The following is a 57,671-nucleotide window of genomic DNA, read 5'->3' as shown; positions in this document are numbered from 1 at the left end:
TTTGGACGCATCCTGAGTGGCACTCCAGCTGCGGTTAGTGCTGAAAAAGCGGCCTATTATTTGGCGGCGGGGCCATATAATCAGGCACTTGGTCTGTGGTATGCTGGTCAATACTTCTCACCTGCGGCGAAGAAAGATGTGGAGCAAAAGGTTGCGACAATGATCGATGTGTACAAGCAACGCTTGGAGAACGCCGACTGGTTGGCCGGTACCACACGTTCCAAAGCCCTTGTGAAGCTGGATGCAATTGTACCGCATATTGGCTATCCAACGAAGGTGCCAGATCGCTATGCGAATAAGATTATTGATGAGCGTTTAGGCCTCTTTGAAAATTTGAATAAACTTCGCCGGTTAGAAATCGCTTATAGTTGGTCTCAATGGCATCAACCGGTGGATCGTAATGAGTGGCATATGGCGGCGCACACGGTGAATGCGTACTATGATCCACAGCAGAATCAAATTGTATTCCCAGCAGCGATCCTACAAGCACCATTTTATAGCTTAGAACAATCGTCATCAGCGAATTATGGTGGTATTGGTGCCGTAATTGCACATGAGATTTCGCATGCATTTGATACCAATGGGGCTTCTTTTGATGAAAATGGTTCGTTAAACAACTGGTGGACGGCAGAGGATTATGCAGCTTTCAAGGAACGTACGCAGGCGGTTGTTGATCAGTTTGATGGCCAAATCTCCTATGGTGCTCGCGTGAATGGTAAATTGACGGTTTCTGAGAACGTGGCCGACCTAGGTGGTTTAGCAGCAGCGTTGGCGGCTGCTAAACGTGAAGATGATTTTTCGGCTGTTGAATTCTTTGAAAGTTGGGCAACGATTTGGCGAATGAAGGCTCGCCCAGAATTTATGCAACTATTGGCAAAGTCTGATGTACACGGTCCGGCTGAGTTACGAGTAAATGTTCAAGTTAAAAATTTCGATGATTTTATTAATGCATTCAACATTCAAGAAGGTGACGGAATGTGGCTTGATGCAGCTGAGCGTGTTCAAATTTGGTAAATCAATCACGAAAATAGTTAAGATATTGCAGAAATGCAATATCTTTTTTTGTTTTTTGTGATTTAAATCACTCTTATGAAAACGGATACATTGTTATTATATTGGCATTCAGGATGGTTTTGGATGTCTTAAATGAACGTGTTGACAGATGATTGTGAAATGTTATACTAGTTATGTTAATAAATGAGCAAACAAAAAATGATTTACAGATCGAAGGAGAAAATTTCATGGCAGAAGCTACTGCACCTAAGAAAAAGGTTTTGACTGAAGAAGAAAAGGCGGCCCGTTTTGAGGCAGCTAAGGAAATGACTTCTTCACTAGTTGATAAGGCTGAAGTTGCGTTAAAAGAATTTTCAACATATACACAGGCCCAAGTAGATAAAATTGTTGCAGCGATGGCCTTAGCTGGTTCAGAGAATTCACTATTGTTGGCCCATGAAGCCCATGATGAAACTGGACGTGGAGTTGTCGAAGATAAAGATACAAAGAATCGTTTTGCTTCTGAGTCTGTTTATAACTCAATCAAGAATGATAAGACGGTTGGCGTAATTGCTGAAGACCGTGTAACTGGAAAAGTTGAATTGGCCGCACCACTTGGTATTTTGGCTGGTATCGTGCCAACGACTAACCCAACCTCAACTGCAATTTTTAAGTCAATGTTGACAGCAAAGACGCGTAACGTAATTGTCTTCGCCTTCCATCCACAAGCACAAAAATCTTCATCACATGCTGCTAAGATTGTCTATGATGCAGCTGTAGCAGCTGGTGCACCAAAGAACTTTATTCAATGGATCGATACACCATCGCTTGATGGAACGTCATCATTGATTCAAAATCCAAAGATTGCTTCAATCCTCGCAACTGGTGGACCAGCCATGGTTAACGCCGCTTTGCGTTCTGGAAACCCTTCAATGGGTGTTGGTGCCGGAAATGGTGCAATCTATATTGATAAGACGGCTAACATTGACCGTGCGGTAGAAGATTTGCTTCTTTCAAAGCGCTTTGACAATGGAATGATCTGTGCAACTGAAAATTCGGTTGTGATTGATGCATCAATTTATGATGAAGTAATGACTAAGTTGCAAGCACAAGGTGCTTACTTAACTCCTAAGAATGACTTCACTAAGATTGCAAACTTTGTGTTCAAGCCAAATGCTGAAGGCTTCGGGGTCGCTGGACCAGTTGCCGGAATGTCTGGACAATGGATTGCTGAACAAGCTGGTGTTAAGATGCCTGCTGATAAGGATGTTTTGTTGTTCGAGTTGGACAAAAAGAACATTGGTGAGGCTTTGTCTTCAGAAAAGTTGAGTCCTTTGTTGTCAGTTTATAAAGCAACCTCACGTAAGGAAGCAATTGAGATTGTGCAAGCTTTGTTGAACTATCAAGGTGCAGGTCATAATGCCGCAATCCAAATTGGTGCGCAAGATGATCCGTTTGTAAAGGAATATGCTGATGCGATTGGTGCATCACGTATTTTGGTTAACCAACCAGACTCAATTGGTGGTGTTGGTGATATCTATACTGATGCGTTGCGTCCATCATTGACGCTTGGAACAGGTTCATGGGGGAAGAATTCATTGTCACACAATTTGTCTACTTACGACTTGTTGAATGTTAAGACAGTCGCCCGTCGTCGTAACCGCCCACAATGGGTTCGTTTGCCAAAGGATATTTACTACGAAGCAAACTCAATCACTTATCTACAAGAGTTACCAAACATCGATCGAGCATTTATTGTTGCTGATCCTGGAATGGTGAAGTTTGGATTTGTTGATAAGATCTTGGATCAATTCCAACTTCGGACTGAACGTGTCAAGACTTCGATCTATGGTTCAGTTAAGCCAGACCCAACATTGAATCAAGCAATTGAGATTGCTCGTCAAATGTCAGAATTTGAGCCTGATACTGTGCTTTTGATTGGTGGAGGTTCTGCCTTAGATGCTGGAAAGATTGCTCGCTTCTTATATGAGTATTCAGCACAACCTGAAAACGAAGGGATTTTGCAAGATGATGTTGCCTTGAAGGATTTGTTCCAAGAATTGGCGCAAAAGTTTATGGATATTCGTAAGCGAATCGTTAAGTTTGATCAACCACGTTTGACACAAATGGTTGCTATTCCAACAACATCAGGTACCGGTTCAGAAGTAACTCCATTTGCGGTTATTACAGACGATGAAACTCATGTGAAGTATCCATTGGCAGACTATGAATTGACACCACAAGTTGCAATCATTGACCCTGAATTTGTAATGACGGTGCCAAAGCGGACAGTTGCTTTCTCTGGTTTGGATGCCTTGTCACACGCCTTGGAATCTTATGTATCTGTTATGGCCTCAGAATTTACTCGTCCATGGGCTTTGCAAGCCATCAAGTTGATTTTTGATAACTTGGAAGCTTCATACAAATATGATCCTGCTAACCCAACCAAGGAAGGTCAAGAAGCACGTTCAAAGATGCACTATGCTTCAACTTTGGCTGGTATGTCATTTGCAAATGCCTTTTTGGGAATTAATCATTCTTTGGCACACAAAATCGGTGGAGAATTTGGCTTGCCACACGGTCTTGCAATTACGATTGCAATGCCACACGTCATCAAGTTCAACGCAGTTACTGGTAATGTTAAGCGGACGCCATTCCCTCGTTACGAGACATATACTGCACAAAAAGACTATGCTGACATCGCACGTCACCTTGGATTGCAAGGAAAGAATGATGCGGCCTTGGTTGATGCCTTGTTGAAGAAGATCAAGAGCTTAGCAGAGGCCTTGGATGTTGATGCTACGCTATCAGGTAATGGTGTAACTAAGGAAGCCTTGGCAAATTCAGTCGACAAGTTGACTGATCTTGTCTATGACGACCAATGCACGCCTGGTAATCCACGCCAACCTCGCTTGGAGGAAATCAAGCAACTTTTGAATGATTTGTTCTAACTCATTCAATTTTCAAAATATCATTGAAAAAGCCATCGCTTGCGGTGGCTTTTTCTTTATGAATTTTGATACAATGATATTAATAACAAAATAAATGGAGGACACTATGGCGACTTACGCGGATCCACATTTGAAACTTTTTTCTCTAAGTAGTAACTTACCTTTGGCGGAGAAGATTGCGGCTTCAATTGGCGTTGAACTTTCAAAAATAAACATTGCGCGTTTTGCTGATGGGGAAATTCAGATTAACATCGAAGAGTCGGTCCGAGGCGATAATGTGTACATTATTCAGCCGACTTCAGCACCTGTAAATGACAATCTGATGGAACTGATGATTATGATTGATGCGTTGCGCCGTGCTAGTGCCGCTACGATTAATGTGGTTATGCCTTATTATGGGTACGCACGTCAAGACCGTAAGGCACGTTCGCGGGAACCAATAACGGCTAAATTAGTTGCCAATATGCTAGAGCGGGCGGGTGTCACTCGTGTACTGGTATTAGACATGCACGCCGCGCAAATTCAAGGTTTCTTTGATATCCCGGTTGATCATATGTTGGGAGCGCCGCTGCTGGCAGATTATCTGCTGACAAATGGTATCGCTGATGAAAATACAGTGATTGTTTCACCCGATCACGGTGGTGTAACGAGAGCACGGGCTTTGGCAGAGTTGTTGGGTTCACAAGAACCGATTGCGATTATTGACAAACGCCGGCCAAAGGCCAATGTTGCACAAATTATGAACATCATTGGTAATGTTGAAGGCAAGCGAGCAATCATGATTGACGACATGATTGATACTGGTGGAACAATCAGCAAGGGTGCTCAGAAGCTTAAAGATGAGGGTGCGGCTGAGGTATATGTAGTTGCAACTCACGCAGTCTTTTCGGGACAAGCAAAAGATATTTTACAAGATTCTGTTTTTGAACAAGTGATTGTAACTGATTCAATTAATTTGCCAGATGAGAAGAAGTTCCCTAAGTTGATTCAGGTTACAACGGCGGATCTAATTGCCGAAGCAATTAAGCGAATTAATGAGAATAAAGCTGTGTCAACGTTGTTCAAAACGCGTTTCCACAGGCCAAAGTAATGTAAAGCTATTTTAGAGAGTGTGAGAGATATGATTGAACTAAGTAAAGACGTTATCTTAAATTGGGTTAAAGAATTGAACTTGGACACATGGGGTCCAACTGAGGTTCAATGGAATGATGAGTTCCATCGTGTTCATATTATTGTTGGCGAAGGTATGAAACAATCTAGCCGCGAGTATATTGAAGGCGTTGTCGCAAAGAATATTGAAACAAAAGTTATTGCGGCGGATGAAGCAGAAGAGTTTTTGAAGCACTTATATGTGACGGATTACGCTCAAGAAGACTAAGTAAAAGAGGGGCCTCGTTGTGATTGATAACGGGGCTTTTTCTCTGTCGACGCCAATAATAATTGCTTGCTAATTGGCGGTTAAGCGTGTAAAATTATGTTTTGTGAGTAATACTGAGTTTTGGCTCGGTGGCACTTCTTGCCGGGAATTCCCGGCCATAGACCAAAAGGAGGAAAATACAATGGAGCCTACACAATACGAACTAACGTACATCATTCGCCCTGACATGGATGCCGATGCTAAGAAAGCATTGGTTGAGCGTTTCGACGCTATCTTGGCGGACAACGGTGCAACGGTGGCAGAGTCTAAAGACTGGTCATCACGTCGTTTTGCTTATGAAATTGCTGGTTACCGCGAAGGTATGTACCACGTGGTAAACTTTACAGCAACTGACGACGCCGCTATTAACGAATTTGATCGTTTGGCAAAGATCTCATCAGATATCTTGCGTCACATGATCGTTAAGCGCGATTTTGCATCAGCTGAGTAATTTTAAGTCATTTAATTAATAGTTTTTATCATTAGAAAGGAGTTCCTCAATGCTTAATCGAGTTGTACTTACTGGTCGTTTGACACGTGATGTTGAGTTGCGTTATACACAATCAGGAGCAGCTGTTGCTTCGTTCACACTTGCAGTTGACCGTTCATATACGAACGCCAACGGTGAGCGTGAAGCCGATTTTATTAATGCCGTTATCTGGCGGAAACCAGCTGAAAACTTTGCTAATTTCTTTAGTAAAGGTTCATTAGTTGGAATTGAGGGTCGACTTCAGACGCGCTCTTACGACGATCAAAGTGGTCAGCGCCGATACATCACGGAAGTAGTTGTAGACAACTTTACCTTCCTAGAGAGTCGCGCTGATCGTGAAGCTCGTCGTGGTAGCCAAGGTTCAAGTAATAACTTTGCCGGTAACAATAACGGTGGATTCAATGCTCAAGCTGATAGCAATCCATTTGGTGCACCTGCATCAAACAATGGGAATGTTTTCGGCAATGGTTCGAGTCAACCAGCCGCGCCAAGTAATAACGATCCGTTTGGAAGTGGTCAAGAAGTTGATATTTCCGATGATGATTTGCCATTCTAATTAAACAACTTTAAGTCGAAAACTAAATCTATCAGGAGGAATATATCATGGCACAACAACGTCGTGGTGGCGGCCCTCGCCGTCGTCGTAAGGTTGACTTTATCGCAGCCAACCACATCGAATACGTGGATTACAAGGACACTGAATTGTTGGAGCGTTTTATCTCAGAACGCGGTAAGATTTTGCCTCGTCGTGTGACGGGTACATCTGCTAAGAACCAACGTAAGATTACGACTGCTATCAAGCGCTCTCGTATCATGGGACTTTTGCCTTTCGTTGCAGAAGACTAATTCTAGAGTTCTTTTTAAAGAAAAAGCTGGACTATCAAGTCCGGCTTTTTTTGTGGAATTATATATAGAATGCTATATGCGGAGTTAATGGGTTTTCTCAGCAAAGTTGGATCGAGAAAATACTTGCCAATAGGTGCTGGGAGTGGTATATTACTATTTGTTGTTAAAGACAGTGTACGGGCAGTTAGCTCAGTTGGTAGAGCAACGGACTCTTAATCCGTGGGTCCAGGGTTCGAGCCCCTGACTGCCCATCAAAAGAAAAAGCATTTACAAGTATAACTCTTGTAGGTGCTTTTATTTTTCGTTAAAGCCATTGTAAAGTATTGAAGTTTATGATATATTATTATCTGTTGTTAAAAGATAACGTATGGGCAGTTAGCTCAGTTGGTAGAGCAACGGACTCTTAATCCGTGGGTCCAGGGTTCGAGCCCCTGACTGCCCATCAAAGAAAAGCATTTACAGAAATTATCTGTGAATGCTTTTTGTTTTAAAAAGATATTGTATTAGCTAGTTGAATATGATATTATATTATCTGTTGTTAAAAGACAATGTATGGGCAGTTAGCTCAGTTGGTAGAGCAACGGACTCTTAATCCGTGGGTCCAGGGTTCGAGCCCCTGACTGCCCATCAAAAGAAAAAAGCATTTGCAGGGTTATCCTGTAAATGCTTTTTTCTTTAAAAAAATATTGTATTGATTAGCTGCATGTGGTATTATATTATCTGTTGTTGAAAGACAATGCATGGGCAGTTAGCTCAGTTGGTAGAGCAACGGACTCTTAATCCGTGGGTCCAGGGTTCGAGCCCCTGACTGCCCATCATAAAAAGCACTTGGTTAATACCAAGTGCTTTTTTACTATTGTGGGGTTGTTTGGACGCTCAAGAACGAATGGATGTTATTTAACAAAGTTGCTTGTATTTGTTGATTGTTAATGTATCATTGAACTAGTAGGAAATGAATCCATGATATAATTAAGTTTATTAACTTATTTTTACGAGAGGATAGGAACCATGAGTAAAATTCTCGTTGTTGATGATGAAAAACCGATTTCGGACATCATCAAATTTAATCTAACAAAAGAAGGGTATGATGTCGTCGTCGCAATGGACGGCCGTGCCGCATTACAATTATTTGAAGAAGAAGAACCAGATTTGATCCTATTGGATCAGATGTTACCAGAGGTTGAGGGAACCGAGGTCTTACGTCAAATTCGTGCAACTTCGCAAGTGCCAGTAATTATGGTGACAGCCAAGGATTCCGAAATTGATAAAGTCTTAGGTTTGGAAATGGGAGCGGATGATTACGTGACCAAGCCTTTCTCTAATCGTGAACTATTAGCCCGGATTAAGGCTAATTTGCGACGCCAGACCGCTACGACGAACACTCAAGCAGTTGTTGATGATAGTAGTGACATTAAGGTTGGGTCACTTGTGATTCACCCCGATGCGTATATCGTCTCGAAGGACGGTGAGGACATTGAGTTAACACACCGTGAATTTGAACTATTACATCATTTAGCAAAGCACATTGGGCAAGTAATGACGCGTGATGATTTGCTACAAACGGTTTGGGGTTATGATTATTTCGGCGACGTACGGACGGTTGATGTGACGGTTCGACGAATTCGTGAAAAGATCGAGGAAACACCCAGTCATCCATTGATTTTGATGACTCGACGTGGTGTAGGCTACTATTTGAAGCCAGCAGAAGATTAGTATATATAATGATACGGCCCAGGGGCTGGGGACAGATGCTTCTGTTCTCAGCCTTTTTGATTTTAGAAAGTAAAATATGAAGAAATTTAGTTTAAAAAGAATCCTAACATCAATTCATTTTAAAATTGCGGTGGTCTTTGTCTTGACACTGTTGGCGACACTAGAGTTAGTGGGAGCCTTTTTTGTTAAGCAATTGGAGCAACAAAATTTGGCGAGTTTTCGTGATCAAATTGCACTACCGGCATATGTTAGTGATTCCCTGACGCAAACATTGTCAGGCGGGGGGGACAATAGCCAGGTGAATAGTACGATTCACACGACGTTGTCAAATCTGAATAATAACAGTATCTCGAGCGCCGAGGTTATTGATATTAATGGAATTATTCGTGGAACGACGGATATTAATACACAAAATACGGTTGGTCAAAAGATTACAGACCAAAACGTTAAGGCGGCTTTAGCGGGTAAGAAATATGCCAAAGATCCAATTGAGAGCAATAATAATGTCCGTTATCAGGTTGTTGTGAAGCCGTTGGTGACGGAAATTAATGGTGCTAATAAAACAGTTGGAGTTGTGGTCGTTCATGCGAGTCTCGAGACGATTTACGATAATCTTGACAATATTTCACGAATTTATTTAGTTGCCTCATTGCTAGCCGTTATTTTGGGCGCCGTGATGGCGGTTGTGATTTCACGTGCTTTAACTAAACCAATTGCGGAGATTAAAGATCGGACGGTTAAAATTGCGCAAGGTGATTATTCCGGTGAAATTAAGATTCAAAGTCGGGATGAAATTGGTCAACTTGCAGAAAATGTAAACACGTTGGCGGACCGGATTGAGGAAACGACTAATTCGAGTGAATTTGAACGACGACGGCTTGATTCTGTTTTGGAACATATGACAGATGGAGTTATTGCGACTGATCGACGTGGACGAATCAATTTAATTAATTCATCTGCTTTGCAAATGACGGGACAAGGAGATGTTGAGGCGGCTCAAGGTAAGTCGATTTTGGACGTTTTGAATATTCGTGGTGAATATAGTTTACGCGAATTGCTGGATGGACATGAAGAATTGATGCTTGATTTCAGTCAAGGGCATAACCAATTAATCTTAATGGCTTACTTTAGTTTGATTCAACGTGCATCCGGGTTTATTTCTGGTTTGGTAATTGTTTTACATGATATTACCGAACAGCAGCAAATTGAACAGGAACGGCGTGATTTTGTGTCGAATGTGTCGCATGAACTAAGAACCCCGTTAACTTCGGTGAAATCGTATGTGGATGCTCTGCAAGATGGTGCGATTAATGATCCTGAAATTGCTTCGAATTTCTTGAAAGTAGCACAGGATGAAACTGAACGAATGATTCATATGATTAACGACCTGCTTGATCTATCGCGTATGGATTCGGGAACAATGCGTTTGGATGCCGAGTTTGTGAATATGACCGAATTGATAAACTATATTTTGGATCGCTTTGATATGATTATTGCGAATGATGATCAGCCGCAAAAACGTTATACAATCAAGCGAGACATCGTGGCGACGCCCGCGTGGGTTGAAATTGATCCCTCTAAGTTTACTCAGGTGATTGATAACATCATGAATAACGCCATCAAATATTCGCCAGATGGTGGATTAATTCGAGTTAAAATGCGCTTGGTCGGTCAAGAATTGGTCTTGAGCATCAGTGATCAAGGCCTTGGAATTCCTAAGAAAGATCTGGCACATATTTTCGATCGCTTCTTCCGAGTTGATAAGGCGCGTTCAAGGGCGCAAGGTGGTACAGGCTTAGGTTTGGCGATTTCACGAGAAATTGTACGACGTTCAGGTGGACGAATTTGGGTTCAATCATCTGAAGGGCAAGGATCAACGTTCTTTGTTGCCTTCCCATTCACAATGTTTGACGATGAGGATGAGTGGGATGATTAGACAATTACTTGGGAATATATGGCGCAGAACTAAGCAACTGGGATTATACGTGTTGCTGGGATTTGCAATTATGGTGTCATTGTTGTTCTCGCTTGCTCTATGGCAGTCGCCGCAACGTTCGCTGGATTCTAAGACGACAAATTCGCAACAAGAGGTTGTTAGCATGCACTCATATGCAGAAGTGTACGATTTTTCGGGCCTAGTTGTAAATGAGTCATCATCAGCAATGGCGATAATTGATTTTCGACCATCAACGGATAACCTTGTTAGTAAGGTTTCTGCTTATAAGGTTAAGGCATCTAAGCAGAAAACTTTGTCAGCAAGTGATTATTTAGCAGCGTTAAGTGCTGATCAGACAGTGGTAATGCAATTTCCGGATCAGGTTGCTGGAAAAGTTGTTCAGCGGATCTTGGGCGATCAGTATGATTTGCCAAGTAAAGCGACGATTAATTATATCCAGTTGAATGCGCAGTCTCAGACGGTTACATTTTATTCAGATGCTAATCACCATTATTATCGGTATCCAGTTCAGAATAAGCAGCTCCAGTTGCCAAATCTGCTGAGTAAAAAGCATGTGGTGGCTGTTAAGTGGTCTGAGGCCGATCAACAAGTGAAATTATTATATGAAGAAGCGATCAATCTGCAAAAATATCGTTATTTGGTTACAAATACTGATTTGCAATCGTTTGCGAACGTACTGTTTACTGAGAGTAAGCAGGTTAATACGACTCAGGATGATAATAATAATTTAGTTTATGCTGATGGTGAGAATAAGCGTTTGACGATTAATCAAACTAGCAAAACCGGTGTCTTCGATGTATTTAATAGTAAAAAGAAGCTCCCGAATGTTAGCGGAGTGATGGAAGACGGTTATGATATGCTTGGGAATATTCAGCAGACCTCTGATAGTATTAATTACTTTGCAAGCGAGAATAACGGTGATACTCTGATATATCGTCTTGATGTGAATGGACTACCGATTTTTAATTTGGATAAATTGGGTTTGGTGAAATTTCAAATGATTAGCGCCGGTCATCAACAGGTTGATTTCTCTGGGACGACGCTACAAGTGCCTTTGCCAGTTAATGACGATGATACAGTGACATTGCCAAGTACTGCCGATGCCGAAACTTGGGCGAGTCAAGTTGGGATAAACCCCGATAAGATTGAAGATTTGCGGATTGGGTACTATTGGCAAACGGATACTGGAGATACGGTTACTTTGCAGCCAGAGTGGTTTTATAAATATGATGGCGAGTGGCAATCGTTAGGTACGAATCCTGCTACACGGACAGGGGGTTCTTAATGGATTTTCGAAAGATTTTATTTATTTTTCTTGGAATGTTTATTACCCTAGATATTTTTCTGGTGTACGCATGGAATCAAACTCAGCAGGCAGTGACAGCGCCTGCATCCGCACTTGATATTGTGAATGAGATGCAAAATGATGGTATTACAGTGCCACTTTTGGCGTCTGATAAACACACGGGGAGCTATGTTTCGGCTCAGGCTGATAATTCTGTATTGTTAGATGACCGAACAAGTTTGGATAGTTCCTGGACGGTACGGGTTAATAACGGCCTTTTGCGAGCTAATTTGGATCAACTGATTAAATTAGGGAATTCAAAGACTAAGCAGATTGCGAGTTTGGAGAAACTTGCCAAACGTAAGTCGATGGTTATCAAGGGCGATGAATACGATTATGATAGCGTTGCGACCCGTCAGGCTGGAAAACAAGCGAATGGTAATAAGGTGATTGTCTTCTCTCAAAAAGTATTTGACGGTAAGCTCTTTAACTCTGATTTGAGTGAGATTCGATTTAGTATTAATGATCAGGGCGAACTGGTAAGCTATACACAGAGATATTTAGCAAAGAAAACGCAACTTCGTGATCCGAGTGAATTGACCACTGAAATTAAGGCAGTGACAGTCGTTTATCAGTATAATGAGATTGCGAATAACCAGAAAATTCTGGATACCAATTTGGTATATAGTGAGTTGACACAAGTTGACGGGGATATTATCTATGTTCCTAGTTGGCAGATTAGTGTTCAAGATACAAGTGGAAAAGTCAGAGAGCAGTACGTAAATGCGCTGAATGGTACACTGCTAAAATAAGAACTTTTTGGGCATAATTTATCCCAAATATGAGTGTTATGATGTAGTTGGTATAGGAACAAGTGGTCTTGAGAAGTTTAATGTAAAGAGTGAGAAAAAATGACAAGCGATTTTAATGTTTCAATGTTGGCGTCAGGAAGTGCGGGAAACGTAACTTATATCGAGACGCCAAATCATAAAGTGCTCGTTGATGCGGGTTTATCAGGTAAAAAGATTGAAGGATTAATGGCGCAAATTGGTCGTTCGCTGACAGATGTTGATTCTTTGTTTGTAACACACGAGCATAGTGACCATATTGCAGGGGTTGGCGTTTTAGCTCGTAAGTATGGTATGGATATTTATGCTAATGAAAAGACTTGGGATGCCATGGATGGTAAGATCGGCAAGATTAAACCTGAGCAAATGCAGTTATTTGCGCCTGGACAGACCAAACTGATGGATGATCTGGATGTAGAGAGTTTCACAGTCTCACATGATGCAGCTGACCCGCAGTTTTATGCTTTTCATCATGACAATAAAACATTTGCGATGCTTACTGATACAGGATATGCCTCGGATAAAATTAAAGGCTTGATCCGTGACGCAGATGTTTTATTGATGGAAGCAAATCATGATTATGAGATGTTGCGAATGGGCAGCTATGCATGGTCATTGAAACAACGAATTCTTGGTGATCAGGGGCATCTGTCAAATGAAGATGGTGCGCTGGCTTTGGCAAATGTGCTAGGCAATCACACGAAGCATGTGTATCTGGGACATTTAAGTCAGGAAAACAACCAAAAGAATTTAGCGCATTTGACGGTTGCCTCAATTTTAGCTGAACATGATTTGGCTGTTGATCATGATTTCTTTTTGCATGACACTGACCCGTTGAAAGCGACCGCGATTCAATCGATTTAAGGTGGCTGGAGCACTTTGTTTCAAAGAATTGTTCTTGATATACCAAATTATCATTGATTAAAAAGGTGAATAAAATGACAGAAAACAAGCGCAAAGATCTTAAAATTGTTACGATTGCAGTTGTTGCTGGTTTAGTCGGTGGTGGTGTAACCCTCGGCGGAACCTATTTGTTAAATGAGTATACCAACGTCGGTACGCTGATCGCTGGTACTGGTGAAAAGGTCAGTGTGAATCAGTCGAATGTTGAGGGGAAATCACAGGCAACTCAGGCATTTAATAAGGTGTCTGGTGCGGTTGTCTCGGTTATAAACCAACAGGCGGCGACTAACTCATCGATTCTTGGGCAGAGCCAGAGTGCAAGTAGTTCGACGGGTGGTTTAACGACCGCCTCAGAAGGATCGGGTGTTATTTACAAGAAGAATAATGGTAAGGCCTACATTGTAACTAATAACCACGTTGTGGCAGGTGCAAGTGCCTTGCAAGTATTGTTATCGGACGGTACTAAGCTGACGGCTAGTTTAGTTGGGAAAGATGCTTATACAGATTTGGCAGTATTATCAGTTGATGCAGATAAGGTTTCGACATTGGCATCGTTTGTTAACTCGGATGATATTCAGCCTGGTGAAAGTGTGTTAGCAATCGGCTCACCGCTGGGGACAGAATACGCAACATCGGTTACTGAAGGGATTATCTCGGCAACTCAGCGAACGGTTAAAGCTACTGACGAACAAGGTAATTCCTTAGGGAATGAAACGGTTATTCAAACCGATGCGGCAATCAATCCTGGTAATTCTGGTGGTCCTTTAGTTAATTTGGCAGGTCAAGTTGTTGGTATTAATTCTAAGAAGCTGGCATCATCGCAAGACGGAACTTCTGTTGAGGGGATGGGTTTTGCGATCCCGGCAAACACGGTTGTTAAGATCATTAATGAGCTTGAGAAGAGCGGTTCAATAACTCGACCTGGTTTGGGAATTAGTATGTTGGATTTGTCATCAGTGTCAGCAGCGGATCAAAAGAACATTTTAAAGCTGTCGTCTGATGTAACTAGTGGTGTGGTGGTTATGGATGTAACGAGTGATTCACCGGCAGGAAGTGCTGGTTTGAAGCAGTACGATGTGATTACGAAGTTTGGCGATAAGACGGTCGGCAGTGCAGCTGACTTACGGACGGAGTTATTCTCACATAAGGTTGGTGATACGGTTGAGGTGACTTATTATCGTGATGGTAAGTCGCAAAAAACGACGCTAAAATTAACGAAGACGTCAGATCAAGCAAGTAATAGCGAGAATTAAAATAATAAAAAATATATATAATTATATTTTGTAAACAAAGTGAAACATTATGTTTACATTTTTGTTACAGATGTTCGGTATATTAATAGATGTCCACTAATCCTAGTGGATTTCATTACTCCCCAAAGTACATGAAATGTTATTTAGTTCCCCAAATTAAATAACACCCCATTGCTGGTTGCGTTAGTAGCCAGTGATAGCCCACCATTGCGTTCCCCCTCTTGCGTGGTGGGCTTTTGTGTCTAATCGATTAGCAAATATCCTAAAAATAAGACAAAAATATATAATTAATCAAAAAAGAACCTGATGACGTTTGCTGAGCATTTTGTCATTGGGTTCTTTTGAATGTAAATTGATCTTGAAAGATCAATTTGGCTAGCAAAGAGATCTTTGATGCCTATTCAGAGAATTTAACTCTGATTTCATAGCTGCCTAATGGTGCATCTTGAGCGGATAAAATATAATCAACCTCGATTTCACCGGTTAAAGGCGTGGGCTCAAAGGTCGATCGGATTCGCTCAGTATGAACGCCAAGTAAAATTGTGCCTGCTGGGGTGGCATACCGAGTGTTGAAATGACCTTGTGGTGCAAAGTGCATCCGCACTTCGTTATCGTTATGGCGGGTCAGGTGAATTTCGCCATCATCGGATAATTTAAAGGTTACAGGCGTCGCTAGACCGTCCTGATCATGTTCGATATAACGTAAATAGAGCGTTTGTCCCATTTTGATGAGTGTGCCGGTCTCAGTGAAATTAAAGACCTCACTTTGTTCAGCCTGAGTTATTTTGGTACTGATACGAACTTGTACTGGTGTACCAGGCATTGGATTAGCCATTGCTGAGCCCCCTTTTTTGTTTGCCGCTTTCTTTTCATTATAGCGCAGAATGCGTGTCAATCAGGTACGTTTGATGGAATTAGCTTACTACGGTATGAGATGGGCCTCGTTTAATGGATAGATAAAATATGTTAAACTTACGGTTAGACTATATATGTTCACAACACTAACTAATTCTTTCTTGATTAGTGTAGCTGTGTTTAGACAGTTTAAGAAGATAATGGAGATACGCCATGTCAGATCAAAAACTTAAAAATGAAAAGATTTTCCGTGATCCAGTTCATGACGTAATTAGGGTTCAGGACCAAGTGATTCTTGATCTAATTGATACGAGTGAATTTCAGAGATTAAGGCGAATTAAACAATTGGGTATCACAGCCGAAGTATTTCATGGCGCCGAGCATTCACGTTTTGCCCATTCGCTAGGGGTTTATGAAATTGCGCGCCAATTTGCAGAACATCTGGAGCGTTACTATGCGACAGTCGAAGTTGGTGACGGCCGTTGGGATCCAAAGGAACGTTTGTTGCTATTAGTGGCAGCATTACTGCATGATCTTGGTCACGGGCCTTATTCACATACGTTTGAGCATATTTTTGGTACAGATCATGAAGCTTACACCCAGGCAATTATTCTCTCTGAAACTACTGAAATTAATCAGGTGCTCAGAAATGTATCAGCTGATTTTCCAGAGAAAGTAGCGGCCGTCATTGGCAAGACTTATCCGAACAAGCAAGTAGTTCAGTTGATTTCAAGTCAAATCGACGCGGATCGCATGGACTATCTATTGCGCGATGCATATTATTCAGGGGCAACATACGGCCGCTTTGATTTGTCACGCTTGATTCAGATGATGCGCCCAACGAAGAACGGAATTGCTTTTGATCACCGTTCAATGAATGCGGTTGAAGATTATGTCATTTCGCGTTATCAAATGTATGTCCAAGTCTATTTTCATCCTGTTTCACGTGCTTTGGAGGTGTTGCTTTCGGCCTTGCTGGCACGGGTGCAGTACCTGTATGAATTGAGTCAGCATGATTCAATGCGTTCGATTGACTTCATTCCAGTGGCGCTACGTCCATTATTTGCTGGCGACCGCGATGTAAGTTATTATTTGAAATTAGATGATGCAGTGTTTATTGCAGCAATCAATACTTGGCGCTTTGCAGAAGATTCAATTCTGGCTGATCTAGCAGTACGCTTCTTGGATCGGCACCAGCTGAAATCAATTGTACTTAACGAAACAGTTGGGGATCTGTTGCCAAAGTTACGTGAAATTATTGCAATGGCTGGCTTTAGCCCGGAGTATTACACTGCCGAAAATGATAGTTTTGATTTATCATATGATATTTATCGACCAAATACGAAGAAACCGCAGACCCAAATTGAGTTGGTAAAGGCGGATGGCAGCCAAATTGAACTATCCGATGCCAGTCCGTTAGTTCGATCAATGTCTGGTCGGTATTACGGTGATGCACGCTTTTTCTTCCCACGTGAAATGCTGGAGGAACAGGCGATTGATGATGTGATGGCGCCTATTTATGCTGATTTTCAGCGTTTTGTGCATAATGATGAACTTATTCGACCAATAGAAGATTAGAGGTTAAAAATGGCAATAAAGTTAGTAACAATTGATATCGATGATACTTTGATTAATTCAGCACGCCAGATCACGCCACGGGTCAAAGCGGCGGTTCAGTCAGCTAAGCAGGCGGGTGTTAAGGTTGTTTTGGCGACTGGTCGTCCATTGCTGGGTGTGGTGGACTACTTGAATGAGTTGGGCTTGAACGATCAAGATGATCAGTTCGTCATTAACTATAATGGTGGTATGGTACAAACGACTAGTGGGATTTCGCTTGGTGGGGCACAATTGGATCTAGCAGCGTATCAAGAATTACGTCAACTGGCTGATGAGCTAGGAGCTTACATGCAAGTTGAAGGGAAGGACGCGGCATATACAACTAATACGATCATCCCGCATGAAGCTAGTGGTGAGAATTATCTGGTTAAGATGCCATTAAAGATCACGCCGATGGCCGAAATGACCGCTGATATGGACTATGTAAAAATGATGATGATTGCCGGTGCTGAGGATGTCCAAAGATTTGAAGCAGCGCTACCTAAAGCGATTCGTGACAAGTATTACGTAGTTAAATCGACACCAAACTTTTTGGAATTCATGAATGCCCAGGCAACTAAGGGTGCAGGATTGAAGATTTTGGCTCAACATCTTGGGGTGGATATGCACGAAACGATGGCCTTGGGCGATCAAGAAAACGATCTGACAATGATTGAAGCAGCTGGTCTTGGTGTGGCGATGGGAAATGCGGTTGATAAGCTAAAGGCGGCTGCAAACGCACAAACGCTGAGTCAAAATGAAGACGGTGTTGCGTTGGCTTTGGAGAAGTGGGCTTTGGGAAAAACAGTCCCAGAGTTAGATTAGTTCCTTGTCTAACAACACCAAATGAGATAAAATATAGTATTGAGTAAAAGACCGCGAAAGGACGTGCGTGATTTGGCATTAACACAGTTTGACGGCCAAGATAAGGCTGAGCTTTCAATGATTGAAGTGGCTCGTGCAATTTTGAATGAGGGTCATGAAGCAATGGCGTTCAGTGATTTATTGAATGAGGTACAGACATTTACCAGCAAGACAGACGAAGAGATTCGTGCGCGCTTGGGACAATTCTATACCGATTTGAATATCGACGGTTCATTCATCTCTTTGGGTGAAAACATGTGGGGACTTCGTTCATGGTATCCATTTGATTCTATTGATGAAGCCGTTCACTTGGATCTTGAAGAAGAAGATGGCGCACCAAAGAAGAAGCGACGCAAGAAGATTAACGCCTTCTTAGCAGACGTTGCAGATGATGACGACGTTATTGATTATAACGACGATGATCCAGAAGATGACGATTTCGCTGACGTTGAGGAAGAGGAGACGGCTGCAACTACTGATGCAGACGACGATGATGCTGACGATGACGACAGTGATGATGATAAAGACTACTCTGATGAAGTATCATCAGGTATTGGTGAAGATATCGGTGGTATCGCGACCAATGTTGATGACGATTATGGTAGTGGTGATATCGAGCGTTAAGCTTGATCATGCATCTGTAAAATGCTCTCGTTTATCGAGAGTATTTTTTTGTTTGTAAAACTAGTCAAGCACCGTAATCTATGTTAACCTATACAACAGATTAAAAAAGGTAGGTATCGTCCATTGAAGAACTAAGCCCTAAATGCGTGTTATTAGGATAGATAGACTTTAGAAGTCTATTTAGATTGCATTCATGGCTTAGTGAACGAAGGGCGTCCTGTGTAATTGGGAGCTTCTTTTTCACGTGCTGTGAGAGAGGAGCTTTTTATGTCGAGTATTGAAATTAATAATTTGAACTTTAACTATGGTCAACAAACAATTTTCGATCATGCGCAAATTAATATTAACGATCAATGGCGCTTAGGGTTGGTCGGGCGTAACGGTCGTGGGAAAACAACGTTATTAAATATTTTGCGTGGAACATTACCAGTTGACAGTCCGATCAATACAACTAAGCAGTTTAAATATTTCCCCCAGCCGGTTCAGAACGAGACGGATTTGACATACGACGTTTTAAAATCGTTGGCTGATTTTGAACTTTGGGAGATTGAACGAGAACTGTCTTTGATGGGGGCAGATCTTGAAATGCTCTGGCGACCGTTTGATACATTATCAGGTGGCGAACAGACCAAGGCTTTATTAGTGGTTTTGTTTTTAGCGCAAAATGGGTTTGCATTAATTGATGAACCAACAAACCATCTGGATGCTTTTAGTCGACAACTTGTGGCAGATTATTTGGCTAAACAAAGTAGCTATATCGTTGTAAGTCATGACCGCGAATTTCTGAATCAGGTGACTGATCATATTTTAGCGATTGAACGGACACAAATTAGACTGTATCAAGGGAATTTTGCAACTTATGAGTCGGAAAAAGAGTTACGCGATGACTTCGAACAAGCTGAAAATGCTAAGTTAAGAAATGAAATTGGTCGTTTGCAAAAGACGGCGCGTGATAAGGCGGCATGGTCCCAGTCACGTGAAGGCGATAAATATGGGCAACGACACGTGAAGGGCTCTGGATCAATCAATGATACTGGCTTTATCGGTGCTCGGGCTGCTCGGGTAATGAAGAAGGCTAAGCATCTTGAAAAGCGGATGCAAAATGACATCGAGGCGAAGAGCGACTTATTAAAGGATATTGAGGCCATTGAGGATTTAACGCTTAATTTTGTTTCAAGTCACCATCAAGTCCCTTTGCGGGTGGAGGAACTTACGGTTTCGTATCAGACTGAACCATTGTTTAAGCCGGTAAGTTTTGAACTTGCGAGAAATCAAGTGATTGCGATTACGGGGGCAAATGGTCGTGGAAAATCGAGCCTCTTGCAGGTGTTTTTGAATGAGTTTACTGGCAGTGTTCAGGGAAACTATCAGCTACCGCAATCTTTGAAAATATCGGCGGTTCGACAAATTACCAATTATCATGGGACTTTGGCTGATTTTGCTAAGACGCAGCAAATCGAGTTAAACGATTTGTTAGCCAATTTGAAGAAATTGGGGATGGATCGAATTGTTTTTAAAGAGCGCATTGAAAATATGAGTATGGGGCAACAAAAGAAGGTTGAGCTTGCTCGCAGTCTAGCCACCCCAGCCGAATTATACATTTGGGATGAACCGCTAAATTATCTCGATGTCTTTAATCACGATCAACTGGCAAAGTTGATTCAGACAATGCGACCAACGATGTTATTAATTGAACATGATCGGGATTTCATTAATCAAGTTGCGACGGACATCGTTGAGTTGACAAAACCGTAAATATTATGTAGTATATAGTTCCGGGCTCAGTATATATTTGCTGAACGGTTAAGAAAATAAACCAAGCTCCCAAGGTCAGTGATGGCATTGGGAGTTCTTTTGTTTTTTTTGTTAATTAACGTGAGTGTGCCCCAGAGATTGTTAGATATTCAAACGCGCAAATACGGAGGAATTTTATACATGGCAACAAAGTACATTTTCGTAACTGGTGGGGTGGTTTCATCACTAGGAAAAGGAATCGTAGCAGCATCACTAGGACGTTTGTTAAAAGCGCGTGGTTTTAAGATTGCAGTACAAAAGTTCGATCCATATATTAATGTTGACCCAGGCACAATGTCACCATATCAACATGGTGAGACCTTCGTCACAGATGATGGTTTGGAAACAGATCTTGATTTGGGACATTATGAGCGTTTTATCGATATTAATTTAAATAAGTATTCAAATGTGACGTCAGGTCGAATCTATTCAGAGGTCCTTGCTAAGGAACGCCGTGGTGATTATGATGGCGCTACTGTGCAAGTAATCCCGCATATTACCAATGCACTGAAAGAAAAGATGATGTTAGCAGCCGAGACTAAGGGCGCTGATATTGTGATCACTGAGGTCGGTGGAACTGTTGGCGATATTGAGTCTTTGCCATTCATTGAGGCATTGCGTCAAATGAAGCGTGAAGTTGGTGCAGAGAATGTGGCCTATATTCATACGTCTTTGATTCCATATTTGCGGGCAGCGGGTGAGATGAAGACCAAGCCTACACAACACTCTGTTGCAGAGTTGCGTTCTTATGGTATTCAGCCTGACATGCTAGTTGTTCGAACTGAGCAACCAATCACACAAGAAATGCGCGAAAAGTTGGCACTTTTCACTGATGTTGCTCCGGAAGCAGTTATTGAGTCATTGGATGCTGATATCTTGTATCAAGTTCCTTTGAACATGCAAGCACAAAATATGGATGATGTGGTTTTGAAGCGTTTGGGACTTGAAGCGCCTGAAGCTGATATGCATGAGTGGTCTAAGATGGTTGATCATATTGGTAACTTGCACAAGAAGTTGAAGATTGCTTTGGTTGGTAAGTATGCTGACCTGCAGGACGCCTATATTTCAGTTAACGAAGCCTTACGTGCAGGTGGTTATGCTGTTGATGCAGATGTTGAGATTAACGCGATTAATTCCGAACATGTTACAGTCGATAATGTGGCCGAATTGGTTGGTGATGCCGACGGAATTATGGTTCCAGGTGGCTTTGGTGCTCGTGGAACTGAAGGTAAGATTGCTGCAATTCAATATGCTCGTGAGAATAACCGACCATTCCTTGGGGTATGCTTAGGAATGCAACTTGCATCAGTCGAATTTGCTCGTAACGTCTTGAACTATGAAGATGCAAATTCAATCGAATTGAATCCTGAGACTTCAGCGCCGGTAATTGCTTTGATGAACGACCAGAAGGAAGTAACGGACCGTGGTGGAACATTACGTTTGGGATTGTATCCAGCTGAGTTAAAGCAGGGAACACAAACGCAGGCAATCTATGAAGCTGAAGAGATTCAACAACGTCATCGTCACCGTTACGAATTCAACACTGATTATCGTAAGCAGTTCGAAGATGCTGGAATGGTCTTTGCGGGAACATCACCTGATGATCGTTTGATGGAGATTATTGAATTACCAGCAAATGACTTCTTTATTGCAGCTCAATACCATCCAGAGTTCTTGTCACGACCAGATCGTCCAGAACCTTTGTATGCAGCTTTTGTTAAGGCCGCTTTGGCACAAAAAGAGGCTAAGTAAAGTTTAATTAACTAACTAAGAGGTGAATGAACTCATTTTGAGGGCATTCACCTCTTTTTATTGATCTGCTTTTTGTGCCAAGATGTTTTGAATCGCCATGGTTGTTTACCGGTTGTACGAAATTTTATAAGTAATTGCAAAGGTCTATTAAAATAGCCCGCAATTCTTGTTTAAATGTGTCATTTCGGTTACACTCATAAATGGAAAAGCTTTAGTAGCTTGAAGTGTCTTGTACATAAGGCAATTTAGATTGAAAAAGTTAGAAAGAAATAGAACCGATAAGCTACGGGGGATTTGTCGGTTTTACTGTGAGAAGGATATAGTCATGAAAAAGCTGTTAATCCATGGCGGACGGCGTTTGAGCGGCGAAGTGACAATCGGCGGAGCAAAGAACTCAACGGTTGCATTGATTCCGGCCTCAATTTTAGCTGACACTGCGGTTAAGTTCGATAGTGTGCCAGGCATCTTAGATGTTCAAAATTTACAATTAATTTTAAAATCAATGAACGTAACCTCAGACTTTAAGGGTGGCGAGCTAACCATCGACCCGACCGATATTGTCGAGGCGGAGTTACCAAGTACAGCAATCAAGTCATTGCGAGCATCATATTATTTTATGGGCTCACTTTTAGGGCGCTTTGGGCGCGCTACGGTAACTTTCCCAGGTGGTGATAATATTGGTCCACGGCCAATTGATCAACATATTAAAGGGTTTGAAGCGCTTGGTGCTCGAGTTCGGGAAGAAAATGATACGATTTATATCGATGCGCCAGAAGGTTTAAAGGGTGCTCGAATTTTCTTGGACATGGTTTCGGTTGGTGCTACGATGAATATTATCTTAGCTGCCGTCAAAGCTAAGGGGACCACGATCCTCGAGAATGCAGCGAAAGAGCCTGAAATTATTGACTTGGCGACTTTCTTGAATAATATGGGAGCGCAAGTACGTGGAGCTGGAACTGATGTAATCAGAATTGTTGGTGTGGAGCGCTTAGAGGCGCATAATACACATACGATTATTCCAGATCGGATTGAGGCTGGAACGTATCTTTCAATGGCTGCAGCCCAAGGTGATGGGGTTTTGGTGAAAAACATTATTCCCGAGCATATGGAGGCCTTTACGGCAAAGCTGATTGAAGCAGGCGTTGAACTTGATGTGCGTGAAGATTCAATTTTCGTACCAAAGACGGATGTACTTAAGCCGATTTCAATTCAAACGGCACCGTTTCCAGGCTTTGCGACTGACTTACAACAACCGATTACACCATTATTGGCCAAAGCCGCCGGAACATCCACAATTCTGGAGACGATTTATCCGGCTCGAACACGCCATATTCCAGAGCTAAATAAGCTTGGGATGAGTATTCAAGTGCCAAGTGAAGGTCTAATCGAGATTAACCAAAGCAGTCAACACACCGGAAATACTGTTAAAGCGGCGGAAATTCGTGCTGGAGCAGCCTTGGTAATTGGTGGTTTGATGTCGGATGGGATTACGGTCATCGAGGACGCGGAACATATTCTACGAGGATATGACCGTTTGATTCACAAACTGACATTCTTAAATGGTGACATCCAAATTATTGATGACGATGAAGCCTAAATATTTATGAAAAATGACATGGTGCGCCCTGTCATTTTTTATTTTTAGGTAAGGGTTTACATTGTTTAATTGTGATTCCTTACCTTGCTAATTGCGATAGAGCACGGTATTATAGATAAGTTACAGATTGAACGGTATTTAAATTGAACAAGGGAGAGGGCGCCGGATTGTGCCCCGTTCAAACATTTAATTAATAAAGAACTGTTCAAGACTTTTTAGTTCCTCGCCCGAGGGACGCAGTGGAGGAAATATTTTGAAGTTTTCAGAACTAGGTCTAAGTGAAGATCTTTTGACGGCCATTGAAAAGCATGGCTATGTAGAGGCAACCCCCATTCAGGAACAAACGATTCCTTTGACTTTGGCTGGGAAAGATGTGATTGGGCAGGCCCAAACTGGTACTGGTAAGACAGCTGCCTTTGGTTTGCCAATCTTGGAGATGATCGATACAAATAGTCGCGACGTACAAGCGCTGATCGTCTCACCAACACGTGAACTTGCAATCCAAACACAGGAAGAATTGTTCAAGTTGGGACGCGATAAGCATGTACGAGTACAAGCGGTCTTTGGTGGGTCAGATATTCGCCGCCAAATTACTAACTTGAATCACGGTGCAAACATCGTTGTTGGAACGCCAGGACGACTAATTGACCACATTAATCGTGGGACAATTAAGCTTGGCAATGTTAAGACATTGGTTTTGGATGAAGCTGATGAAATGCTTAACATGGGATTCTTGGAAGACATTGAGTCAATCTTGAAGGCTGTGCCAGATAAGCGTCAAACATTGTTGTTCTCAGCAACGATGCCAACGGCAATCAAGCGTATTGGTGTGCAATTCATGACAGATCCTGAGCACATCCAAATTGCTGCTAAGGAATTGACTACTGATTTGGTTGACCAATATTATGTACGAGTTCGTGATAACGAAAAGTTTGATACTTTGACACGGATTTTGGACGTTCAACAACCAGAATTGGCAATTTTGTTCGGTCGCACAAAGCGTCGTGTGGATGAATTGACACGCGGACTTGAATTACGTGGCTTTAAGGCTGCTGGTATTCATGGTGATCTAACACAACAAAAGCGTTCACAAGTTTTGAAGCAATTCAAAGCTAAAGAAATCGAGATCTTGGTTGCAACTGATGTTGCTGCCCGTGGATTGGATATTTCTGGTGTTACTTATGTTTATAACTTTGACATTCCACAAGATCCTGAATCATATGTTCACCGTATTGGCCGTACTGGTCGTGCCGGAGCGCATGGTAACTCAGTAACCTTTGTTACAAATGCTGAGATGGATTACTTGAAGGACATTGAGAAGCTAACTAAGAAGCGGATGCAACCTCTTAAGCCACCAACACGCGAAGAAGCTGTGGCTGGTCGTTTGTCTGTTGCCTCAGCTTCAGTTGAAGCCGCTGTTAGCGCTGTTGATGCATCATTGTTTGCAGAAGCAGCCGAGGGACTTGTTGAGAAGTATGATGCCAAGACTTTGGCAGCTGCTTTGTTGAGTGCCGTTGCAAATGTTGCCGAGATGGATGAGAGCTTTAGCTTGTCACATGAGCGTCCTTTGCCACGTAAGCGTTCAGGCTTTGGTGGTGGACGTCGTGATGGCGGACGTCAAGGCGGTGGTAATGGTCGTCGTGGCGGATACCGTGGTGGTGATCGCCGTAGTGGTGGTGACCGTAGCGAGCGCGGTAGTCGTGAGCGTCGTTCATACGATCGTGGTTCACGGACCGGTTCTGGTGACCGCTCACAACGTGGTCAATCAGGAGCACCTCGTCGCTCAAGTCGCGACTTTGTAATTCGTAATAACGATTAAAAATTGATCGAAACCTTTTGCTGGTAACGATCGAATAATATATAATCTTTGAAGGATGACTCAAATAGCTACTATTTGGGTCATTTTTTTTGCGTTATAATTGTTTGACAAACCTAGAGAAAAATAAGATTCGATGAGAAGGATACCTTCTACTTTACAAGGTTGTTATAATAATAGATAACATCTCGAGGGAGGAAAATTATGATTTTTGGAAATGGAATTGATGCACAGGAAATCGACGCAGTTGCTAAAATTGCTGAACGCCGACCAAGATTTATTGATGTGATTTTGACTCCCGCAGAAAAAGTGATTTATAACGATAAAAAGGGTAAACACCGCGATGAATTTCTAGCAGGTCGTTTCTCTGCGAAGGAAGCTTATTCAAAGGCCTTGGGAACGGGCATTGGTGCGGCAGTTTCATGGCAAGATTTAGAGATTCTGCCAAATGAAGCCGGTCAACCAGTGATTGTTAAGCATCCGAAGCTTGACCAGCTAATTGCACATATTTCAATATCACATACTGGTAATGCAGTACATAGCTCAGTTATTTTAGAGCAGATTGAAGACCTTGGACAAGTAGTTAGCATTCATCGGCCAGCGTGGATCGAAATTTCTCAACAGGCATTGCAACATAATGTAAACTATATTCGTGAATTGACCAATGCTAAGCGTTTCTTTGCGGTTGTGAAAGCGAATGCCTATGGTCACGGTATGCGACCAATCGTGACAGCAGCTTTGGCAGCTGGTGTAGATGGTTTTGCTGTTGCAACAATGGATGAGGGTCTCTGGTTGAGAAATTATGGAGTTGATCTACCAATTATGGTCCTCGGTGTGACTCCGGCTGAGGATGCTAGCATTTTAGCAGAATACGCGTTGATTCCAGTAGTGACCTCAAAAAGCTGGCTAGAGGCGGCCAAAGAAGCACTCCAATCAGCTGATTGTTTGACGGTATGGGCAGCGGTTGATACTGGAATGGGCCGAATTGGATTTCGAGATGCTGAGGCTTTGGAAGAGGCCCTCACTTTTATCGAGGAACAAAGTCAGTTTAGATTACATAGTATCGGAATGCACTTCGCCACAGCTGATAGTGAGAATGTAGCGTATTTTGAAAAGCAATTACAACGTTGGCAGACGATTCTAGCTGATTTGAATTTGGCGGACACTGTTTTATTACATGTAGCAAATTCTGGGACAGCGCTGTGGCATGAACAACCAAGTACAGATTTGATTCGTGTTGGTGCTGGAATGTATGGTTTTGATCCGTCACAAGGGGCTTTGAAACAACGTGAATTAGAGCCAGTCCTCAGTTTGAAAACTGAATTGGTTCATGTAAAGCAAGTGCCAGCCGGTGAGTCGATCTCTTACGGGGCAACTTATACAACTCAAACGACTGAATGGATCGGGACATTGCCAATTGGCTATGCTGATGGTTACGCACGAGCATTACAAGGTATGCGGGGACTATTGCCAGATGGACGTTCAGTCGAAGTTGTTGGACGAATTGCAATGGATCAGTTAATGGTTCGTTTGCCGGGTGAAGTACCAGTTGGGACAGTCGTAACATTGATCGGACAGGTTACTAATGAGACGATTACATTGGGTGATTTGGCTGATCGAATGGCGACGATCCCATATGAGATTGCTACAAGTTTATCGGCGCGATTGCCAAGATATTTAGTTGATTGAGGAAGCAGTATGCATAAAAAAATACGTGAACCAATCAAACGTGGTGATATTTTCTTTGCTGATTTATCGCCCGTTAGAGGTTCAGAACAGGGCGGACAACGCCCAGTGATTATTATCCAGAATGATGTTGGAAATAATTTCTCGCCGACGGTGATTGTTGCACCGATTACGGCACAAATGACAAAGACTAAATTACCAACCCACGTGGCGATGCCGTCAACCATTAATGTGACAGGTGTTGCACGTGATTCGGTGATTCTAGCTGAACAAATTAGGACGATTGATAAGCGCCGTTTACAAGACAAATTGGGGAATTTGCCACAAACATTAATGCAGAAGGTTGATCATGCTTTGATTATCAGCTTAGGTCTTGCTTTGGGGAACGATGAGCGGGAGATAGGTAGAAATGATTAATACATTAGTCACTCGCTGGGATGATTTGGTGCTTGCCTTATGGCAGCACATCCAGTTGACAACCTTTGCTTTAGTAATTGCGGCGATACTGGCAATTTCTCTAGCAATTTGGGCATTGCGCCATCGGCGAATTGCAGAGATATTTCTACAAATAACCGGGATCTTACAGACGATTCCGTCTTTGGCAGTGTTAGCGTTGATGATCCCGATTGTTGGGATTGGTTTTCCGGCTGCATTGACGGCGTTAGTCGTCTATGCACTTTTGCCAATTTTTCAAAATACCTACCTTGGCCTATCACAAGTCCAACCGGAATTGATTGATTCAGCAGCTGCGTTAGGTTTACCAAGGAATAAAATTTTGTGGAAGGTTCGCTTTCCATTGGCAACGCCTAATATCATTGCTGGCCTAAGAACAGCGACGGTGATGATTGTGGGGACTGGCACGTTAGCCGCCTTAATCGGAGCAGGTGGCTTGGGGTCGTTCATTTTATTGGGAATTGATCGTAATGATAACAATCTATTGTTGATTGGGGCGATTACGTCGGCCTTGCTGGCGATTTTGGCAACGCTACTGATTCAAATTATTGGTAAGACACGTGGAAAGTTGCGCTGGGCGATTGTTATCGGTTTGTTAGGTACGATTACTGTGGGGACCTTTGTACCAAAGCTTGTCTCGCAGCAAAGCAGTACGGTTGTGATTGCTGGTAAATTGGGTTCTGAGCCGACGATTCTAATTGAAATGTACAAAGACCTAATTCAAGCCGATGATCCGCATGTTAAAGTGATTACGAAGGATAGTCTTGGCACGACCTCGTTTTTGTACAACGCCTTAAAAAGTGATGATATTGATATCTATCCCGAATTTACAGGAACGATTTTGTCAGATATTGCGCGTAAGCCAGTTACTTTACCTAAAGGTGCATCAGCTGAGACAACGTATGCGGCAGCCAAGAAAGTTGCTAAGAATTTGAATTTAACGGTTGGTAAGCCAACTAAGTTTAACGATACTTATGCAATTGCTGTTAGCAGCTCAGTTGCTAAGAAGTATGGCTTAACGACAATTGGTGACTTACATAAATTGCCGAATGCCAGTGCGGGAATGACAGCAGAATTCTTGGATCGGACCGATGGTTGGCCGGGAATTGCACAGACGTATGACCTGACGGGTATTCCAACGACAAGTTTTGATCCAACGTTGCGATATCAGGCGATTGCACAAGGGAAGGTTTCGATTGTTGATGCATATAGTACAGATTCTCAGCTAAAGCAGTATCATTTACAAGTTCTGCAAGACGATCAACGGTTCTTTCCGGCTTATCAAGCAGTTCCGCTGATGAAGAATGCTTTTGCAAAGAAGCATCCTGATTATGTACAGTCGTTGAATAAGTTAGCTGGGAAAATTACTGATGCAGACATGCAGGAGATGAATTACTTAGTTAATGTGAAACATGAGCCAGCTAGTAAGGTCGCTAAAGATTATTTGGTCGAACATCACATACTAGCAAGATAATGGAGAAGCCCTTATGACACTTGAACATTTTGACGTTGGAATTATTGGTGCTGGTCCGGCTGGCCTATCAGCTGCGTTTGCTTTAAAGGCGGGCGGCAAGTCAGTTGTAATTATTGAAGAGTATTTGTGGGGCGGAACTTGCCCCAATTATGGTTGCGATCCAAAGAAGATGCTCTTGGCAGCGGTCGAGGCAAAGGATCAAGTTGAGCACCTTGCGGGTGCGGGTGTCGTGGGTGATGTAAAACTGGACTGGACAACATTGATGCGTCATAAGATGGCCTTTACTGAACCGATCACTGCACGTAAAATTGTTGGTTTAGATGAAGCTGGTATTGCACACCGTTATGGACATGCCGAATTTGTAGACGACCAGACTGTCCAATTACCAGGTAATACGATTAAAGCCAATAATTGGATTATCGCCACAGGGGCACGACCTGCTCGTTTGGACGTTCCGGGTGATCACTATCTATTAGATAATGAGGATTTTCTAAATTTGGCAACAATGCCGGATGAAATCACGTTAATTGGTGGTGGCTTTATCGCAATTGAGTTTGCAAATATTGCGTTGGCAGCGGGGGCAAAGGTTCATTTGGTTCTGAAGCATGATGTAGTTTTGCGGGGCTTCGATCGGGATATGGTTGCTACGATGGTTGCGGAAATGACGGCTAAGGGTGTTAATTTCCAATTTATGTTTGATACTGATACAGTAACTCAAACGGCTGATGGGCGAGTTACTTTGCATGCAACCGATGGTAGAACTTTGACGGTTGCAGCGGCCTTCTTGGCGGCCGGCCGAAAAGGCAATACTGATCAGTTGAATATTGAAGCGGCTGGGGTTCAAGTTGAGGGTAACGGAATCAAGGTTGATGAATATTTGCGGACCACAACTGAACACATCTATGCGGTGGGGGATGTTGCAAACCTCCCAGTACCAAAGCTAACACCAACTTCTTCAGCTGAAGCGCGTTATGTAGCTGGTCACATTCTAAATCCGGCAAATGGACCAATGGTCTTTCCAGCAACTCCTGTGGTAGTATTCGGTTCGCCAAAGTTGGGTGAAGTTGGTATTACTGAAGCGGTTGCTTTGACGCAAGGTTATTCTATTGAAAGTTTTGATATGAGCCATTGGATGGGATACTACCGTAATCTTGAACCAGTAGCACAGGCAAAGGTGATTCTTGATCAACAAGGGGTAATTGTTGGTGCCAGCGTTTTGGCTGCTCATGCCGATGAATTGATCAACTACTTCACTAGTGCAATTAACCGTAAACAAACTCAAGCAGATATGCGTAAAGAAATGTATTCATATCCATCACTGGGATCTGATATGACCGCTTTTATGGGTGGCGGAATGGATTAATTAAATTCGAATTAGTCGAACGAAGAGATGATCTTCGTTCGTTTTTTTTGATTGAAACAGGTTGTTGTCGATAAGGAAGGACTATACTAGAATAGTTAGGAATGTAGATAGATGAGGGGTGAGAAATGAACGAAGATAAAAGAGCTGAACAGCAACGCCTTGACGGAGTGGTTTCGATTATCGATGAGCAAATTGTAAGTTCTCAACAAGCTTACGAAGAGGCCCATGCCGAGACAAGAGCAGTCGAAGGAAACTACCTAAACAATATTTCGATTAATACAATCGAATTAGATGATGCTATGGAGACAAATGCTGAGGTGCAGCAACAACGTAACATCGTGGCTCGGGTTGTGGAAACTGAATCAATTATGAAGAAGGTTGTTGATACCCTAACTGATTTACGACCTAGTCCTTACTTTGGTCGCATTGACATTAATGAATCTGGTGAGCAGGAACAATTGTATATTGGAATTGCTTCACTTCAGGATGGTCAGCAAGATTTTCTGATCTACGATTGGCGTGCTCCAATCAGTGGGATTTATTACAACGGTACCTTGGGTCCAGTGACCTACCCAACACCGGCTGGTGAGCAACGGGCTGATCTAGTGAAAAAGCGCCAATTTAATATTGATGATGCGCAAATTGTGAATATGTTTGATACCAATGAGACTGTGGGCGATGAGATGCTTCAATATGCCTTGGGTCAAGAAAATGATAGTACGATGCGAAACATCGTGGCGACCATCCAGCAGGAGCAAAACGCAATTATCCGTGATACTACGAGTGATTTATTGGTGGTCCAAGGAGTTGCCGGTTCGGGTAAAACTTCTGCAATTCTACAGCGAATCGCGTACTTGTTATTCCATGCGCGTGAAGATTTAAATAGTGATCAGATTGTGCTATTCTCGCCAAATCGGTTATTCTCGGCCTATATCGCGGATGTATTGCCATCCTTGGGCGAACGAAATATGCGCCAGGTGACGTTAGCTGAGTTTTTGTCTGCACGGTTACAGGGGCTAAAGGTGCAAAGCCTGTTTGACCGTTATGAAGATGGTCCAAATCGTGGCGACTCGGCTAGTAATATGATTCGAACGACGCTTGAAAGTGCGACAATCTTTACGTATCTAGCCGAATACGTTCAACAATTGACGGCGACAACAATTCGCTTTGCGGATATTAACTACCAAGGAAGTGCTTTTTTTACCAGTACGGCAATGGAACGGATTTTTGCAGAGCTATCACCGGCCTATTCGGTTCGTGAACGAGTTGTTCAAACGCAAAAAAGATTAGATGAACGCCTTAGTCGGCGAATTGAACGAATGGTGAATGATGACTGGGTCTTGGAAGCTTTGAACAACATGGACGAGTATCAGTACAATGATCTTCTAGATGAAGAGGTGGCTGAAAAAGTGGCCGAGGAAGATAGTATTGCAGATACAATGGCTCTGGCGGGCAAACGGTATTTGGAACGAAGCCTACAAAGTGTGGCGGATGCAATTTATAATGGCTTCTTCTTTGATGTATATGAACAATATGCAGACTTTTTGAGTTATCTGGCTGAGAGAAATCCAGAGCAGTCTGATTGGTGGTTGGCGAAACAAGAACGTTTCTTGCGTGAATTGGAGTACCACCGAATTGATTTAGAAGATGCGACACCAATTTTATATTTGCGTGATTTATTGAGCGGTTATGGTACGAATCAGGCTATGCATTATATTTTTATTGATGAGATGCAAGATTATTCAATGGCTCAGCTCCTCTATTTGAGACATGCCTTTCCAAATGCGAAGTTTACATTACTTGGTGATAGCGAGCAGGCACTTTTCCGGCCAGTCGAAAAGCCAGCTAGTCTTTTGAAACGTTATAGTGAAGCCTTTACGGCTCAATCGCCAACTTTGGTTGTCTTGAATAAAGCCTATCGCTCCACACAGGAAATTATGAATTTTGCAAAGGCTTTGTTGCCGGATGGCGATCAAATTGTTTCTTTTACACGAAGTGGCGAGAAACCTCAGTTGGCACTTACTGATAGAGAACATGTTCAAGCAAAGTTGAGCCAGCTAGTTGATCAACAGATCGACAAGTGGAAGACCGTTGCAATTTTGACCAAAACACAAGTGCAGGCTGAACAGGTTGCAGAAATGTTAGCAGACTACCCACAAGCAGTTCAGTTACTAACGGCAGATGATCGAACGCGGACGGCTCAGATATTGATTATGCCAATCTACCTTGCTAAAGGATTGGAATTTGACGCGGTAATTGGCTTTGATGTATCTGCAAATAACTATCCGGATCAGTTAGCAAATGGGCTTTTATATACGTTGGCATCACGTGCAATGCACGAATTAATTCTGATTAGTGTTGGAACTGTGACACCATTGATTGAACGAGTGGCACCAACTTTAACATGGCTTGCATAATGGTGTTGTGATAATGGTCAAAAATGCTTACAATAATAAGCGACAAATTAAATCTACCTGCGCTTGTTCGTAGGGAAAATCGCGTGGGATTTTGGTGAACGGTAAAGCCTTAAAAGGATTTTTTAATGCAGGGCAGTTACAATCAAATTTTATTTCCACGTGATCAGTGGCAGGTGCTACTAGAAGGAGCTAACTTATGACAGAAAAGTCAGTGTTACTAACTGGTGATCGACCAACAGGCAAGTTGCACATTGGACACTATGTTGGATCGCTTAAAAATCGTGTTGCAATGCAAAATTCTGGTGAATATGATCCTTATATCATGATTGCAGATAAGCAAGCTTTTACTGACAACGCTCGCGATCCAGAGAAGATTCATAATTCATTGCTTGAAGTTGCGTTGGATTATTTGGCGGTTGGAATTGATCCAGCTAAATCAACGATTTTTGTGCAAACAGCAGTACCAGAATTATCAGAATTAACCGAGTACTTTTTGAACCTAGTTTCAATCGCTCGTTTGCAAAGAAACCCAACTGTTAAAGCGGAAATCCAACAAAAAGGATTTGGTGAGAGTATTCCAGCGGGCTTCTTTGTTTATCCAGTATCACAGGCGGCTGATATTGCTCTTTTCAAAGGATCCGTAGTGCCAGTTGGTGATGATCAGGAGCCAATGTTAGAGCAAACCCGTGAATTGATTCGTTCATTCAATCATTATTATGGCAACGGACAAGATATTCTTGTGGAACCACAAGGCGTCTTTCCACCAAAGGGGCAGGGGCGAATTCCAGGCCTTGACGGAAATGCGAAGATGTCAAAGTCGTTGAACAACGCTATTTATATTAGTGATGATGAAGATACTTTATGGACCAAAGTTAAGTCAATGTATACAGATCCCACGCATATCAAGGTGGAAGATCCAGGGCATGTTGAGGGAAATATGGTTTTCACCTATCTGGATATCTTTGATCAGGACACAGCCACGGTAGCTGACTTGAAGAACCAATATCAAGCGGGTGGTTTGGGCGATATGAAGATTAAGAAGTATCTCTTTGAGGTGCTTAATCAAGAATTCGCACCGATGCGTGAGCGCCGTGCTCAGTATGCGGCCGACCGTGGGCAGGTTATGCAAATGTTAGCCGACGGATCTGCAAAGGCCCGTCAAACGGCACAGGCTACAATGACAGAAGTTCGCGCAGCAATGGGCATTAACTACTGGAGCTAATTAGAGGAAGTTCTTATGAAGTATTTAGCAGTGATTGATTTGGGTTCTAATTCAACTCGAATGGTTGTTGAAGAGTTTCAAGACAATGGTGAGTATGTTGAATTGAAGCGGCGTAAGTTGGATACTCGACTTGCTGAGGGGATGGATCGAAATGAAGGTGCCTTAACGGATCTAGCGATGGATCGTGTGGTTGCCGCACTAATGGAATTCGAGGCTGATTATCGTGACTATCCTGATATACAGGTTTTAGGAATTGCTACTGCCGCTGTGCGCGAAGCAAGTAATCAAATTGAATTCTTGGACCGGGTTTATCACGCGGTTGGCGTGGAAATCCGAGTTCTTACAGGCGACCAAGAGGCCTATTATGATTATTTGGGTGCGTTCTCGGCTTTACAGATTGACGATGCTTGGCTTTTAGACACAGGTGGAGCTTCGGTTGAGTTGGTCGGCATTGAAGAGCGGATGGCTGCTAATTTTATCTCTTTGCCTTTTGGGGCAGTGACCTTGGCAGAGAAGTTTCATTTGAATGGTGAGGCTGTGATCGAGCCAGCAAACATTATGCGAGCGCAGAAGTACGTGTGTCAGGAATTTGAAAAGTTGCCTTGGTTGGATGAGGCAGTGACTTTACCAATTGTTGTTCTTGGTGGAGCAAATCGTTCGCTTGCACGGCTTAGCCGACAACAACATCATTTGACAACTACGAATAACTTTCATGGGTATGAAATGCAGGCGCTTGATGTTTTAAACACATTTAATGAGATGACAGAGATGAGCAAGGATCAACGAGCGCTGCTCTTAGGAGCTGAGGCTAACCGAGCGGATATTATCATTTCTGGATTATTACCCTTGGTAGAATTAATTAAGCAGACCGGTGCTGAGCGAATTGTTTTCTCAGCATCTGGGGTCCGTGAAGGGATTTTGCAAGAATATCGCATGAAGATAAAGTAGAAAAAAGACTAACCATTGATTGGTTAGTCTTTTTTTACGGTTATTCTTGATCGAGATTTGATTTGATTTGAACCATGTAATTTGGCAAAAAGTCGGCGATGATAGTTGGTTTAACAACATACGAGTGGTGAGCCATCTGTTCAGCAATCGCTGAATGAACATAGACAGCTGCTTCAGTCGCTTTGGTTGCATTAGTAAATTGGGCAAGGAAGGCGGCGATAATTCCAGCAAGGGTATCACCCATGCCCCCAACAGCCATGTAAGGTCCACCAAGCTTCAACTGAAACTCGCGTTGGTCAGACATCACAATTGTATGATGTTGTTTGAGAACTAAAGTATTTGCATTCAAAATTGAGCGTTGGACATTGTTAAGCGACATGTTATCTTGATAAGCAAGTTTAATGCCACTTAATAGCTCCCATTCACCTTGGTGAGGAGTGGCAACGCTAAAGACGTTGAGTGGGAAAACAAGGTTATTTTGTGCCATAACGGTCAATGCAGAGCCATCAACAACCAGGCGTTGGTTACCTTTGGCTAGAGCAAAGGTTTTTTTGACAAGCCGAATAGCAAACTCATCAGTACCGAGGCCAGGTCCAATCAAAATAACATCTGATTTTTCAATGGCGGAGCTTAATTCGGCGTCGTCATGCCAGTCAATGAACATTGCTTCTGGTGTGCGCACGTGAAGGGCCGTCAAATTAACGGGATCAGTGGCCAGAGTAACTAGCCCGGCACCTGCATTTACAGCCGCCGCGGTGGCCATTAGTCCAGCACCACCGAATTGTTGATTACCGGCAATTATCAAAACACGCCCAAAGTCACCTTTGTGTGAATTGCTTGGTCGTTTTTGAATAATTTCATGGACAATGGTTGCTGTAAGTTCTTCTGTCATATGAGCTCTCCCTGGATTACGATGTTATTTAAATTATAACCCTAAAAGTCGACTGATTGTGAATATGCGATTGAATTTCTTGGTTAGAATTGGGTAGTAGCAAAACTAAACAACGCATATCATTTGAAAGTTAGACTAGCGTTGTTGAGCGGGGTAGCTATTTGTGTCTAGGAGGGCAAAGCGATAGCCATTCTGATTGGCATAGTCGATGATTCGCCCGACGGCATCGACGGATGTTTGTTTTGTATCGTGCATGAGAACAACATTATCACGATGGGGTTGTAATTCACTGATGACTGAATTATATGGTTGATCGGAATTGGTCTGAACAGAGCCATCACCGGCCGATACGTTCCAATCAAAATATTGATAACCACGATTACGGATTTCCGGTAGAATGTAGCTCATTATGTTTGGCGAGTAACTGTTGCTGATAGTATTGGCACTTCCGCCTGGCACTCGGACAAGTTTAGAATGATAACCGGTGATTGCGATTACGCGTTCATTGATTCGCTCTAAATCATTAAAATAGTTATCGATCGAACTATACACCTCCGCATAGTTATGTGTGTACGTGTGCAAGCCAATGCGATTGCCCTCATCGTATTCCTGCTTAATTAAGTTATCGGGGCCGTTGCCAGTTACAAAAAAGGTTGCTTTAACCTGCTTAGTCTTTAGAGTTTGTAATAATTGTGGTGTTGTGGTTGCATTGGGACCATCATCGAAAGTTAGATAAATCACACTGTCAGAATTTTGCTTGCTTGAAGCGGCTGCGGCAGATGCAGCTAAAGCAGAGCTGCTCTGGGCTGCACTTTGTTTACGAGCAAGTGCTTTGCTGACAACGTCGTGGCTGGTAACGATATGGGGATAGATTAAAAATAGGAGACAGGCCAATAGAGCGGTGATAGATGTGATTAAGAGTGAGCGGAATTTAATAGGCATAAAGGACCTCAGATTCGTAAGGGATATTGATTGTAGATACTATTAATAATAAGATAACACCATTTATGACGTTTTCAATAGTTTTATCTCAGTTGGTTTTGAGGACGGGTTTGGATATTATACGTTAGTTTGATTAAAAAACGTTTCGCTTGTAAGCGCTTGCAGATAGTGATATTATAATGGTGTACCAAAGGAAAGGTGGTAATGAGCTTGGTCGAAAATTCATTCTCAACTTCAGCTATTACATTACAAACTTTAATCCGCATGGGCGTGTCGCAGTAATGACCCAAGATCTACGAAAGTATCTGAATATAATTCGATAAACATACGTCTTGATGTTGACAACTCTTGGTGTCATTAGCAATCAGTGTAGGTATGAGGTTTGATAATCATATTTTTATGATGAAAGACTAAACCTAAGTTACTTACCTGACCCGACACGGCTCGCTTTTTCAGATTTTGGTGACAGAATCGGCAATGTAACTTATTGTGAACGGGTAATGTGGGTACTGTTTGTTAATGCTTAAATAGATGATTTGGTTAGATTTATCAGGGACAGGTGTTTAGGACTGCAGCCTAGACTTCTGATAAGTCTCTTACAATTGAATATTAGGGAGGCCGAAAGGGTAGCCCTAGTTGAGCGTCGCAAGACTCAACGAAAACCGTCCACGGAGCAGAACTGCTTGGTGGATTTTTAATTGTAGTCACCAAATGGGGCTGGACATATAAATATTAAACATGAATAATAACAGTATTGATTTATTACAAGATTGAAATGAGAGAAGAGAATTGATATGGCCGGACGATACACACAAGAAGAAGTTAATGAGCTAGTTGCCAAGGCGGTTGCTGCCGAGACCTATAACGGTCGAGAGGTTATCGAGAATTACGAGGAAAGTTTGCAGTCGCTAAAGCAAACAGTTGAGGAATTATTGACTAAAAATCAAACGCTTGAGACACAGATGGCGGCAAAAGATCAAAATATTGCAAATGAGGTCGGCGCTTTAGAGCAGTCTGAAAAGAAGTATGCGGCCCTTGAAAAAGATTACGATAGTGTCAAAGGTGAATTAAACAGGTTTGATGATAAGTTGACCGAGTTAGGTTTAAAAATTAAGCAAGGCTATGAGGAACAGCTCGCTCAACAAGTAGCCAAGATTGCTAATTTAGAAGGTGAGCTTGCGGCGATTTATGATGATGTGATGGATAAGCCAGGGACTGTTCGCGTTCGCTCAATCCGGCTTGCTAATTTAGAACTATCTGATTTACATGCGCCTGTAGCTGATGATAACCAAGAGGTTTTGGCATTGACACTACATGCTCCGTTCTCAAAGCCAATTGGCCGGATGATTGCGCAAGGTTTGCATGGTGTGGAACTGACTGATTAATACTAGGTAGGAGTTATAAAGCATGGCAATTTTTAATAATGATGAAACATATACGTCTTTACAAGTTGAGACGATGATTAAAGAGAAGACTGTTGAATTAAACAAGACGATCAATCAACAAAAGCTGGATTTGGCAAAAGCTGAAAAATTACAAAAAGTCAGCGAAGAGGCTAAGCAAAGGGCGGAGGTTGAAAAACAGAAGGCAGTCGAAACACTTTCAAATTTACAAACGAAGCAGGAAGGTCTATTAACAGAGTTGAACGAAGTTACGGACGCTTTTGAGACATATCAGGCAGACCATCAAAATCTAAGCGAAACAGAATTGAAAGCAATCGTGGATGAGGCGATTGTAACGGCAACTAAAGCACTAACACAAAAATTAGTTGTTAGCGAGGAAGCGACTAAGGCTTTAGATGCTGAACTTGCACAGATCTATGATGATGTAATGGACAAGCCGGGGATCATTCGGGTTCGCTCAGTACGATTATCAAATATGGAATTGTCTGATTCAGGAATTTTAAATGAAAATGATGATCAAGAGGTTAAGTCTGTAACCATTCACGCTCCGTTTTCAAAGCCAATTGGCCGAATGATTGCCAAAGGGCTTCATGGTGTCATGGTTGATACGCAGGTTGTTAAGAAATCTGAGCCTGTAAATGGCAAACTTGAAAAAGCAGGACTGACTAAGGCTGATAAAGGACAAGCTTAAAATAAGATAATTATGAGAAACTTGCTTGTGGACTGCTTGCCAATGATTTTGATATGATCTGCCTTAATGGGATTAGCTAAAAAGCTGTTGGATTAATTTATTAAGTGAAATTAAGAAAACTTTGCTAGGTTTAGGATTAGAGTTGTATAATGATAATAATTTTAATTAAACGGAGGTCGTGAAAATGACACAATGGCGTTTGGAAGCATTAAAGTATGAAGATACTTTGCTGACTGATTTAAAGGAAATGTTGGCAATCAAGTCCGTTCGTGATGATGCCGCAGCAACAACCGATGCGCCTTTGGGTCCTGGACCAAAAGAAGCATTATTGAAATTCGAAGAATTTGCTAAGCGGGATGGTTTCCGCACTGGTAACTATAAGAATCTAGTTGCGTATGCAGAGATGGGACCTGAAGATGCAGAGGAATCATTGGCAATTATTGGTCACTTGGACGTTATGCCGGCAGGTGATCTAAGTAAGTGGGAGACTGAGCCCTTTACTCCAACGATTAAGAATGGTCGTTTGTATGCTCGCGGAGCATCTGATGATAAGGGACCTTCATTTGCAGGTTACTATGCCATGAAGATGATCAAGGACCTAAACATTCCTTTGAAGCGGAAGTTGATTTTCGTAATGGGAATTGATGAGGAGTCCGATTGGACTGGGATGGATGATTTCTTCGCAGAGATGGGTGAGCCAACAATGGGCTTCTCACCGGATGCTGAATTCCCAATCATTAATGGTGAAAAAGGAAATGTTTCAACGGTCGTACGTTTTGCTGGAACCAATGGTGGCACATATAAGTTGGTTGACTTTGAAGCCGGTGAGCGACCAAACATGGTGCCAGGAGTTGCAACTGCAACTGTTGAGACTGAGGCAACTGCAGATATGTTGACATCATTTAATGCCTATCTTGCAGAAGAGGATCGCATTAGTGGATCGGCAACTGTTGCCGGTAAGACGATTAGCTTTACTGTTAATGGTAAGCAGGTTCACGGAGCAATGCCAGAGACTGGCGAGAATGCCGGAACCTATCTAGCAAACTTCTTGATGAATTTTGATTTTGGTGCAAATGCTAAGGGGTACTTGGTATTCCTTGGTGATAAGGCCCATGATGATACTAAGTCAGTCAAGATTGGTGCTGTAAAGCATGATGATTTGATGGGTGATCTATCAATGAACGTTGGTATTCAACGTTTTGACGCTGATCAAGACGGCTTCATTAATTTGAACTTCCGTTACCCACAAAATACGACAGCTGATGCAATTGAAGAATTCGTGCGCAAGGCTTTGCCTGCAGAATTCGATGCAAAGGTTGCTCAAGAGGGTCATGGTATGGGACCACACTACGTTCCAGGAAATGATCCACTTGTTGAAACTTTGTTGCAAACATATCGTGATCACACTGGATTGCCAGCTGCTGAGCAAGTTATCGGTGGCGGAACATTTGGTCGCCTTTTGAAGCGTGGGGTTGCCTTTGGTGCCATGTTTGAGGGTGTTCCTGATACAATGCACCAAGTTAACGAATTCTATCCAGTTGCTGATTTGACTCGTTCAATGGCGATCTTTGCTGATGCGATGGAACGTTTGGCAAATTACTAAGATATTTAGCTGAATTTAATCAAGAAAAAGTAAGACCAACGTCTGTTGGTCTTTTTTTGATTAATTTTAAATGAATCGACAATAATTCCGGTCTGTGAAAGCGCTGACAAATAAGTATTTAAAGAATCATTAATTTGTTCGATAACTTCTATAACCTCCAGAAAGAATATAGTAAATTTGTATGAATTATTATAATTATTGAGATTAAAATGGGCGAATATGAACTTTTTGTGAATTAATAAAGTATTTACAGAGGTGAAACGGCGAAGATCTGTAGAAATAGCTGATTTTATTGAGATATACCTTATAATATATATGTAAATCGTTACGGTCATTGGAGCAGGAGAGTTATGGTTAATCTAAATAAAAGTGGCTTGCTATTGCTGAGCGTAGCTGTAGGAATTTTTAGCTTTTCTACAGGACACGCCGATAGTAATGTGAGTAGTAATCCACAAAGTATGATTAGTAGTGTGGTAACTGCTAATGGTGGTGCAAGCGTTAATTCGGGAACTGTAAATGGTAATCAAGATGGTCAATCCAACATAGTGGTTGATCCAGGTAAAGGTAGTCAGGGTACTAGTGAAGGTCAGCCAAGTCATCCAGTGGATGAAAGTACAACGGTGACAGATGAAGGCACGAATGCTGGCTCGAATTCAACATCGAATCCCAATTTGGCGAATAACAATACTGGGCAAACTAGTCAATCAAATTCGGATTTGAACAGTACGACGACAGTCAGTGTTGCCAATGATCAAGCAACCACTGGTAGTCAATCGGCGATCATGGATAGTACGCAAAACACAACAACGTTGACGGTTGCTCAGCCAGTTGCAACGTCCACAAGTGGAACAATCGCAAATCGTGATACAACACAATCTTTGTTGCAAACACCGACAAGCGCGAACACGGTGCAAGATAATGTGACAACTATCGCTAGTAAACATACGGCAACGAAGAAAACTTATGTTAAGGCACATAACTTAGCAGATATGCTACCAAATTCTGATATTTATCGGATAGATTGGAACCCAATGATGATTGCCTTGGCCATTTTGGCTTTGGCGAGTTGGAGTGTGATGATGTTTGTAATATCATATCGGCAAAATAGGCTTGAGGCACAAATTTAAGAAAATATGGGAGTTAGGGTTTGTTTATGGCAACCTTAGCTCCCATTCTTTATAATGAAATAAATAGCGGAGGAAGCTTAAAATGAAAAGTAAAAATTTGATTGCAAGTGTTTTAATTGCAGCTAGTTTGACAACAGCTGTATCAACTGTGGTTACAATTAGTGGGTCGATGATTACGACCGCCTTTGCAGATTCTACTAGTACGGCAAGTAGCGACAGTAGTGCGGCTTCTTCAAGTGCTACGCAAATTCACAACCTATCAAAATCATATGTTGTCTATGGTGCCGGCGCTTCTCAGCAGAGTACTTTGAAGACAATTTTAGGTGTGACAGATAACTATGAACAATTGACAACGACAGGAGCTGACGCCCAACAATATTTGGGGTTAAGTGGTGTTGCGGATTCAGCGATGATTTCATCGGTGGCTGTTGCGCCGGCAGAACCTGGTAGTGGTATTTTAGTAAATATTAAAGATTTCAATGGTAAAAATAATATTAGCCAGGTGACATCACAGCAGTATTCGATGGCGGCAACGATGGCCGGGGTTAAGGATGTAATTATTACCGTTTCGGCAAATCAAGCAGTTTCTGGTGAGGCAGCCTTGGCTGGAGTTTATAAGGCCTTGGAAGCAGATGGTGCAACATTGGACTCAGCTAACACTGAGGCGGCAAATAATGTGATGAACGCAACTCAAGACGCGATTAACGCCAATTCAGGTGATAGTAGTTATGCTGGTAAATTGACCTCAGCAGTTACAAAGACCGCCGGCGAAGTTGCTCAAAAAAAGCAGGACGGTCAAACAATCACGATTAACATAATTGTTAATCAGTTAAATATTAATTTAAATAAGCAAGGGATCGCAGATGAAACTTCTTCAACACAAGTGCAAAACATTGCAACAGCTTTGAAGGACGTTGCGGATGCACCTATTTCGAATTCATCAGCCTTTGTGACGCAGGCGAAAGATTTGGCCGGACGATTGAGCAGTTCAGTGGGAAATGTAATGGCGCAAGCAAAGGACTTTGCCAACTCTGCCGATGTTAAGCAGGCGGCAAATTGGTTTATTACGAATATTTGGAACCCGGTAGTTAGTTGGTTCCAGAGTATCTTTGGCTAGACTGAAATATGCAGAGTGAACGGATTACGGATTTATTGGCTGAGGATAATATTGATTTATTAACTTTTGAAACGATTGATTCGACAAATGCGGCAGCGAAACGCTTAGTTGAAGCAGGTGCGATTAGACGCACAACTGCATTGATTGCTAATGAACAAACGGCTGGTTATGGGCGATATGGGCGTAATTTTTATTCGCCTAACGCTAAAGGGCTTTATCTGACGGTGGTTAAAGAAATCGACATTCAGACAGTTAATGCCGGTTTGATTACCACGGGAATTGCAACGATGATTGCAGAAGGATTATCAGAGCAACTCAAGATCGAAGTTGGAATTAAATGGGTTAATGACCTGTATTATCAACAGCGCAAGGTAGCAGGGATTTTAGTTGAACAACAGGCGGATTTTCTAATAATCGGAATTGGGATAAATCTATTGGCGGATCGTTACCCCGCTGAGTTAAGAAAAAAAGTTGGATCCCTTTTTCAAGCAGAGTCTTTTGACTTCGAGCAGTTGACAAGCGCCTTGATTTTGAAAACTATTAAATACTTTTCACTAGATCCAGTCGATGTATTAAAGCGATACCGCTCAAGATCATTAGTAATTGGCGCGCAAGTCGAACTATTGGTCGATCGTACGGTTTTGCGAGGTGTTGTGTTGGCAATCAACGACCAGGGTGGTTTAGTAGTTGATTTAGACCATCAAGTGCGGACATTCTATTCGGGCGAAATCACTAAATTATTTATGACAGATTGGGTGGTCTCATAATACAGCCGTTTCGTAGCAAAATTAGCTGAATGACACATCCTTAGCTGTGGTAGTATATTCAATATCAGGTTCTTTACCAAATTCAAAAAGAATTAGCGCTAATGTTGAGTTAACCAATTCGAAAAGAACTAAATTGATCGAAATATAAGGATACGACACAGTTACCCGGTAAGTTTGCTGAGTAATTGTTATGGGATGGTTTAATAATGAAACGGAAAGTTTTTGTTTTAACTGGTAATACTGGTACAGGGAAGACAACTGTTGCCAATTATCTACAAGATTTTTATGAGATGCCACGGGTAATTACACATACCACGCGGTTGCCACGTGACGGCGAAATGGATCAAGTGGATTACTACTTTGAAAGTACGGAAAGCTTTCAACATAATCATTACTTAGAGACCGTAACCTATGATGGACAGCAATATGGTTCGTCTTGGGAAGGGCTCGAGCGGGCATGGGAGAAAAACCCATTAATTACGATTGTCTTAGATACTGCAGGCGCGGTAACTTATGCAGATGCGTTAGGTAGTGAGGCGGTAATTATTTATCTAACGGTGAGTCAACCCAATGAATTGATGCATCGTTTGGAACGTCGCGGGGATAACGTCGATGAGATGAAACAACGACTAGCCTCGTCCGAATTTCAACGGGACAATGTTTTACCGGTTGAATTACAAGGTAAGGCGACGATCATTGTGAACGATGATTGGGAAGCAACTCGCGATCGGATTAATGAAATTGTGCAGGCAAAGATTGAAGTTGAAGAATAGGAGGGGATTATGGCATATCGAACACCACCAATTATTACACCAGTGGCATTGGTATCGATTATTTTAGCGTTAAGTGCAGCAAATGCAATTGTTAATGTTTCAACTGGAACAAGCAACGGTGGCTCAAAGAATCAGTCATCATCAATTAGTTCGGTAAGCACAAGTTCTATGCGTTCCTCTAGTCAAAGCTCGCAAAGTCAAGCAACGAGTACCTCTAGGAGTGATTCGGAGAATTCTACATCAGTGAGCTCCAGTTCATCAAGCACTGATGTGAATCGGTCTGGTAGTTCGAGTTCCAGTTCAGCTGACAATACTAGTGCTTCAGATAGCACTAGCTCGTCAGGTTCTAGTAGCGTTAATACACCGGCATCATCATCAAGTGCATCAGGGACTAACTAGAAAGGAGGATCGTAATGCTTACAATTCTGGATTTGCTGAATCATTATTTAGGTTTTTTCAATGTTAATACACGCTGGAAAGGAAAAGTTTATACTATCCTGGCTTTCTTTGGAAATTTCTATCTGCTGTATTTGGCGAGTAAGTTTCTGGGAAACACGGCCTATTTGCGAGCCAGTCTTCTACTACTCGCTTTTCTGGTTATTTTATATTTCTCGATTCTAAATGTAATTTATTATTTCACTAACAAGACTGTTAAATGGGATATCTCGCCAAAAATTGAGAAGTACATTGGAACGCAAGAAGTTAAGGAACAGCGGACCAATCGGGGTGCCTTCGTGCCAGCGAATGGTATCTACAATAAAAAAGATGTTTTGCCAGCAACAATTGTCTCGGATGACGATATGCAGGCGGAGATTGAACGAGTTGCAGAGCAGCTGGTTGCTAATGGGGTCGTTCAAACCGATTTTGGTGGACTGACAGAACAGGAACAATTAGCATACTTGAATACTGAAAGTGCAGTGTATGCCAATCATCCCGGAACGCCATTGCCATATTCGCGCTTGCAAGCTGAGCGTGGTGGTATGGCACTCTATGGTGGGATTAATGAGATGTTCGCCAAGCGTTTAGGCCGAGTGATGACAGTAGGCTTGATGCCAATTGCAGCAGCGTTGAAGGAAAATGATTTATTTATCGCAACGGCAGTTATCAAGGGTGGCCAAGCGCATGTGCGCGGTCGAGCTGGTCTGACAGAGGCGAAGTTGCCATATAGTTTGCATGTTGAATTAGCATATAAGGCTAAAGCAACCTCAAAATAATATTTTAAATAACAGCTGAAATAGATATTTGTTTCAGCTGTTTTATTTATGATAAATGCAATGCCAACCATGAGGTTAAGAGAGTTTTTTGGATTCATGCTATAATAGACCAGAATATAAATTATTGGAGAGTAGGTGGCTGCATGGAAGGTAAGAATTCCTTCTCCGCAATGTTTAGAAATAAACAATTAGCCGGTGTTGCAATTTTAGTGTCTTTGATGGCCGTTATCGGAACGATTGTGGCTTTTTCAGTGCATTGGATAATCGGTACCGTTTGGGTGCTATTAGTAGTTGTAGCGTTAATTGTTATTTTTAAAACTTTGCGTGGTATTGGTGAAGATACTGCTAGCTATATTCGTAGTTTAACAACGAGAATTAATCGTGCCGAGCAAGAAGCAGTTGTTCAAATGCCGATTGCGGTTATTTTGTACAACGAGCACGGCGTGATTGAATGGGTTAATCCTTTTATTCAGGGAATCCTCGGTGATGAAATTATTATTAATAAGGAACTTGGCGAAGTTAATACCAATTTGGCTGTACTAGTTAAGAATTGGTATGACGAAGAAAGCCAGGTTACACGGTTGAATTGGTTACATCGGGTTTTTGATGTCCAAGTCCAACCTGAGTTGGGTGTCATTTATTTGATGGATGCGACTAAGAGTGCCCAAGTTCAATCTAATTATGAAAGTCATCGTTTGTTCTTGGGACAAGTCTCAATTGATAACTTTGATGAAGTGACGGAGGGGATGGCTGATGCAGATTCTTCTTCATTACGGTCATATGTTACGCGAACACTTTCGGACTGGATGGAAGCACATAATATTTATGTACGACGTTTAACGTCGGTTCGATATCTGTTAATTGGCTATCGTGGTAGTTTGCGTTCGGCGGAAAGCGATAAATTTGATGTCTTAAACACCATTCGTGAGACTACTTCGGCGCAGAATACACCGTTATCATTGTCAGTTGGAATTGCTTACGATGAGACAGACATCGCCCAGTTAGCTAGCAACGCTCAAATTAATTTGGATTTGGCTTTGGGTCGTGGAGGCGATCAAGTGGTTGTTAGACCGGCTCAGGGGCAAGCACGCTTCTATGGTGGAAACACGAACCCAATGGTTAAGCGGACGCGTGTACGTGCCCGTATGATTTCGCAGGCCTTGGCAGAATTGGTTCGCCAAGCTGATCAAGTGTTCATCATGGGACACGTTAGACCTGACATGGATTCATTTGGGGCTGCACTTGGAATTCGCCGGTTGTCAATGATGATGGGCAAGCCAGCGTGGGTTGTCTATAAGGATAAAGGACAGGCACATACTGATATTAAAATGTTGCTAAATCAAATTGTCAGTGAGCAAGGTGATGATGTTGTTGCAACACCAGGCGAGGTCCGCAATCGGGCGACTGAGAAGTCTCTGCTAATCTTAGTGGACCATTCGAAGCCGTCGTTAAGTGAAGATCAAGCGCTTTATGAGCAGTTAAAAGATCGTTTGGTAATTATCGACCATCATCGTCGTGGTGAGGAATTCCCAGAGAGTTCATTGCTGACTTACATCGAGCCGTATGCATCGTCAACAGCAGAGTTGGTGACGGAGTTGTTTGAGTATCAACCAAGAAAGACAGAAGGCCTGACACGTTTAGAGGCTTCTGCAATGTTGGCAGGAATTCAAATTGACACAAAGTCCTTTACCTTGCGTGCTGGAACACGAACTTTTGATGCCGCATCATATTTGCGATCAGTTGGTGCCGACGGTGATTTGATCCAAGACTTCTTAAAAGAAACGGTTGAAGATTATCGTGATCGCTCACATTTGATTGAACGGGTTCAGTTGCATGGACCAGTTGCAATTGTGGTTGGTGAGGATGATACTGTTTATGATGGAGTTGTAACCGCGCAGACAGCGGATTCACTTTTGCAATTAATTGGCGTTGAAGCGGCATATGTAATTACGCGTCGCGATAACCATATGGTTGGAATTTCTGCACGTTCAACGGGCGCGCAAAATGTTCAATTGGTTATGGAAGCGATGGGTGGCGGTGGTCATCTAAGTAATGCTGCAACGCAGATTAATGATTTGACGACTGATGAAGTGTTTGGACAGTTGATTGATCATATCAAGCAAATTGAAGAACAGAGTGAAGAGAAAAATTAGTGGAGGTCGTAAGAGATGAAAGTTATTTTTTTGGAAGATGTTAAGGGCCGTGGTAAGAAGGGCGAAGTTAAAGAAGTTCCTGATGGCTATGCAAACAATTTTTTAATTAAGAATAAAAAGGCCGAACCTGCAACAAATGCTAATGTTTCAGCAATGCAAGGACAAAAGAAGGCTGCCGATCGTGAAGCAGCTGAAGAATTGGCCGCAGCGCAAGCACTGAAGGCAAAAATTGAAGAAGACAGTACAGTAATTGAACTTAAGGCTAAGGCTGGTACGGATGGGCGCTTATTTGGGGCGATTTCTTCAAAACAGGTCATTGAAGCAGCACAAAAGCAGTATGGTTTGAAGCTTGATAAGCGTAAGATGGATATGAAAGAGCCGATCCGCGCCTTAGGGTATCGGACGGTTACAATCAAATTGCACCGTCAAGTTGAAGCAAAATTGCGGATTCACACGGATGAGCAATAGAAATTCAAAATAAAAAGTCTTGTGTGTTGTGCACAGGACTTTTTTTGTTTAGAATAGCTCTCAGAGAACAAAAAAGATTAGGAGGGATGCTAAATGGCAGAGGAAACGCAAACAATGGGGCTTCAAGCGCCACAAGATAACGTTGCAGAGCAATCTGTTTTAGGTTCCGTCCTAATTTCGACCGATCCAACAGACACAATGGCAGTGATAAGTCCAATTATTCAGCCGAATGATTTTTTTAGAACCGCTCATCGAGTAATTTTCTCGGCGATGTTGGCATTAGATGACCAGCAACGACCAATTGATCAAGTTACGCTGGTTAACCAGTTGAATACAATGAATCAGTTGGAAAACGCTGGTGGCGAAGCTTATTTGATTGATTTAGCTTTGGCAGTTCCAATTGCAGGTAATGCTGAGCATTATGCGAACATTGTTAAAGATAAGGCGCAACGCCGTGCGATGATTGATTTATTGCAAGGCGCTACGCAGTCGGCATACAGTGAAGATGATGCAGTTGATGATGCACTGGCGAAGATCAGTCAAGGTCTGGATGGCATTACGACTAATCGTGCCGGTGGTGATTTTAAGCGAATCGCTGATGTTGTTAATCGTTCTTTTGAACAATTAGAGTTGAACGCGCGAACCGATGGAAGCATTACTGGTCTTGCGTCGGGTTATCCGGCTTTAGACAACATGACAACTGGTTTCGGTGGTGGCGAGATGATCATCGTGGCTGCACGACCAGCTGTTGGTAAAACCGCGTTTGTCTTGAATATTGCTAGAAATGTGGCGATTAATAATCCCGCTTTACCAGTGGTGATCTTCAGTTTGGAAATGGGTGACACTGATTTAGTAAATCGAATGTTAGCATCAACGGGTAACATTAACTCGCAACATATGCGAACAGGTGAATTGGACGACAATGAGTGGCAACAACTGACCATTGCGATGGGGTCATTAGCAAACACAAAGATCTTTATTGATGACACGCCGGGAATTAAAGTAACCGAGATTCGCTCAAAACTTCGCCGGTTGGAGAAGCAAGAGGGTCAGTTGGGGATGGTCATCATTGATTATTTGCAATTGATTGAAGGTTCAGGATCCGAAAGTCGCCAACAGGAAGTTTCGGCAATCTCCCGTGCAATCAAAAAGATGGCAATGGAGCTGAACGCACCAGTAATTGCGCTATCACAGCTATCGCGTGGTGTTGAACAACGTCAAGATAAACGACCGGTCATGTCTGATATTCGTGAATCTGGATCAATTGAGCAAGACGCGGATATTGTCGCGTTCTTGTATCGTGAAGATTATTATGAACGGGATAATAATGACACTGATAATCAAAACGATCCAAGGGAAAGTGAAGACGCTGATGTCGGCGAAATTGAAGTGATTTTGGAAAAGAATCGACGTGGAGCACGTGGCACGGCGCGCCTATTATTTGTTAAGTCTTATAATAAATTTTCTAGTATTGATTATCGACCTGATGCGACAGCTGGTTTTGGTTAAAAGAACGTACGCATAAGTTGATTGAAGTGGGTACTAAAGACCGGATGATCGGCTGCATGAGGCAGTGGTCATTCGGTCTTTAGTTGGGATAATAATTTTAAATATTTTGGAGGGTTGAGTATGCAAGCAAAGCGGGCTGGATTACCATTGAAGTGGTTACTATCAGTTTCATTTATAAATAGTTTTGGTTTTGACTTTTTGTGGCCTTTGGCGTCGGTTTATATCCATGAACAGCTAGGACAAGATATGGTTACCGTAGGTTGGGTACTCTTCCTGAATGCGATTTTGCAAATGTTAGGGGCCCTTTTGGCTGGACGTTTATTTGATAAATACCAACCGCGGACGTTGTTCCGAGGTGGAACAATCGCAATGATTTTCTTCTTAGCGCTGTTGGTATTTTGGCACGCGTGGCCAGCCTTTCCAATTTTACTTTCGGCAACCGGATTTTTGTTTGGCTGGTTGACGGCATTAATTAATTCCTACGGAACACGCGTGTATTCGCATGATGGTCGTTTTGTTTTCAATATGCTATATTTCATCGCAAATTTTGGAATGGCCTTTGGAACAGCGTTGGTTGGATTTATCTATGGTTTCGGAGTGCAATGGCTATTTATCGCAGCATTGGTGCTATATATAATTATGTTGACGGTCGCATGGCGCTTCTTAGGAATGGAGTTTCCAAAAGTTGAGCATACTGAGAATAAAGCTTACAAGCACTCTTCAATGATGCCGGTATGGAATCTGATTATTATCTACACATTAGTGATGGCACTGGTTGTATTGCACACGGCTTATGTTCAGTGGCAAGGAAACCTTTCTGTCTATATGTCGAGTGTGCTTAGTTTGCCACTATGGCAGTATTCATTACTTTGGACGATCAATGGGGTTCTGATTGGTGTATTCCAATTGATTATCAACGTACTTAATGTATCAGCTAATCGGAAAACGATGATTGCGCAGATTTTATTTGGTCTTGGACTATTTGGATTAGCTTTCTTGGTTTTGCCTTTTGCAAAAACATTTGCGGTCTTTGCAATTGCGATGGCAATTACAACTTTAGGTGAGACAATCGCCTTTCCAATGGTACCGGTGTTGGTCAACGAGATTACACCGATGGATTTAAAAGGCCGGTATCAAGGTGTGCTATCAGCCGCGCCTAGTTTGGGTCGTGCAATCGGACCAGTTGCAGGTGGTGCATTGATTGAGATGGCTGGCTATCAAGTTTTGTTTGATACAGCCGCCGTGATGTCATTCGTGGCACTAGCTGGTGTTTTGATAATGATGTTAATTGGTTTTAGAAAGACTGCAAAGTTTTAAGACTATAAAGCTAGACGGCTTAATATGCGTCTAGCTTTTTTTATTTTTCGCTTTGACGAGAGTTTGTGATTAGGTTCTTTTTATTTACTTAAGGAACCTTGGTATAATAACATTATGACTACGATGAAAGGACTGACCTTATGGAGGTATTAGAACGGGCCTACGCAAAATTAAATATTAGTCTTGATACGCCGTTTGTACATCCAAGCGGTGAGCAGGAATGGGATATGTTGATGGTTGCGATTGATCTGGCTGATACCCTGACAATTAAGACGACCAATGATCATGATGAAATCATCGTTGAATCAACTAGTGGGATCTTGCCGCTAAATGAGAAAAACTTGGCCTTTCAGGCGGCTGTTGTAATGCGAAATGAAGCCCACGTTGATGAAGGGGTTGAGATTCATATTGATAAGCGAATTCCAGTTGCTGCTGGTATGGGCGGTGGGTCCTCAGATGCGGCTGCCGTCTTACGGGGCTTGAATCGAATTTGGCATCTTGGTAAAACAGAGGCGGATTTAGCGCAAATTGGCTTACAAATTGATGCGGACGTACCGTTTTGTGTCTATTCGAGACCAGCGCGAGTGACTGGACGGGGCGAAGTTGTTGAACCGTTGACGGCAAAACTGCCACCATTATGGTTGGTAGTCTCAAAACCAGCGATTTCAGTTTCAACGCCTAAAATCTTGAAATTGATTGATTATGAAAATGTCGAACATGGCAACATGGATAAATTGATGGCTGAAGTAAATGCCAGCCGTTTTGATCAAGCTTTTAAGGCGATGTTTAACGTGTTGGAACCATTAACGGCGACTCGTTTTCCAGAGATTATCAAGTTGAAAGATAAAATGTTGCAGTTTGGAGCTGATGCGGCGCAAATGTCGGGGACTGGTCCGACTGTATTCGGAATTACAACCAAGTATTCTCGGGCCAAACGGATTCTGAATGGAATCAAAGGGTTTGTTTCTGAGACCTATATTGCACGGATAATAAATTAATAATGTAAATGTGAGGGACATAATGAATCCAGAAGAATTAAATAACGCAGTATTAATAGAAGCGTTAAATCAGTTTAGGGATGACCAAAATCAGGCAAATGAACAAGCGTTCGTTGCGGCGTTAAAAGAAGCGGTATTCCTGGCTCCGGTTAACTTTAGCCAACCACCAGTGATTAATGATGATGGTTCGATGGCTTTGAATGAAGGTACCGAGACACGCCTGATTGCTTTGCAAACCGAGGATGGTCATAGTGTCTTTCCGATCTTTACGGATATGGATGCTTTGGCAGAAGGTGAAATGCAATCTGATGAGGATGTTTATACTTGGCCAATGCACGTGGTCGATTATGCACCAATTATGGAATCAGCCGGTGAAGAGCTCGAAGGTTTGGCAATGAATCCTTTTTCTGATGGGATGCCAATTTCGCGTGAGAACCTACAATACTTGTTAAACGATCAAGTACATAGTCCGGTTCCTGGGGGGCAAACGGCCGCTCAAGGCTCAGAAGATGCAGAACTTGATATGCAAGATACTGATGATAAAACGTTACCAACTCCTTTGATGGCTGAACTTGTTGGAATTGCCGACGATAGTTATGGTGAAATCCAGACGATTCATTTATTGTGGCTAACCAATAATAAAACTAAGGTGGCTAATTACTTGCTAATCCTTGATGGTGAGCATCCTGAGAAAATTAAAGCCCTCTTCCCAGAATTTGCACGAGCATTTGGGAATTTTGCACCGGAAGGGCAAAGTGCGGTTGATATGATCTTGAAAAGCGAGCTAGGTGTTGACTTAACAAACTTTAGACCAAAATATACCCGTAATTTGTAAGCAATTGTTTATCAAAAATAAAAGGTAGGTTAATATGATGGAACTGAAGGACACGGATCTAACCATTATTGGAGCTGGTCCGGTGGGGCTATTTGCAGCCTTCTATGCCAGTCTGCGCGAATTAGACACGGTAATTATCGAATCACTAGCTAACGTTGGTGGACAGGTTGCCAATTTATATCCGCAAAAGACGATTCTGGATATTGCAGGTTTTGTAAATACAACGGGACTTGAAATTGTGACTGCGCTTAAAGCACAGATGGAACAATTCCCGCAAAATTTGTATCTCGAGACAACAGTTAGTGATGTGGTTCCAGACCAGGACGGGTTTATTGTTACGACGAACCGGGGGAGCTTTCATTCACGAGCAATTTTGATTGCAACAGGACGAGGAGCGTTTGATCCACGACGCTTACCCGCGGAAATTGAAAATGATCTTGAAGGGCAAGGTGTACACTACTTTATTAATGATCGGGATGTTTTCAAAAATCATCGAGTTTTGGTCGCCGGTGGTGGTGACTCGGCGGTTGATACGGCATTAATGTTGACGGAAATTGCAGATGAGGTGCATTTAACGCATCGCCGAGAGCAATTGCGGGCAATGGAGAGTGCTGTGACTGCGTTGCATCAATCTGAGGTGACGCTACAGACACCATTCAATATTGTTGGGATTGAGAAGCTCGCTGATGGTTCGCTGAATGTTGAGTTAAATCGTGCCCGCTCCGATGAACGAAAAATCATTAATGTTGATGACGTTGTCGTTTCATACGGTTTTACATCGGAAAATAAAATTGTTGATGGATGGCAGATTCAACCCGCGACAGAACGTTTGAAGTTCATGGTCGACTCAGAGCAGGCGACATCGATTCCAGGTGTGTTTGCGGTCGGAGATGTTGCTGGTTATCTAGGCAAGGCAGAATTAATTGCATCTGGATTTGGTGAGGTTCCCACGGCAGTTAATGCGGTGATTCGACGGTTATACCCAGAGCGACAAACAGCACCTGAACATTCGTCGGGCATCGTTATCGAGGATGGGCAGATAAAACGATAAAGCTCTTATGAAAGCGGATACATCGGCATTTAAGAGTTTTATAAAGCATAAAAGTGATACAATTAATTTGTAATATTTTAATTAAAGAAGAGGTATTTCCAATGGCAAAGTTGGTTTTGATTCGTCACGGACAATCTGAATGGAACGCATTGAATTTATTCAATGGTTGGGTTGACACAAAGTTGAGTGACCAAGGTATTGAGCAAGCACGTAAAGCTGGTGAGATGTTGGCTGCTGAAGAAATTCAATTTGACCAAGCATATACATCAGTATTAACACGAGCAATTACTACATTGCACTTGGCTCTTGAAGAGGCTGGACAATTATTTATTCCAGAAACAAAGTCATGGCGTTTGAACGAACGTCACTATGGCGCACTACAAGGTTTGAATAAGGCTGATGCAGCTGAGAAGTGGGGCGCTGATCAAGTTTTGCAATGGCGTCGTTCTTATGATGTTTTGCCACCATTGCTAACTGAGCAAGATGCAACGGTTGAAGTTTTGGGCAAGACCTATGCAGCTTTTGACCGTCGTTACGCTGATGTTCCTGCTGGTGAGCTACCATTTGGTGAAAACTTGAAGGTAACTTTGGAACGCGTATTGCCTTTCTGGGCTTCAAACATCGAGCGTGATTTGAAGGCTGGTAAGAATGTAATTATTGCAGCGCATGGTAACTCATTGCGTGCCTTAGTAAAGCACATCGAAGGTATCTCAGATGATGATATCTTGAAGGTGGAAATTGCTAATGGACAACCTTGGATCTACGATTTTGATGCAGATATGAAGGTTGCTGATAAGAAGATCATCGGTGAGTAATCGTTGATTATTAGATAAGCTAACAGTTATGTACTGTTAGCTTATTTTTTTTCTGTTACCCAAGGTCATGAGAAAACGTTATGCAATATGCGCCAAAGTGTTCGCATTAAATGTATAGCTGGTGCAATGATTGTTTTGTTAATCTTTAACAAATGTGACCGTCAGCAAGACCTTGTGTTTAGCCAATGAGAAGGCTGGTGCATGTAAATTGACACTAGCCTAAAAACATTATTAACTAAACTTTTGCATTTAAAATAGATATTTTGAGTATATTGAAGGTCTTTGAATGAAGTGATATGCTTACGGAAAATATTTATGGGGAATAGTTATGCGAGTAAAACAGGGGTTAATGGTTAGTACGGCAATTTTGTCGATGTTGTTAGCGACGGGGCAAGGTTTTGCTGATTCGGGTTGGGGTGACCCAAGTGGCAATGGTCCAGATACTAGCGAGAGGGTACCAAGTGACGTTGATCAAACTGTTGATTGGTCCGATTTGTCGGTGACACTTGATCGGGATGGCACCCTGCATATTCCAGGTGGGAAGGTTAGTAGCCCTGAGAGTATCAGTATGATTGATGCAGCGTATGGCTCTGTGAAGAAAATTATCATAGAAGGACCACTTGTAGTGCGCGGAAGTGCACATGAGATGTTTGCTGGGTTAAAAGATCTAACTGCAATTGAGGGACTTAATAACCTGGACACGGCTGGTGTCACTAGTATGAGCGAGATGTTTTACGGCGATGAGAAGCTGACTTCGTTGGATTTATCTAGTCTTAATACGACAAACGTTTTGAGCATGCGGAATATGTTTGCTTTAAACTATGCATTGGAAGATTTGAATATAGCGAATTTCGATACTAAAAATGTTGCTTCAATGCATGGAATGTTTGACTGTGATTATGTGTTAAAAGCAGTCGACGTTTCGAAATTTGATACGACAAATGTACTTGATATGGCAAACATGTTCTACGAGAATAATGCGCTAACGACCTTAGATGTATCTGGATTTAATACTGCTAAGGTCTTAGACATGAGTGCAATGTTTATAGGTGATGATAATCTAACGAGTTTGGACGTATCCGGTTTTGATACAGCTAAAGTAACAAATATGGAGAGTATGTTTTTAGGGTTGGGAAAGCTAAAAGAATTAGATGTATCCGGTTTTGATACTACTAATGTGACTGACATGCGCGATATGTTTAACATGTATGGAACTGAAGGACAGTTGACGTCACTTGATGTGTCCGGTTTTGATACAGCAAATGTGATGCATATGGGTGGTATGTTTGCTGGTAATCGACAAGTTAAAACAATCGACGTTTCGCATTTCGACACTAGCCAAGTTAAAGATATGTACATGATGTTTGGTGATGATCAATCACTAACGGATTTAGATTTGTCAAATTTCAATACGGCAAAGGTTGAAACAATGGATGACATGTTCTTACAGAATTATGCACTTGAAAAGGTTGATCTATCAACTTTTGATACTAGTAATGTTTTGAGCATGTATGATATGTTCTTGAATGCTAATCAACTGAAGCAAATTAAGCTGGGGACAAACTTCAAATCGCTGGAACATACGGCGTTATCAGAAATTAATCAGACTGGTTATAGTGGTAAGTGGCAGAAAGTGAATCAGGCTGGTCAGGGAGTTTCTAGCAAACTTTGGAGTTCCGCAGAGTTAGTTAATGATTATCAGGCGCCGCTTGGGGCTGGAACATATGTTTGGCAACCTACTGAAAAACTTGCGACAGTAACGGTAAAGTATCAAGATGAGCATGGTAAGCCAATTCACGATGATCAAGTTATACACGGCCAAACAGGCACGGTGTATACTGTCGCACCGGAAAAGATTGCTGGTTATGTTTTTGATAAGAGCAGTGGCTCTACTAAAGGAAGTTTTACAGATGAGGATCAACAGGTTGTTTTGACTTATAGGGCCGACCAGATAACGGAGCCGTCCAAAAACACTAACTATGAACAGCCGGCACTGACACAGGTTAATAGTAGTAGTACGCCAACTCTGAATGAGGCGCTTACGAAGGAAAGTGCTAGTGAGGCCAAGGCCGAAACAAATGATGTCCTTCCTATGACAGGGATGCTACACGCTGCTTGGCTTCAGTTTGTGGGAGTGACGATGTTATTGGGAGTGGCAGTGCGTTTTTGGTTTAAGAAATAGTGAATTTGCTTAAATCAGAGCAATAAAAAAGGACGAGTAAACATTCCTCGTCCTTTTTTTATAGCAAAATTTCAAATTCAAGGTTATTGTATTGGTCGCGTTCACGAATTTGTCGATAACCAAATTCTTGGCTCTCACGAACTAATAAATCGGTTGACCAAGTAATCTTTTTACTGAAATTGGCAAACATCTCTTCTTTTAGGTTATTGATCAAAGCGAGAATTGCAGTTGCTTCATCAGCCGTCATAGAAACGTATAGGCGTTCGTCATCACCGTATTTTTTTGAAATACGCTTTAACATTACATTCATGACCTGACGTGTATAAGCTGGATTGCGATTCAAACGAACCGAAAAGTTGATGTGATTGTAATGAAAGTCACGGCTATACTGAAGCAGCATTGCCAGGAACTCTTCAGCTGCGACTTTTTCTGTTTTTGAACTCATGATGGATCTTCTTTCCTACTTTGATAATGTTTATTTTATCGATCACTATTAATATCTTGTTTCAAGGATAGCATGATAACGGAGGTGTGTCATGAAGCGATATATTAAAGAATGTTAAAGGGGCTTGCAGGTTAGTCAAGAGTGGCGTAATATCGTTTAAGTTCTGATGAGCGCATATATATTAAACAACCTATAGAAGCATACTTACTTAAAAGAAAGTTGTTATAAGTTGTTGACAGTATGAATTAATTC

The 57,671-nt window shown here is 42.2% G+C and carries 49 protein-coding genes and 4 tRNA genes (1 of these 53 running past the window's edge); 49 read left to right on the top strand and 4 right to left on the bottom strand.

The features are described from left to right. From ESZ50_RS05385 to ESZ50_RS05305, 17 genes are all read left to right on the top strand, one after another. Window positions 1-1,014, top strand: the 3' portion of a protein-coding gene (locus tag ESZ50_RS05385; protein ID WP_148622568.1) for a M13-type metalloendopeptidase. It extends 873 nt beyond the left edge of the window; 1,014 of the gene's 1,887 nt are visible here — the last part of the coding sequence; the start codon falls outside the window, past its left edge; the stop codon is at window positions 1,012-1,014. A gap of 227 nt (window positions 1,015-1,241) precedes the next feature. Further along, window positions 1,242-3,944 carry a bifunctional acetaldehyde-CoA/alcohol dehydrogenase gene (adhE, locus tag ESZ50_RS05380; RefSeq protein ID WP_148622567.1) on the top strand — a complete coding sequence of 901 codons (2,703 nt, stop codon included), beginning with the start codon at window positions 1,242-1,244 and terminating at the stop codon, window positions 3,942-3,944. Window positions 3,945-4,050: 106 nt separating this feature from the next. Beyond that, window positions 4,051-5,034 (top strand): ribose-phosphate diphosphokinase, encoded by a 984-nt coding sequence (locus ESZ50_RS05375; protein ID WP_148622566.1) that lies wholly within the window; start codon window positions 4,051-4,053, stop codon window positions 5,032-5,034. A 30-nt stretch (window positions 5,035-5,064) separates the two neighbouring features. Then, entirely contained in the window at window positions 5,065-5,322 is a 258-nt protein-coding gene (locus tag ESZ50_RS05370) for a hypothetical protein (RefSeq protein ID WP_148622565.1), read from the top strand. Window positions 5,323-5,503: 181 nt separating this feature from the next. Further along, window positions 5,504-5,812 (top strand): 30S ribosomal protein S6, encoded by a 309-nt coding sequence (rpsF, locus tag ESZ50_RS05365; RefSeq protein ID WP_148622564.1) that lies wholly within the window; start codon window positions 5,504-5,506, stop codon window positions 5,810-5,812. A 49-nt stretch (window positions 5,813-5,861) separates the two neighbouring features. Next, window positions 5,862-6,407: a single-stranded DNA-binding protein gene (gene ssb, locus ESZ50_RS05360; protein WP_148622563.1), complete on the top strand. Its 546-nt coding sequence runs from the start codon at window positions 5,862-5,864 to the stop codon at window positions 6,405-6,407. A gap of 47 nt (window positions 6,408-6,454) precedes the next feature. Then, window positions 6,455-6,697, top strand: coding sequence for a 30S ribosomal protein S18 (gene rpsR / locus ESZ50_RS05355; protein ID WP_148622562.1), 243 nt, complete (start codon window positions 6,455-6,457; stop codon window positions 6,695-6,697). A 178-nt stretch (window positions 6,698-6,875) separates the two neighbouring features. Then, window positions 6,876-6,948 (top strand) — tRNA-Lys (locus ESZ50_RS05350). A gap of 118 nt (window positions 6,949-7,066) precedes the next feature. Next, a tRNA-Lys gene (locus ESZ50_RS05345) sits at window positions 7,067-7,139 on the top strand. Between the two features lie 112 nt (window positions 7,140-7,251). Continuing rightward, window positions 7,252-7,324: transfer RNA gene (locus ESZ50_RS05340), tRNA-Lys, on the top strand. Between the two features lie 115 nt (window positions 7,325-7,439). Next, window positions 7,440-7,512, top strand: a tRNA-Lys gene (locus ESZ50_RS05335). 193 nt (window positions 7,513-7,705) lie between these two features. Further along, window positions 7,706-8,410, top strand: a complete 705-nt coding sequence (gene yycF, locus ESZ50_RS05330; protein ID WP_148622561.1) for a response regulator YycF — start codon at window positions 7,706-7,708, stop codon at window positions 8,408-8,410. Between the two features lie 76 nt (window positions 8,411-8,486). After that, complete coding sequence (gene walK / locus ESZ50_RS05325) at window positions 8,487-10,346, top strand: cell wall metabolism sensor histidine kinase WalK (RefSeq protein ID WP_148622560.1); 1,860 nt, start codon at window positions 8,487-8,489, stop codon at window positions 10,344-10,346. Beyond that, window positions 10,339-11,652, top strand: coding sequence for a two-component system activity regulator YycH (yycH, locus tag ESZ50_RS05320; protein WP_187387560.1), 1,314 nt, complete (start codon window positions 10,339-10,341; stop codon window positions 11,650-11,652). Before walK ends, yycH begins: the two co-directional genes overlap by 8 nt. Then, complete coding sequence (locus tag ESZ50_RS05315; RefSeq protein WP_148622558.1) at window positions 11,652-12,464, top strand: two-component system regulatory protein YycI; 813 nt, start codon at window positions 11,652-11,654, stop codon at window positions 12,462-12,464. The genes yycH and ESZ50_RS05315 overlap by 1 nt, the downstream gene beginning before the upstream one ends. Window positions 12,465-12,563: 99 nt before the next feature. Next, the gene (locus tag ESZ50_RS05310) at window positions 12,564-13,364 is read left to right on the top strand and encodes an MBL fold metallo-hydrolase (RefSeq protein ID WP_148622557.1); all 801 of its coding nucleotides are present in this window, start codon (window positions 12,564-12,566) and stop codon (window positions 13,362-13,364) included. Between the two features lie 74 nt (window positions 13,365-13,438). Continuing rightward, window positions 13,439-14,656, top strand: a complete 1,218-nt coding sequence (locus ESZ50_RS05305; protein ID WP_148622556.1) for a S1C family serine protease — start codon at window positions 13,439-13,441, stop codon at window positions 14,654-14,656. 397 nt (window positions 14,657-15,053) lie between these two features. Here ESZ50_RS05305 and ESZ50_RS05300 read toward each other — a convergent pair whose 3' ends face one another. Further along, window positions 15,054-15,491, bottom strand: coding sequence for a YwiB family protein (locus ESZ50_RS05300; RefSeq protein ID WP_148622555.1), 438 nt, complete (start codon window positions 15,489-15,491; stop codon window positions 15,054-15,056). Between the two features lie 233 nt (window positions 15,492-15,724). Here ESZ50_RS05300 and ESZ50_RS05295 point away from each other — a divergent pair, with 233 nt between their 5' ends. The 14 genes from ESZ50_RS05295 (at window position 15,725) to ESZ50_RS05230 (ending at window position 35,117) form a co-directional block, all read left to right on the top strand. Then, window positions 15,725-17,089, top strand: a complete 1,365-nt coding sequence (locus ESZ50_RS05295) for an HD domain-containing protein (RefSeq protein WP_148622554.1) — start codon at window positions 15,725-15,727, stop codon at window positions 17,087-17,089. A gap of 9 nt (window positions 17,090-17,098) precedes the next feature. Next, window positions 17,099-17,932: a Cof-type HAD-IIB family hydrolase gene (locus tag ESZ50_RS05290; protein WP_148622553.1), complete on the top strand. Its 834-nt coding sequence runs from the start codon at window positions 17,099-17,101 to the stop codon at window positions 17,930-17,932. Between the two features lie 72 nt (window positions 17,933-18,004). Next, window positions 18,005-18,595 (top strand): DNA-directed RNA polymerase subunit delta, encoded by a 591-nt coding sequence (rpoE, locus tag ESZ50_RS05285; RefSeq protein ID WP_148622707.1) that lies wholly within the window; start codon window positions 18,005-18,007, stop codon window positions 18,593-18,595. A gap of 267 nt (window positions 18,596-18,862) precedes the next feature. Next, window positions 18,863-20,350 (top strand): ribosomal protection-like ABC-F family protein, encoded by a 1,488-nt coding sequence (gene abc-f / locus ESZ50_RS05280; RefSeq protein ID WP_148622552.1) that lies wholly within the window; start codon window positions 18,863-18,865, stop codon window positions 20,348-20,350. Between the two features lie 180 nt (window positions 20,351-20,530). Further along, entirely contained in the window at window positions 20,531-22,141 is a 1,611-nt protein-coding gene (locus ESZ50_RS05275; RefSeq protein ID WP_148622551.1) for a CTP synthase, read from the top strand. Window positions 22,142-22,466: 325 nt separating this feature from the next. Then, window positions 22,467-23,738, top strand: a complete 1,272-nt coding sequence (locus ESZ50_RS05270) for a UDP-N-acetylglucosamine 1-carboxyvinyltransferase (protein WP_148622550.1) — start codon at window positions 22,467-22,469, stop codon at window positions 23,736-23,738. Between the two features lie 253 nt (window positions 23,739-23,991). Beyond that, the gene (gene cshA / locus ESZ50_RS05265; protein ID WP_148622549.1) at window positions 23,992-25,557 is read left to right on the top strand and encodes a degradosome RNA helicase CshA; all 1,566 of its coding nucleotides are present in this window, start codon (window positions 23,992-23,994) and stop codon (window positions 25,555-25,557) included. Window positions 25,558-25,758: 201 nt separating this feature from the next. Further along, window positions 25,759-27,243, top strand: coding sequence for an alanine racemase (alr, locus tag ESZ50_RS05260; RefSeq protein ID WP_148622548.1), 1,485 nt, complete (start codon window positions 25,759-25,761; stop codon window positions 27,241-27,243). A gap of 9 nt (window positions 27,244-27,252) precedes the next feature. Further along, the gene (locus ESZ50_RS05255) at window positions 27,253-27,657 is read left to right on the top strand and encodes a type II toxin-antitoxin system PemK/MazF family toxin (RefSeq protein ID WP_148622547.1); all 405 of its coding nucleotides are present in this window, start codon (window positions 27,253-27,255) and stop codon (window positions 27,655-27,657) included. Continuing rightward, window positions 27,650-29,167, top strand: coding sequence for an ABC transporter permease/substrate-binding protein (locus ESZ50_RS05250; protein WP_148622546.1), 1,518 nt, complete (start codon window positions 27,650-27,652; stop codon window positions 29,165-29,167). Before ESZ50_RS05255 ends, ESZ50_RS05250 begins: the two co-directional genes overlap by 8 nt. 13 nt (window positions 29,168-29,180) lie before the next feature. Then, on the top strand, window positions 29,181-30,530 hold the full coding sequence (locus ESZ50_RS05245) for a dihydrolipoyl dehydrogenase family protein (RefSeq protein ID WP_148622545.1): 1,350 nt from the start codon (window positions 29,181-29,183) through the stop codon (window positions 30,528-30,530). A 125-nt stretch (window positions 30,531-30,655) separates the two neighbouring features. Then, window positions 30,656-32,947 carry an RNA polymerase recycling motor HelD gene (helD, locus tag ESZ50_RS05240; RefSeq protein ID WP_148622544.1) on the top strand — a complete coding sequence of 764 codons (2,292 nt, stop codon included), beginning with the start codon at window positions 30,656-30,658 and terminating at the stop codon, window positions 32,945-32,947. 196 nt (window positions 32,948-33,143) lie between these two features. Beyond that, window positions 33,144-34,169: a tryptophan--tRNA ligase gene (trpS, locus tag ESZ50_RS05235; protein WP_148622543.1), complete on the top strand. Its 1,026-nt coding sequence runs from the start codon at window positions 33,144-33,146 to the stop codon at window positions 34,167-34,169. A gap of 15 nt (window positions 34,170-34,184) precedes the next feature. After that, complete coding sequence (locus tag ESZ50_RS05230) at window positions 34,185-35,117, top strand: Ppx/GppA phosphatase family protein (protein WP_148622542.1); 933 nt, start codon at window positions 34,185-34,187, stop codon at window positions 35,115-35,117. A gap of 40 nt (window positions 35,118-35,157) precedes the next feature. On the opposite strand, the gene ESZ50_RS05225 is transcribed toward ESZ50_RS05230, so the two are convergent. Together ESZ50_RS05225 and ESZ50_RS05220 are read right to left on the bottom strand one after the other, a co-directional pair. Further along, window positions 35,158-36,009, bottom strand: a complete 852-nt coding sequence (locus tag ESZ50_RS05225) for an NAD(P)H-hydrate dehydratase (protein WP_148622541.1) — start codon at window positions 36,007-36,009, stop codon at window positions 35,158-35,160. A 135-nt stretch (window positions 36,010-36,144) separates the two neighbouring features. Then, window positions 36,145-36,951 carry a polysaccharide deacetylase family protein gene (locus tag ESZ50_RS05220; RefSeq protein WP_148622540.1) on the bottom strand — a complete coding sequence of 269 codons (807 nt, stop codon included), beginning with the start codon at window positions 36,949-36,951 and terminating at the stop codon, window positions 36,145-36,147. Between the two features lie 794 nt (window positions 36,952-37,745). Between ESZ50_RS05220 and ESZ50_RS05215 the strand changes: the two genes are divergently transcribed. The 18 genes from ESZ50_RS05215 to ESZ50_RS05130 all read left to right on the top strand — a co-directional run bounded on the left by ESZ50_RS05215 (window position 37,746) and on the right by ESZ50_RS05130 (window position 56,974). After that, window positions 37,746-38,336: a hypothetical protein gene (locus ESZ50_RS05215; RefSeq protein ID WP_148622539.1), complete on the top strand. Its 591-nt coding sequence runs from the start codon at window positions 37,746-37,748 to the stop codon at window positions 38,334-38,336. 22 nt (window positions 38,337-38,358) lie between these two features. After that, window positions 38,359-39,045 (top strand): hypothetical protein, encoded by a 687-nt coding sequence (locus ESZ50_RS05210; protein ID WP_148622538.1) that lies wholly within the window; start codon window positions 38,359-38,361, stop codon window positions 39,043-39,045. Window positions 39,046-39,229: 184 nt separating this feature from the next. After that, window positions 39,230-40,648, top strand: a complete 1,419-nt coding sequence (gene pepV, locus ESZ50_RS05205; RefSeq protein ID WP_148622537.1) for a dipeptidase PepV — start codon at window positions 39,230-39,232, stop codon at window positions 40,646-40,648. A 350-nt stretch (window positions 40,649-40,998) separates the two neighbouring features. After that, window positions 40,999-41,775, top strand: coding sequence for a hypothetical protein (locus tag ESZ50_RS05200; RefSeq protein ID WP_148622536.1), 777 nt, complete (start codon window positions 40,999-41,001; stop codon window positions 41,773-41,775). 82 nt (window positions 41,776-41,857) lie between these two features. Further along, window positions 41,858-42,892, top strand: coding sequence for a DUF1002 domain-containing protein (locus ESZ50_RS05195; protein WP_148622535.1), 1,035 nt, complete (start codon window positions 41,858-41,860; stop codon window positions 42,890-42,892). Window positions 42,893-42,900: 8 nt separating this feature from the next. Continuing rightward, window positions 42,901-43,659 (top strand): biotin--[acetyl-CoA-carboxylase] ligase, encoded by a 759-nt coding sequence (locus ESZ50_RS05190; protein WP_148622534.1) that lies wholly within the window; start codon window positions 42,901-42,903, stop codon window positions 43,657-43,659. Between the two features lie 206 nt (window positions 43,660-43,865). Next, entirely contained in the window at window positions 43,866-44,432 is a 567-nt protein-coding gene (locus ESZ50_RS05185; protein WP_187387559.1) for an AAA family ATPase, read from the top strand. Between the two features lie 9 nt (window positions 44,433-44,441). Then, entirely contained in the window at window positions 44,442-44,831 is a 390-nt protein-coding gene (locus ESZ50_RS05180) for a hypothetical protein (RefSeq protein WP_148622533.1), read from the top strand. Window positions 44,832-44,845: 14 nt separating this feature from the next. Beyond that, complete coding sequence (locus ESZ50_RS05175) at window positions 44,846-45,646, top strand: DUF6681 family protein (protein ID WP_148622532.1); 801 nt, start codon at window positions 44,846-44,848, stop codon at window positions 45,644-45,646. A 143-nt stretch (window positions 45,647-45,789) separates the two neighbouring features. Continuing rightward, window positions 45,790-47,799, top strand: coding sequence for a DHH family phosphoesterase (locus tag ESZ50_RS05170; RefSeq protein ID WP_148622531.1), 2,010 nt, complete (start codon window positions 45,790-45,792; stop codon window positions 47,797-47,799). A gap of 15 nt (window positions 47,800-47,814) precedes the next feature. Next, window positions 47,815-48,267: a 50S ribosomal protein L9 gene (gene rplI, locus ESZ50_RS05165; RefSeq protein WP_148622530.1), complete on the top strand. Its 453-nt coding sequence runs from the start codon at window positions 47,815-47,817 to the stop codon at window positions 48,265-48,267. Window positions 48,268-48,360: 93 nt separating this feature from the next. Then, window positions 48,361-49,776, top strand: coding sequence for a replicative DNA helicase (gene dnaB / locus ESZ50_RS05160; protein WP_148622529.1), 1,416 nt, complete (start codon window positions 48,361-48,363; stop codon window positions 49,774-49,776). Window positions 49,777-49,896: 120 nt separating this feature from the next. Further along, window positions 49,897-51,093, top strand: coding sequence for an MDR family MFS transporter (locus tag ESZ50_RS05155; RefSeq protein ID WP_148622528.1), 1,197 nt, complete (start codon window positions 49,897-49,899; stop codon window positions 51,091-51,093). A 140-nt stretch (window positions 51,094-51,233) separates the two neighbouring features. Beyond that, on the top strand, window positions 51,234-52,091 hold the full coding sequence (gene ispE / locus ESZ50_RS05150; RefSeq protein ID WP_148622527.1) for a 4-(cytidine 5'-diphospho)-2-C-methyl-D-erythritol kinase: 858 nt from the start codon (window positions 51,234-51,236) through the stop codon (window positions 52,089-52,091). Between the two features lie 22 nt (window positions 52,092-52,113). Then, entirely contained in the window at window positions 52,114-52,926 is an 813-nt protein-coding gene (locus ESZ50_RS05145) for an SseB family protein (RefSeq protein ID WP_246111516.1), read from the top strand. Window positions 52,927-52,960: 34 nt separating this feature from the next. Further along, window positions 52,961-53,977, top strand: coding sequence for an NAD(P)/FAD-dependent oxidoreductase (locus ESZ50_RS05140; protein ID WP_148622526.1), 1,017 nt, complete (start codon window positions 52,961-52,963; stop codon window positions 53,975-53,977). Between the two features lie 101 nt (window positions 53,978-54,078). Next, the gene (gene gpmA / locus ESZ50_RS05135) at window positions 54,079-54,792 is read left to right on the top strand and encodes a 2,3-diphosphoglycerate-dependent phosphoglycerate mutase (protein ID WP_148622525.1); all 714 of its coding nucleotides are present in this window, start codon (window positions 54,079-54,081) and stop codon (window positions 54,790-54,792) included. 328 nt (window positions 54,793-55,120) lie between these two features. Then, window positions 55,121-56,974: a BspA family leucine-rich repeat surface protein gene (locus tag ESZ50_RS05130; protein ID WP_148622524.1), complete on the top strand. Its 1,854-nt coding sequence runs from the start codon at window positions 55,121-55,123 to the stop codon at window positions 56,972-56,974. Window positions 56,975-57,032: 58 nt separating this feature from the next. On the opposite strand, the gene ESZ50_RS05125 is transcribed toward ESZ50_RS05130, so the two are convergent. Then, complete coding sequence (locus ESZ50_RS05125; protein WP_148622523.1) at window positions 57,033-57,419, bottom strand: hypothetical protein; 387 nt, start codon at window positions 57,417-57,419, stop codon at window positions 57,033-57,035. Between the last annotated feature and the right edge of the window lie 252 nt (window positions 57,420-57,671).

The sequence above is a fragment of the Weissella muntiaci genome (assembly GCF_008107635.1).
Lineage (GTDB): Bacteria > Bacillota > Bacilli > Lactobacillales > Lactobacillaceae > Weissella > Weissella muntiaci.
The sequence above is the reverse complement of the archived record's forward strand: the minus strand, read 5'-3'. Positions and strand labels throughout refer to the sequence as shown.

Excerpts from the sequence above, each read along its gene's own strand:
- adhE (WP_148622567.1), top strand. The coding sequence starts at position 1,242 with ATGGCAGAAGCTACTGCACCTAAGAAAAAGGTTTTGACTGAAGAAGAA.
- ESZ50_RS05375 (WP_148622566.1), top strand. The coding sequence starts at position 4,051 with ATGGCGACTTACGCGGATCCACATTTGAAACTTTTTTCTCTAAGTAGT.
- ESZ50_RS05370 (WP_148622565.1), top strand. The coding sequence starts at position 5,065 with ATGATTGAACTAAGTAAAGACGTTATCTTAAATTGGGTTAAAGAATTG.
- rpsF (WP_148622564.1), top strand. The coding sequence starts at position 5,504 with ATGGAGCCTACACAATACGAACTAACGTACATCATTCGCCCTGACATG.
- ssb (WP_148622563.1), top strand. The coding sequence starts at position 5,862 with ATGCTTAATCGAGTTGTACTTACTGGTCGTTTGACACGTGATGTTGAG.
- rpsR (WP_148622562.1), top strand. The coding sequence starts at position 6,455 with ATGGCACAACAACGTCGTGGTGGCGGCCCTCGCCGTCGTCGTAAGGTT.
- yycF (WP_148622561.1), top strand. The coding sequence starts at position 7,706 with ATGAGTAAAATTCTCGTTGTTGATGATGAAAAACCGATTTCGGACATC.
- walK (WP_148622560.1), top strand. The coding sequence starts at position 8,487 with ATGAAGAAATTTAGTTTAAAAAGAATCCTAACATCAATTCATTTTAAA.
- yycH (WP_187387560.1), top strand. The coding sequence starts at position 10,339 with ATGATTAGACAATTACTTGGGAATATATGGCGCAGAACTAAGCAACTG.
- ESZ50_RS05315 (WP_148622558.1), top strand. The coding sequence starts at position 11,652 with ATGGATTTTCGAAAGATTTTATTTATTTTTCTTGGAATGTTTATTACC.
- ESZ50_RS05310 (WP_148622557.1), top strand. The coding sequence starts at position 12,564 with ATGACAAGCGATTTTAATGTTTCAATGTTGGCGTCAGGAAGTGCGGGA.
- ESZ50_RS05305 (WP_148622556.1), top strand. The coding sequence starts at position 13,439 with ATGACAGAAAACAAGCGCAAAGATCTTAAAATTGTTACGATTGCAGTT.
- ESZ50_RS05300 (WP_148622555.1), bottom strand. The coding sequence starts at position 15,491 with ATGGCTAATCCAATGCCTGGTACACCAGTACAAGTTCGTATCAGTACC.
- ESZ50_RS05295 (WP_148622554.1), top strand. The coding sequence starts at position 15,725 with ATGTCAGATCAAAAACTTAAAAATGAAAAGATTTTCCGTGATCCAGTT.
- ESZ50_RS05290 (WP_148622553.1), top strand. The coding sequence starts at position 17,099 with ATGGCAATAAAGTTAGTAACAATTGATATCGATGATACTTTGATTAAT.
- abc-f (WP_148622552.1), top strand. The coding sequence starts at position 18,863 with ATGTCGAGTATTGAAATTAATAATTTGAACTTTAACTATGGTCAACAA.
- ESZ50_RS05275 (WP_148622551.1), top strand. The coding sequence starts at position 20,531 with ATGGCAACAAAGTACATTTTCGTAACTGGTGGGGTGGTTTCATCACTA.
- ESZ50_RS05270 (WP_148622550.1), top strand. The coding sequence starts at position 22,467 with ATGAAAAAGCTGTTAATCCATGGCGGACGGCGTTTGAGCGGCGAAGTG.
- alr (WP_148622548.1), top strand. The coding sequence starts at position 25,759 with ATGATTTTTGGAAATGGAATTGATGCACAGGAAATCGACGCAGTTGCT.
- ESZ50_RS05255 (WP_148622547.1), top strand. The coding sequence starts at position 27,253 with ATGCATAAAAAAATACGTGAACCAATCAAACGTGGTGATATTTTCTTT.
- ESZ50_RS05250 (WP_148622546.1), top strand. The coding sequence starts at position 27,650 with ATGATTAATACATTAGTCACTCGCTGGGATGATTTGGTGCTTGCCTTA.
- ESZ50_RS05245 (WP_148622545.1), top strand. The coding sequence starts at position 29,181 with ATGACACTTGAACATTTTGACGTTGGAATTATTGGTGCTGGTCCGGCT.
- helD (WP_148622544.1), top strand. The coding sequence starts at position 30,656 with ATGAACGAAGATAAAAGAGCTGAACAGCAACGCCTTGACGGAGTGGTT.
- trpS (WP_148622543.1), top strand. The coding sequence starts at position 33,144 with ATGACAGAAAAGTCAGTGTTACTAACTGGTGATCGACCAACAGGCAAG.
- ESZ50_RS05230 (WP_148622542.1), top strand. The coding sequence starts at position 34,185 with ATGAAGTATTTAGCAGTGATTGATTTGGGTTCTAATTCAACTCGAATG.
- ESZ50_RS05225 (WP_148622541.1), bottom strand. The coding sequence starts at position 36,009 with ATGACAGAAGAACTTACAGCAACCATTGTCCATGAAATTATTCAAAAA.
- ESZ50_RS05220 (WP_148622540.1), bottom strand. The coding sequence starts at position 36,951 with ATGCCTATTAAATTCCGCTCACTCTTAATCACATCTATCACCGCTCTA.
- ESZ50_RS05215 (WP_148622539.1), top strand. The coding sequence starts at position 37,746 with ATGGCCGGACGATACACACAAGAAGAAGTTAATGAGCTAGTTGCCAAG.
- ESZ50_RS05210 (WP_148622538.1), top strand. The coding sequence starts at position 38,359 with ATGGCAATTTTTAATAATGATGAAACATATACGTCTTTACAAGTTGAG.
- pepV (WP_148622537.1), top strand. The coding sequence starts at position 39,230 with ATGACACAATGGCGTTTGGAAGCATTAAAGTATGAAGATACTTTGCTG.
- ESZ50_RS05200 (WP_148622536.1), top strand. The coding sequence starts at position 40,999 with ATGGTTAATCTAAATAAAAGTGGCTTGCTATTGCTGAGCGTAGCTGTA.
- ESZ50_RS05195 (WP_148622535.1), top strand. The coding sequence starts at position 41,858 with ATGAAAAGTAAAAATTTGATTGCAAGTGTTTTAATTGCAGCTAGTTTG.
- ESZ50_RS05190 (WP_148622534.1), top strand. The coding sequence starts at position 42,901 with ATGCAGAGTGAACGGATTACGGATTTATTGGCTGAGGATAATATTGAT.
- ESZ50_RS05185 (WP_187387559.1), top strand. The coding sequence starts at position 43,866 with ATGAAACGGAAAGTTTTTGTTTTAACTGGTAATACTGGTACAGGGAAG.
- ESZ50_RS05180 (WP_148622533.1), top strand. The coding sequence starts at position 44,442 with ATGGCATATCGAACACCACCAATTATTACACCAGTGGCATTGGTATCG.
- ESZ50_RS05175 (WP_148622532.1), top strand. The coding sequence starts at position 44,846 with ATGCTTACAATTCTGGATTTGCTGAATCATTATTTAGGTTTTTTCAAT.
- ESZ50_RS05170 (WP_148622531.1), top strand. The coding sequence starts at position 45,790 with ATGGAAGGTAAGAATTCCTTCTCCGCAATGTTTAGAAATAAACAATTA.
- rplI (WP_148622530.1), top strand. The coding sequence starts at position 47,815 with ATGAAAGTTATTTTTTTGGAAGATGTTAAGGGCCGTGGTAAGAAGGGC.
- dnaB (WP_148622529.1), top strand. The coding sequence starts at position 48,361 with ATGGCAGAGGAAACGCAAACAATGGGGCTTCAAGCGCCACAAGATAAC.
- ESZ50_RS05155 (WP_148622528.1), top strand. The coding sequence starts at position 49,897 with ATGCAAGCAAAGCGGGCTGGATTACCATTGAAGTGGTTACTATCAGTT.
- ispE (WP_148622527.1), top strand. The coding sequence starts at position 51,234 with ATGGAGGTATTAGAACGGGCCTACGCAAAATTAAATATTAGTCTTGAT.
- ESZ50_RS05145 (WP_246111516.1), top strand. The coding sequence starts at position 52,114 with ATGAATCCAGAAGAATTAAATAACGCAGTATTAATAGAAGCGTTAAAT.
- ESZ50_RS05140 (WP_148622526.1), top strand. The coding sequence starts at position 52,961 with ATGATGGAACTGAAGGACACGGATCTAACCATTATTGGAGCTGGTCCG.
- gpmA (WP_148622525.1), top strand. The coding sequence starts at position 54,079 with ATGGCAAAGTTGGTTTTGATTCGTCACGGACAATCTGAATGGAACGCA.
- ESZ50_RS05130 (WP_148622524.1), top strand. The coding sequence starts at position 55,121 with ATGCGAGTAAAACAGGGGTTAATGGTTAGTACGGCAATTTTGTCGATG.
- ESZ50_RS05125 (WP_148622523.1), bottom strand. The coding sequence starts at position 57,419 with ATGAGTTCAAAAACAGAAAAAGTCGCAGCTGAAGAGTTCCTGGCAATG.